This is a genomic window from Streptomyces sp. NPDC000878 (assembly GCF_053599695.1).
On record NZ_JBSFMT010000005.1, the window covers coordinates 166,941 to 224,611 of the forward strand.

The following is a 57,671-nucleotide window of genomic DNA, read 5'->3' on the forward strand; positions in this document are numbered from 1 at the left end:
AGCGCGAGGAACATCAGGCCGACCGTGTAGGCGCCGGTGATCACCAGGCCGTTGCGTGAACTGAGCGAGGCGTACATCGGAATCGCCCAGACCACACAACCGACGGCCCCGGCCAGCATCAGCGGGCGGCGGCCGATCCGGTCGGACAGCCTGGCCACCGGGAGGGTGATCGCGATTCCGGCCGCCGCGCCGATGCTCGCCGCCGTCAGCATCGTGTTCCGGGGGATGCCGAGTTCCTGTGGGCCGTAGGAAAGGCTGTAGACGATCGTCAGGTAGTAGACGGCCGAGCCGCCGATCGCCGCGCCGGTGCCGAGCAGCAGCCGGCCGGGGTACTGCTTGAGGAGCGTGCCCAGCGGGAATCCGGGCGCCGATTCCGATCCCGATTCCGGTTCCGACCCCGCCCCCGGCTTCGATTCCGGTGACCGCGCCGCGCTCTTGAAGACCGGGGACTCGGACACCGTCGCACGCACCCACAGGCCGACCACGACGAGCACGGTGCTGAGCAGGAACGGGATGCGCCAGGCCCAGTCGGTGAAGCCCTCCATGCCCACGATGTTCATGGTGGGGAGGATGACCGCGGTGGAGAGCAGGAAGCCGAGCGAGGGGCCGATGTTCGGGATGGACGCGTACAGCGCGCGGCGGCCCGGCGGCGCGTGTTCGGCGGCGAGCAGCACCGCCCCGCCCCACTCGCCGCCCATGCTGACGCCCTGGAGCAGCCGGAGCGTCACCAGCAGTACGGGGGCGAGGAAGCCGGCGGTCTCGTACGTCGGCAGCAGGCCGACGCCGACCGTGGCCACGCCCATCAGCAGCAGGGAGACGACCAGGGCCTGTCTTCGGCCGAGCCGGTCACCGATCGTGCCGAACAGGACGACGCCGAGGGGGCGGGAGAGGAAGGCCGCGGAGAAGGTGAGGAACGCGGCCAGGGACGAGAGGGTCGCGTTGCCCGAGGGGAAGAAGGCGGGGCCGAGGACGAGTGCGGAGGCGGTGCCGTACACGGCGAAGTCGTAGTACTCGATCGTGGTGCCGACCAGGCTCGCGACGGCGACTTTCGGCGCCTCACTCTTCGCCATATGGGGTGGGGAAGCGGTCATTGTCGGTAATTCAGACATGGGGGGTCACTTCCAGGTCCTGAGTGGGGAGGGGAGTCACCCTAATCATCGAAATTAAATTTCGACAAGAAGCCATTCCTATCAGTTGGCTGTCAATATTCATGCCGTCCGCCGTATAAAAATTTACCGACGGTTATACCTTGCGCACCAGCAGTCACACGTGAATGCTCGTGACCGCTAACTTGAAAGTTCTACAACCATCGATTTTCGGACACGGAGAATCGCAGGAGAACAAAATGTGATCTCCCGGCTGGGAAGGCTCATTACCCATGCTGAAAACCGGCAAGCAATTACGCTTGAGAAGACTTTCACTGGCGGGTGACGACCGACATCTGCTCATACCGCTCGACCACAGCGTCTCCGACGGCCCGATCGTCCCCGCCGACAAGTGGGACGACCTGCTGCGGGCGCTGGTGGCCGGCGGCGCCGACGGGATCATCGTCCACAAGGGACGCGCCCGCTCCTTCGCGCCGGACATCCTGAAGAGCTGCGCGCTGGTGGTGCACCTGAGCGCCAGTACCGCCCGCTCCGCCGACGTCCACGCCAAGGTGCTGGTCGCCGACGTCGAGGAGGCGCTGACGCTCGGCGCGGACGCGGTCAGCGTCCATGTGAACATCGGCTCGGACACCGAGGCCCAGCAGCTGGCCGACCTGGGGGCGGTGGCCCGTTCCTGCGACGCGTGGGGCATGCCCCTGATCGCCATGGTGTATCCGCGCGGCCCCCGGATCGAGGACCCGCGCGATCCGGCCCTTCTCTCCCATCTGGCCAACGTCGCCGCCGACCTGGGCGCGGACATGGTGAAGACCTCCGTCGCCCTGCCGATCGAGCGCATGGCCGAGGTGGTCGCCAACAGTCCCATCCCCGTCCTCGCGGCCGGCGGTCCACCGGACGGCTCCGACCTCGTCGAGTACGGCGCCGCCGTGATGGCGACCGGCTGCCGGGGGCTGGCGATCGGGCGCCGGATCTTCTCCCACCCCGCGCCCGCGGCTCTCGTGTCCCGGCTGTCGGCGGTCGTGCACGGCAACGACGGACTCCCTGGTGACATGCACATGGCTGATTACTCGACGATCGTGGCAGGAGTGGCATGAGGTTCGCATGGATCGACCTGCGTGAGGTTCCCCGTCCGCAGCTCCAGGCGGTGGTGGACGCGGCAATCCACGCCCGGATGGCGGGAGTTGTCGCCTCCGACGCGGAGTTGCTCGGGACCTTGCCGCCGACCGTCACCCGGGTGCTGGTTCCAGGGGGTACGTCTCCGACACCGACACCGGCTGCTGTGAAGAAGCTCGGCGACAAAGAAGCCAAGGGTGGGGACAAGGAGGCCAAGTCACCGTCCGGGGGCGGCACTTCATCGTCCGGCGCCGGAATCGACGTACTCCTGCGGAAGTTCGCCACGCAGGACGAGCTGGACGCCCTCGCCGCCGATCACCGTGCCGGCAGCGGAAACACCGGTGGTGGCAGGCAGGTCTCCGGCTTCATCGACGTACGGGACGACCGCACCCTTCAACTGTCCTGCGCGGGCGCGATGGTGCTGCCGTACACGGTGATCCACTTCGCCGATCCGACCAAGATCCCGCTGGAGATCGTGCTCGCCGCGGCCGAGTCCGCCGAGGGCAAGCTGGTGACGGTCGTGGACGGTCTGGAGGAGGCGGCGATCGTCTTCGACGTGCTGGAGCGCGGCTCGGACGGCATCCTCTTCACGCCCCGCAGTGCCGACGAAGTGTTCGCGCTGGCCCGGCTGTTGGAGGCGACGACGCCCCAACTGGAGCTGTCCACACTGACCGTGGAGAGCATCCGGCACGTCGGGCTCGGTGACCGGGTCTGCGTGGACACCTGCTCGCACTTCGAGGAGGACGAGGGCATCCTCGTCGGCTCCTACTCCTCCGGGTTCGTGCTGTGCTGCAGTGAGACACACCCCTTGCCCTACATGCCGACCAGGCCGTTCCGGGTCAACGCCGGTGCCCTGCACTCGTACACGCTCGGCCCCGACAACCGCACCAGCTACCTCAGCGAGGTCGGCTCCGGCAGCGCGCTGCTCGCCGTCGGCGCCGACGGGCGTACCCGGCGGGTCGTCGTCGGGCGGGCGAAGCTCGAATCCCGGCCACTGTTGGAGATCCGTACGCACGCCGAGGACGGCCGGCTGGTCAGTCTGACCGTGCAGGACGACTGGCATGTACGGGTGCTCGGCCCGGGCGGGAAGGTCCTCAACGTCACCGAGCTGCGGACGGGTGACGAGTTGCTCGGGTATCTCGCCGCCGACAAGCGCCATGTGGGGCTGCCCATCGGCGAGTTCTGCAAGGAGGTCTGAGGTTCGATGGGCGAACTCGAAGACCTCGAAGACGGTGACTCGGGATCGGACCTGACCGATCTCGTGCGGCGGCTGTTCGACGCGCACGACGACCGGCTGCCTTATCTGACGCATCAACAGGAGACGGTCACCCGGGGCGAGTTACGGGAACGGGTGACCAAGCAGGCCGCCGTCTTCGCCGGGTACGGCATCGGGCCCGGCTCCACCGTGGGGCTGCGGACTCCGCCCAGTTTCACGCAGATCGAGGTGCTGCTCGCGCTGTGGCGGCTCGGCGCGCAGGTGCTGCTCTTCGACTTCCGGCTCAAGCCGCCCGAGGTGGCCGCGCTGTGCGGCTCCTGCCGGCCACAGTTCATGGTCAGTGCCGGGTCCAACGTCCGGGCCACGTTCGGTTTCCGGTCCGAGTACGAGGTGCTCACCGAGCGGCGCCGCACCGGTCTCCCGGCCACCACCGGGCACCGGCTCGTCCAGTTCAGCTCGGGCTCCACCGGGCGGCCGAAAGTCATCGGCAGGACGGCCCGTTCGCTCGCCACCGAGGTGGACCGGTTCGCCGGGGTCCCGGGCATGCCGGTCAAGGGCGACCGGCTGCTGCTGCTCAGTTCGACCGCGCACAGCTTCGGTCTGATCGGCGGCCTGCTCTACTCGCTCGCCGCCGGTGTCTCCGTCGTCTTCGCGCCCCGCGTCTCCGCCCGCGACATGCTGCGGACCGCACGCGAACACCGGATCACCGCCGTGTTCGGCGTCCCCACGCACTACGAACTCCTCGCCGCCGCCACCGATCCCGGCACCCTGCCCGACCTGCGGGTCGCGGTGTCGGGCGGCGAGATCATGCCCCCGCAGGTCGCGGCGGGGTTCGCGCAGCGGTACGGCGTGGGGGTGGGTGAGGCGTACGGGACCACGGAGACCGGCATCGTCGCCATCGACGTCGGCGGCACGCTGCGGCCCTCGGTCGGCCGGGCGGCGCCCGGTGTCGTGGTCCGCGTCGAACGGGGCGAACTCGACGTCGCCCTCGACGAGTCGCCGTACCTCTTCGACTCGGGCGGTACGCAGTACGCCGACGGCTGGCTGCACACCCGGGACCGGGCCGAACTGGACGCCACCGGTGCGGTGTTGGTACGGGGGCGGGCCGACTCCCTTGTCGTCATCGGCGGGCTCAAGGTGGATCTGACCGAGGTGGAGAACGTGCTTCGCGAGCATCCTGCCGTTGAGCAGGCGGTGTTGGTCCACGAGGACGTGACCGAGGCGTATGTCGCGGTGCGGGCGGGGGTGGAGCGGCCTTCCGCCGAGGAGTTGGTGCGGTGGTGTCGGGAGCGGGTGGCTGACTACAAGGTGCCTCGGGTTGTGCGGGTGTTGGATGCGTTGCCTCGTACGTCCAACGGGAAGTTGGTTCGGCTGGCCGCGACTTTGCGTTCCGCCGGGTAGGGCGCTTCCGCAGGTTGTCGGTTGTCTGCGGGGCCGTTGTGGCTTGTCGCGCAGTTCCCCGCGCCCCTATCGGGGGCGCTTTACTCCCCCTTCTCTGGAGAACTTGACCATGAGCACGTCTACCCTCGAAGACGAGATCCGCGAGTTTGTTCTGAGCGCGGTCGTCGACGACATGAACATTCTGATGAGCCGTGACGGCATCACGGACGACAGTCCGGTGACCGTCGGTGGGCTGGATGTCGACTCGCTGAGCCTGATCGAACTCACGCTGCGGCTGGAGTCGCGGTTCGGCGTCGAGATCCCGGACACCGACATCGAACCCCTGGCCACCCTGACCCTCGGCGGGCTCGTCACCGAGGTCGTCCGCCGCGGTGCGAAGGCATGAGTACGAGCACGGGGGCCACTGGCACCGACATCACCCTCGACTCCGTACGGGAGTTGCTGTCCGACCGCAAGGTCTTCCCGGGGCTGCCCGACGACCTCGGCGAGGACGCCGAACTCGTCCTGGACTCCCTCGGGTTGGTGTGGCTGCTCCATGTGGTGGAGGAGCGGTACGGGCTGGTCGTCGAGCCCAGCGACGAGGACATCGCCGGGCTGACCTCGCTGCGGCGGCTCACCGGGTATCTGCGGGGCGCCCAGGAAGGAGGTGTTCGGGGTGAGTCGTGAAGTGACGGTTACCGGATATGGCGTGCGGAGTGCCTTCGGCGAGGGGGCGGAAGCCTTGCGGCGCGGGGTGTTTGCGGGGGTGCCGGGGTTTCGGCCTACGACGCGGTTCGATACGGGGCCTTACCGTACGGCGTTCGCTGCCGCGGCTCCCGACGGGGCAGACGCGGTGGAGGGGTGGGCGTTGCGGCACGCGCTCCATCGGTGCGGGGGCGATGCTCTGAGCATGGCCGGGCTCGGGGCGGGTGCAGAGGCTGCGGTACTGCTTGGGGTTGCTGGGGATCATCGGAGTGTTACCCGGCATTGGCGGGAAGGTGATGGGTCGTATGACGGGCGCGGGTCCGTTGTGGCTGGTCGCGCAGTTCCCCGCGCCCCTGTCGGGGCGCGTCTCGCTGACGCCGTGCCTGCTCGGCTCGCCGAGTTACTGGCCGAGGGGCTCGGTCTCGTCGGGCCCCGACTCGCCTTCACCAATGCCTGTGTTGCGTCTGCCGCCGCGATTATTCATGGGTGTCGGCTGATCTCCTCCGGGCGGATCGATGTCGCCGTCTGTGCGGGTGGGTATCTGGTCGAGGAGGAGACCTTCGGGAAGTTCGACTCGGGGCGGGCCTTGTCGCGGGACGGGATGGTGCGTCCGTTCAGTGCCGATCGGAGTGGGCTGTTGCTCGGCGACGGGGTCGCGGCCGTCGTGCTGGAGTCCGCCGAGCACGCCCGGCGGCGCGGGGCCCGGCCGCTCGTGTCCGTCGTCGGATGGGGCGCCGCCACCGACGCCCACCACATCGCCCAGCCCCACCCGGAAGGCGCCGGTCTCGCGCGCGCCGCGCGGCAGGCGTTGCGGCTGGCCGGGGACCCGGACGGGGCGTCCCTCGACTACGTCAACGCCCATGGCACCGGCACCAAGTACAACGACGGCGCCGAGACACGGGGTCTGCGCGCCGCCTTCGGGAAACGCGCCGAGTCGATACCGGTCAGCTCGACCAAGAGCACCACCGGCCACCTCCTGGAAGCCGCGGGCGTCGTGGAGTTCGTCATTACGGTGCTGACGCTGCTGGACGGCGTGCTCCCGCCGACCGCCGGATACGGCACCCCCGACCCCGAGTGCGACCTCGACTACGTACCGAACAGCCCTCGCCCCGCCGACCCGAGCCGCGCCCTCACCATCAACGCCGCCTTCGGGGGCGCCAACACCGCACTCGTCCTGGAGCGGCCATGACGACCACGACGGACTCCGCAGTCCTGCCCGCCTCCCCCTCCCTTTCCGTCCTCGCCGCCGCCACCGCGACCCACGACACCGGCCGGGACGGCGACATCGCGCTGCCGAAGCTGCCGGGCTTCGTGGAGTCGGCGTTCAGTCCGCTGGCGTACGAGGTCGCCGCGAGGTGTCTGACCGAGCGGCCCGGGGACGGGGACCGTACCGCCGTCGCGCTGGTCAGTCTGGCGGGTGACACCACCACCGCGGATCTGGCCAGCTCGCGCATGGTGTCCGGGCGGGTCCACAACCCGCTGCTGTTCATGCAGGCCACCGCCAACTCCGTGCTGGGGCACATGAGTCGGGAGTTCGGGATCACCGGCCAGATGTTCAGCCTCTCCACCCTCGCCGACCCGCTGACCGAACTCCTCGCCATGGCCGACCTGTTGCTGGAGGACCCGGAGCTGGAACGGGTCCTGGTGGTGGGTGTGGAGCTGGGGGGTGGTGAACGCGTGGCCGCCGTGCGTCGTGAACTGGCCGCCGAGTACAGCGCGCGTCCGGTGCCGGCCCTCCCCGCCTCCGCGGGCCTGGCGGCGGCAGTGCTGCTCGGGCGTCCCGGAGACGGCGGGGCGTCGCAGGTTCCGGTCCGGCCCACCAAAGCGACGACCAATCAACTCGGCAGCATCCAGACCCTGTTCGAGCTGGCCGCCACCCACACCGAGACAAGAGAGACCCATACCCATGCTCATCAGTAGGCAGGAGCGGGCCCGGATCTGCTCCGACACCGAACTGGGCGCCGGCAATGTGCTGGCACGGCTGGCTGCGTACGACCGGCCGCGCGACGAGGTCGTTCTGCGGATGGACGGCAACTGGCAGGCCCCCGACGGGAGTCGTCCCACTCAGCTCACCCTCGGGGAGCTGTGCGAGGTCGTCGAGACCTACGCGGGCTGGTACGCCGCCCAGGGTGTCCGCCCCCGCGACCCCGTCGCCCTGCACTCCTACTCCAGCGCCGAGTTCGCGGTGAACTTCCTGGCGCTGACGTCCCTCGGCGCGATCCCGTCCTTCGTCAACGGGAACCTGCCGCCCGACACCGCGCGGGAGTACATACGACGGCAGGGCGCCGTGGGTGCCTTCACCGACCGGGAGCATCACGACGTGCTGGCGTCGGTATCCGGATCGGCCTCGGACCTGCGCTTCTGCGCGACCGCCGCCGACATCCGCCCCGAGCACCGCGCCTCGCTCCCGCCCGCCCCCTCCTACCCGTACCGGCACGACCCCACCGACCCCGTGCTCATCTCGCACTCGTCCGGAACCACCGGTATGCCCAAGGGAGTTCCGCACACCCACCGGACACTGATGTACGCGCAGCTGCACCGGCTGCGCTACTCCACCGGCACCGACATGGAACGCACCCTGGTCGGGCTGCCCGGCGCCCACAACGCGATGGTGGCGACGCTGCTGTACTGCCTGCTTCTGCGCACCGACATCAGACTCCTCTCCAGCCAGCGCGGCACCGAAGTCCTGGACGCCATCGAGGAGTTCAGGCCCACCACCGTGCTGGCCTTCGCCGGGACCTTCGGTGAGATGGCCGCCACCGAGGATCTCGCGAACCGCGATCTGTCCAGCGTGCAGGTGTGGTTCAACACCGGGGACGCTGCGCACGAGGCGCACATCCGGGCCCTCGTGCGGCACGGCAGCCACCAGACCATCGGCAAGGACCTGCGGCGGGTACGGGTCGACGGCTCGGTCTTCGTCGACGGACTCGGCTCCTCCGAGGCCGGCTACTCCGTCTTCCACAACCGGCACACCAAGGACACCTCGGCCTACTCGCGCTGCGTCGGCAGGCCGATCAGTTTCGCGGAGGCCGCCGTACTCGCCGAGGACGGCACCCCGCTGCCGCCCGGCGAGATCGGCCGCCTCGGCCTCAAGTCCCCCACGCTCACGCCCGGTTACTGGAACGACTCGCTGACCTGGAACCGTATGCGCCTCGGCGGCTACTGGCTCACCGGCGACCTCGCCCAGCAGGACGAGGACGGCAACTTCTACCACCTCGACCGTGCCCCGGACGCCATCCGCACCCGCGCCGGCGTCGTCTTCAGCACCCGTACCGAAGAACTCCTGCTCGCCGAACTGCCCGAGCTGGCCGACTGCACGGTCGTCGGGGTCGCCGAGGACGGCGTACGCGCTGACTGGGACGGCGACGGGGTCGCGGACGCGTACGCGCTGCTCCAGCTCGCGGACGAGAACAGCGCCGAAGTCGGTGATGGGGACGAGGAGTTGACCCTCCGCGTGAACACGGCTCTCAAGACCGCGGGCTTCCCCCCGATGACCCGCGCCCTGCGCATGAAGCCCGACGACGTCGCCAAGGGCGCCACCGGCAAGGTCCTCAAGCGGGTCATGCGCGACCGTTTTGCCGCCTCCGCTGCCGCCTCCTCTGCCTCCGCCTCTTCCGAGGAGCGCCGATGAGTACGGGCACCGAAGGCGTCAACTACCGTGCCCGGGCCGGTGAGGCGTACCGGTTGTGGTGGCAGCACGACGCCAACTGGTATCAGGCGGTGGCGAGTCGGTTCGGGCAGGACGCCGCGAACGAGCTGAACGCCGAGGCGTTGCGCAAGGTCGCGACGCACGTCGGACAGCGCGTCGGCCGTCTCTCCGGTCCGCTCCCCGACACCGGTGACACCCGCAAGGACCTGGAGGAACTGCGCCGCCGGTACGACGACTGCGGCGACCGGATGTTCCCGCCCGAACTGCGCAACGCCTCCACGGAAGTCGAGGAGGACGACGGCGAGAACGACGGGTTGATCGTCCTCACGCTGCGCCGGAACTTCGCCATCACCATGGTGCGGATGGCAGGTTCGCTCGACGGCTACCGCTGCCCGTGCACCGACATCCACGCAGGCTGGTCCGAGGGACTCGGCGTCACCCTGACCGAGAACCGCGCCGAGACCTGTCTGCGCGACGGCGACAAGGCGTGCCGCCTGCTGATGCGCGTACGCACCCCCCTCGCTCACGCCATTCACGCTACTCACGACAGTACGGAGGACTGAGCACCGTGCGGATACTTGTCGCCGGAGCGACTGGTGTGGTCGGACATCCGCTGGTGGGCGCGCTACGGGCGCGGGGCCACCAAGTGAGCGCGCTGGTACGGGAGGAGTCCCGAACCCGGGCTCCGGAGGCGGACTCGGTCGTGGTCGCCGACGCCCTCGACCGTGCCGCGCTGCTGGCCGCCGTGTCGGACGTACGCCCTGACGTGGTCGTCCATCAGCTGTCGGCGCTGCGGCTGTTGCGCGACGACCCGCCGGAAGCCTTCGCGCGGACCGCCCGGTTACGCACCGAGGGCACCGCCAACCTGGTCGCGGCGGCCCGCGCGGCCGGTGCCCGGCGGCTGGTCGCGCAGAGCATCGCCTTCGCCGCCGCACCGACCGGGGACGCGGTCGTCGACGAGAGCGCACCGCTGTACGTGGACGCCCCGGACCCGGGCTGGGCGGCCACCGTACGGGCGGTCGCCGACCTGGAGTCACAAGTGCTGGACAGTGAAGTGGAGTTGAACGGGCTCGTGCTGCGGTACGGGACGCTGTACGGACCCGGCACCGCGTACGCCCGTACCGGCGGCGGAACGGCACAGCGGGTGCTGGCGGGGAAGTTGCCGCTGCCCGAGGGCGGGGCCGGGATCACCTCGTTCCTGCATGTGGAGGATGCCGTGGGGGCGGCGGTGGCGGCCGTGGAGTCGGAGGCCACCGGCGCCTTCCACATCACGGACGACGAACCGGCCCCGGCAGCACAGTGGTTGCCCCACTTCGCCGACGCGCTGGGCGCCCCTGCCCCTCGTACGGTTCCGGTGACGATGGCACCCCGGCTGCTCGGCTGGTTCATGGCCCACCAGCTGAGCACGGCGGCCGGTGCGTCAAATGCCCGGGCGCGTACGGAACTTGGCTGGAAGCCGCTGCGGCCGAGCTGGCGCGACGGGCTGGGCCAGGAATGACCGAACCCGCGCCCAGCCCGGGCAGCGGCGGTGACGCCGTCGTCGTGTGTGTGATCGGCGCCGGTCCGCGCGGGCTCTCGGTCCTGGAGCGGCTCTGCGCCAACGCGGGCCAGGCCGGCCGCCCGGTCGTGGTCCATCTCGTCGACCCGTACCCGCCGGGGCCGGGCGCGGTGTGGCGCACCGACCAGCCGCCCGAACTGCTGATGAACACGGTCGCCTCCCAGGTCACCCTGTTCACCGACGACAGCGTGCCGTGCGCGGGCCCGTCGATACCGGGCCCGAGCCTGTACGAGTGGGCGCGTGCCCTGGGACCCGGGTCGTACCCTGCCCGGGTCCTGGCGGAGGCGCGGCGGCTCGGGCCGGACACCTACCCGACGCGCGCCTTCCACGGCCACTACCTGGAGTGGGTCTTCCGGCACGTCCTGCGCACCGCCCCCGACCTGGTCACGGTCCACACGCACCGCTCGACCGCCGTCGCACTGGCCGACACCCCGGACGGGAGCCAGACGGTGACCCTGTCGGACGGCGACCGGCTGGCCGGGATGGACGCGGTCGTACTGGCCCTGGGGCATGGGCAGTTGGCCCCGGACCGGGAGGAACGCGAGCTGCGCTCCTTCGCCGCCAGGCACGCCGGGCGCTCCGGCTTGGCCTACGTCGGCCCCGCCAACCCGGCCAACGCCGATCTGAGCGGCATCCAGCCGGGCACCCCGGTCGCCCTGCGCGGACTCGGCCTGAACTTCTTCGACCAGCTGGCGCTGCTCACCGAAGGCCGGGGCGGCACCTTCAAGCAGGGTGACCGGGGTGCGGGCCTCGTCTACATCCCGAGCGGCAACGAGCCTGTGCTGTACGCCGGTTCGCGGCGCGGGGTGCCGTACCACGCGCGCGGCGAGAACGAGAAGGGCGCGCTCGGCCGCCACCACCCGCGCTTCCTGACCCCCGAGGTCATCGCCGGGCTGCGGCGGCGCCCGGTCGGCTTCCGGGCGGACATCTGGCCGCTGATCGACCGCGAGGTACGGACCGTCTACTACGAGGCGTGGATCCGGGCCGCCCAAGGACCGTGGGCGGCAGCGGAGTTCGTACGGTCCTGCTTCGCGGGGCGCGATCCGGAGCCGGTCCTCCTCGACCGGTACGAGGTACCGCCGGACGAGCGCTGGGACTGGCGGCGCGTTGAACGCCCCTACGGCGATCGGCATTTCGCCTCCCGCGCCGACTTCCGGCACTGGCTGCTGGGGTATCTGCGCCGGGATGTCACCGCCGCCCGTCTCGGCAATGTGAACGGCCCGCTGAAGGCGGCGCTGGACGCGCTGCGGGATCTGCGCAACGAGGTCCGGCTGGTCGTCGATCACGGCGGGGTCTCCGGGGAGTCGTACCGGGCCGAACTGGACGGCTGGTACACGCCGTTGAACGCGTTCACGTCGATCGGCCCGCCCGCGTTCCGGATCGAGCAGCTGATCGCGCTGATCGAGGCGGAGGTGGTGCAGGTGGTGGGACCGGGGATGCGGGTGCGGACACGGCCCTCGGAGCGGGAGAGCGGTCTCGGCACGGCCGGTTTTCTCGTGGACGCGGAGGGGGTGTCCGGGCCGCCGGTGCTCGTGAGCACGCTCGTCGAGGCTCGGCTGCCCGACATCGACCTGCGGCGCAGCGCCAACCCGCTGCTGCGGGGGCTGCTGGCGCGGGGCGGGTGCGTTCCGTACCGGCCGGGCGGCCATGAGACGGGCGGGATGGCGGTGACCGACGGCGCGCCCCGGCTGCTGGACGCGTCGGGGCGTCCGCATCCGCGCCGGTTCGCCTTCGGGGTGCCGACGGAGGGGGTGCGCTGGGTGACGGCGGTCGGCATCAGACCTGGCGTGGGCTCGGTGACGCTGGAGGACTCGGACGCGATCGCGCGGGCGGTGCTGGGGCTGGAGGGACCACAAGTGCCGGTGCGTGGAGATGTGTTGATGACCGGTCAGACATCAGGCGCGGGGAGTCGATGAGCCGATGAGCATGAACGGCAGGAAGGTGCCCGTGTCCTCCGTCGGCACCGACGCGGGCCTGCTCGCCCCCACCTGGGCGGGTACGCCCGCGGCGGCCGAGGTGACCGACGAGGCGTGGCTGCAGGCCATGCTGGACGTGGAAGTGGCTCTGGCGCAGGCCCAGTTGGCGGTGGGACTGACACCGGCGGCGGCTGTGGCGGCGATCGCCTCGGAGGCCCACGCGGACCGTCTCGACCTGGTCGCCCTGGCGCACGCGGCGCGGGCCGCCGCCAATCCGGTCGTCGCGCTCGTCACCGCCTTCACCGAGGTGGTCGCGGCGAAGGACCCGGCCGCCGCCGAGTACGTACACCGGGGTTCGACCAGCCAGGACATCCTGGACTCGGCGGCGATGCTGATCGCCCGCCGCGTCCTGACCCTGATCGCCACCGACCTCGAACGCACCGCCGCCGCCCTCGCCGCACTCGCCGACACCCACCGCCACACCGTCCTGGCCGGCCGCACCCTGGCCCAGCACGCGGTACCCACCACGCTCGGTCTGAAGGCGGCGACCTGGCTCCAGCTCGTCATGGACGCCCTGACCCGGGTACGGACGGTGGCGTCCGTTCTCCCGGCCCAACTGGGCGGCGCTGCGGGCACGTTGGCGGCATATCGCGAGTACGCGGTGATCGACGGCGGGACGGGCGAAGGCGGGGTGGGCGAAGGCGGGGTGGAACTGCTCGCCCCGTTCGCGGAGGCGCTCGGACTGGCCGAGCCGACGCTGCCGTGGCACACCGTACGCACTCCGATCGCCGAACTGGGCGCGGTACTTCAGCTGGTCACCGGGGCGCTGGGCAAGTTCGCGCTGGACGTGCAGACACTGTCCCGTACGGAGATCGGCGAGGTGTCCGAACCGGCGGCGACGGGACGCGGGGCCTCGTCCGCGATGCCGCAGAAACGCAACCCGGCCCTCGCCACCCTGATCGTGTCGGCCGCCCGCCAAGTCCCGGCGTACGCGCTCGTGTTGGCCCAGTGTCTGCTGGCCGAGGACGAACGCCCCGCCGGGGCGTGGCACGCCGAGTGGCAACCGCTGCGGGAGGCGCTGCGGCTGGCGGGCGGGGCGGCGCACACCGCCGTGGAACTGGCGGAGGGTCTGAACGTCCACCCGGACCGCATGCTCGCCAACCTCCACCTGACCGGGGGCGCGATCGTCACCGAGCGGTTGGCGGTGGTGCTGGCGCCGGTGCTCGGCAAGGCTCGGGCGAAGAAGCTGCTGGCCACCGCCTCGGCCGAGGCGGCCGGCACCGGGCGCCCGCTGAGCGAGGTGCTGTCCGAACACCCGCGCCTGTCGGCCGAGTTCACCCCTGCCCAGCTCACGGAACTGCTCGACCCCGCCTGCTACACGGGCGCGGCGGACGCACTGGTCGACCGGGCGCTCCATGCGTACGGGAAGTACGGGAAGTACAGGGACAACGGAGAGGCGCGATGAGCGAAGTGAGCGGCAGCGCTACGGGAGAGGTCCCCCAGCCGTCCCAGTCATCATCCCGGTCGTCCCAGCCATCCCGGTCCTCCTGGCCCGTCCTCCTGGTCGTGGTCTGCGCCCAGATGCTGATCTGGCTGGACACCTCGGTCCTGAACGTCGCCGTCACCACCCTGGCCGACCCGGCCGACGGACTGGGCGCGTCCTCGGCCGAGTTGGAGTGGGTGGCGAGCGCGTACACCCTCGTCTTCGCGGGCGCCCTGTTCGCGGGCGGCGCGCTGGCCGACCGTTTCGGCCCCCGGACCACGCTCCTGGCGGGCCTGGCGCTGTTCGGCGCGGCCTCGGGAGCCGGTGCCTTCGTCTCGTCGCCGGGCTGGCTGATCGTGGCGCGGGCGGTGATGGGCGCGGGCAGCGCGCTGCTCATGCCGGCGACGCTGTCGGTGATCGTGCAGAGCACCCCGGAGGAGAAACGTACGCGGGCGATCGCGATCTGGAGTTCGTCCAGCGGCCTGGGTGTGGCCGTGGGCCCGGTGGTCGGCGGGGCGCTGCTCAGCAACTTCTGGTGGGGCTCGGTGTTCCTCGTGAACGTGCCGATCGTGGCGCTGTGCATGGCCGGAGTGGCAATGGCCGTACCGGAGTTGAGGAGTCCGGGGCACCGCCGGCTGGACCTCCCCGGCCTGGCCCTCTCGGTCGCCGGCCTCGGCGGAGTCGTGTACGGAATCATCGAGTTGGGCAACGGCCGTACCTGGTACGGCCCCCACGTCCTCCTCCCCCTCCTCCTGGGCGGCGCGTTGCTGGCCGCGTTCGTCGCGGGCCAGCGCAAGTCACCGGCCCCCAGTCTGGACGTACGACTGTTCCGGCAGCCCGGGTTCGCGGCGGGCAGCGTCGTGCTGCTGATCGCGTTCATGGCGTTGGCCGGGCACCTCTTCTACGCGGCCTTCTACCTCCAGGGCCCGCGCGGCCTCTCCCCCGCCGACGCCGGGACGGTGATGATCGCCGCCGCGATCGGCATCGTCCTGGGCAGCCAGGCGTCCCCGGCGATGAGCCGCCGGCTCACGGCCCGTTGGACGGTGGCGGCGGGCGTCCTGGCCACGGCGGTCACGTACATCGCGTACGCCTGGCTGGACGGCGGCACCCCGATCTGGTTCATCGCCACGCTGCTGTGGGTGCAGGGCTTCGGGATGGGCCTGGTCGGTACGCCGGTCACAGCCGTGATGATGAGCGGGGTGCCGCCGCAGCTGGCGGGCGCGGGGTCGGCGCTCAACAGCGTCACGCGTCAGGTGGGCGGGACGCTGGGGGTGGCGATGGCCGGTTCGATCCTGTCGGGGGTGTACCGGGCGCGCATGTCGGATGCCTCCGAACTACCGGGCGTGGTAAGGGAGTTGCCCGCGCCCGCCGCCGAGCAGGCCCGCACCTCAGCGGAGGCGGCCCGCTCCCTGTCCGACTCCCTCCACCTGCCCGAACTGGCGACGACGGCCGATCGTGCCTTCCTCGACGCGATGTACGCGGCCACCCTCTCCATCGCCGCCCTGGCCCTCGTCGGCTTCGCGGTGTCGGTCGTGGGCCTGCGGACACAGCCACCGAAACCGCAGAACGCCCTCCCGTCGAAGGTGGATTCCGCGTAGCGAACGCGACCGTGGAGTAGGAACCGGAGGAGGAACAGAGGGTGGAGGAGAAGGCGGAAGAGAGGGCGGAGGAGAGGAACTTGGAGAGCGAGGCCATGATGGCGCAGGCGACGCCCCGTTCGGTCTTCGTCACCGGCGGAAACCGGGGGATCGGGCTGGCGATCGCCCGCCGTTTCGCGACGGCGGGCGACCGGGTCGCGGTGACGTACCGGGACGGGAAGCCCCCGGAGACGGAGGGATTCCTGTCCGTGCGCTGCGATGTGACGGACAGTCAGCAGGTGGACCGGGCCTTCGAGGAGGCCGAGGCGGAACACGGCCCGGTGACGGTCCTGGTCGCCAACGCGGGCACCTCGAACGACCGTCTGCTGGTCCGGATGACGGAGACGGACTTCACGTCGGTCGTCGACACCAACCTCACCGGGGCCTTCCGGGTCACTCAGCGAGCGGTGCGCGGAATGCTCCGCGAGGGCCATGGCCGTATCGTCCTGATCTCCTCGACGGCGGCCCTGCACGGCTCGGCCGGCCAGACCAACTACGCGGCGGCGAAAGCGGGGTTGATCGGTTTCGCCCGCTCCCTGACCCGCGAACTGGGCCCAAGGGACATCACCTGCAACGTCGTCTCCCCCGGCCTCACGGAAACAGACATGAGCGCCGCCCTCACCCCCGACCAGCGCCGCGACCTCCTCCGCCAGACCCCGGCGGGCCGACTCGGCCGCCCGGAGGAGATCGCGGACGCGGTGGCGTTCGTGGCGGGGGCCGGGGCCGGGTATGTGCGGGGGGCGGTGATTCCGGTGGACGGGGGTGCGGGGTTGGGGCACTGAGGGGACAGGCACGAGGTGGGCGTCGAACTCGCCGGGCGCGTCACCTGCGAATGCACGGCGTCCCCGGATGGAGAAGCACAGTTTATATAAGTGCGCTTCTCCATCCGGGGGACTTCTGGGCGGTCCTCTCGCCCGCGTCAGCCATGGCAACGGCCTCGCCCCCAGGACCCGCACCAGCCACGAGGTCGACCTCACGGCCCTCTACAGCCCCGCCTGACACACGCCCTGACATCGGCCCATGCGTTTGTGGCGGAGTCATGACACGGTCGCGACCTGCCGACCCCACCGACCACTCCCCCTTGACTTCGGAACGTATTCCGAATTACTCTTCCCCTATGTCCACTCTGACCGTTTCGTTCTCCGATCTGTCGAAGAACTCCAAGCGGGTCGCCGAAACCGTCGAACGCGCCCAGCGTGTCCACGTAACGCGCCGTGACGGCGAGGACCTGTACCTCACCACCGAGCGCCATGACCGTCAGCGCGAGGAGACCGCCGACGTCACCGCCCGGCTGTTCGCAGCCCTGATCAGCAGCGACGAGGGCGCCCGCGCGATTCTGCTTGCCCTGCCCGAGGTTTTTCCGTGGACTCGGCACCTGTCGACGGAAGAAGTTCGCGAGTTCGTCGTCGACCTCGTCGACGCGACCCACGACGCTGCAGAACTGGACGTGCACACCAACTTGCACCGAGTCATAGTCGAATGGCGCGCCACCGCCAGAATCCTCGCGGACCCCGACCTGACGGCGCAGTTGATCACCCCGCTCCCGGACGAGGACCACGGCGAGGTACCCGCTCCGTGAGCCCCAAACGCGGCGACGACGTCCCACCACCGCCGATCGGCAACGAATGGCGCCTCCGATTCGCCACGAACGACGCAGCCAAAGGCTGGGGCGACCTGTGCACCGAAGCCCCCGGTAACACCCGGCGCTGCTTCCTGAATCAGCTCCCGATTGATCTGGGTGCCGTCGGGGCGGTAGTTGAGATGAACCACGGTCGTCTCGTCGAACAGCCAGAAGTCCTGCTCGGGAAGTCCGAGATTCTCCCGCTCCGTCACATCGACTATCTGGTAGTCCTCCCCTGCCGCGACGTTCCCTGGGATCGCCCACTCGAAGAGATAGCGGCTGTACGGCGTGAGCGGTCGCCGTACGATCTTGGCCCGGGTCATCGTCCGCCCGGCCGCCGCGTGGTCCCTGATGGTCTGGTGCCAGGAAGCGTTGAAGCCGTCAGGCACGGTGGCACCGGCCAGGAAGTCGCGGAGTGTCTCGGCCTCAAAAGGCATCGTGTAGGTCTGGTGCACTTCGAGCCGGAACGCCGAGCGCTTGAAGTCGCGGAAGTACGCCTGCCACTCGTCGCCGTCCAGCAGTACGGGGCTAGAGCCACCCTCGGGCACGTGCCGCCACCTTCAGGATGTCTTCCGGAACCAGTACGACCGACTCACCGTCCGGCACCGGGTGGATCACGTCGTACCCCTGGATGGCCAGCATGCCGGGTTCCGGAGTCGCGTACACGGTCGGACAGTCGCCGTTCCCGCACTTGTCGTCGTCGGCACTCCCGCACGGCCCGCCGGCGATGATCCGTAGTTCGTCCACTGAGACCCCTCTCGGTCTGCGTCGTGAGCAAGCTACGGAACGTCCTGCCCGGGCAACAAGGGTGGCTCACCGTCCAGTCACGAAGTCGCATAGAACGGTGGGTGTGAGTCACGGAGGGAGGCCATCTGAGCAGGGACGACAGGGAGTTGGACAACTGTCGGCGCATGACCGACAACAACTGGGGCGAGGCAGAACCCCACCACGCAGGCGTGGTCAGCCCCCTGGCCGAGCGCGTAGGCCCTACGCCCTACGTTGATTCAGGCCCTAACCTCGATCTTTCGTGACGGGTCGTTGGTTCTTTCGGCGCCCGTTTCCGCTGGCGGGACTGGTTGCGGACAGGGTGATGGCCCGGCTGTCGTGTCGGGTCGGCGCCGGGTTCCACGGCTCCGGTGGGTGCATCAGGGCTCGTTGGGGTGGGTTGCTGTTGTTCAGCGGGGTTGGGGAGGGCGTCCAGTCGCTGGACCGCGGCGGTGATGATGCCGGTCCAGGGCCAGTGCCGGGTGAATCTGAGGTGCTGGCGGCGGCCGGTGGTGATCAGCTGGGCTGCGGCGGAGAACAGTCGCAGCCGCAGACGGCGGGGTTCCCAGAGGCGGGGTTTGCCGGTCAGGGCGAGCATCGGCATCCACGCGAGGAGGTCGAGTGCGAGCTGGACGATCTCCAGCCAGACCTGGTTCTGTGCGGTGTCGTGCCGGGGCAGGTTGCGCAGGCCGGTGGCACGCGCGTTGCGGATGCGGTCCTCGGCCCGGGCCCGCTGGCGGTGCCGCAGTTCGAGTGCGGCGATGGCCTGGCCCGGGGTGTTGGTCGCGAAACAGGTCAGACGCAGGCCGTCGGCGTCGGTGAACCGCAACTGGGCACCGGGATGGGGCCGTTCCTTGCGGACGATCAGCCGCATCCCCGCTGGCCAGCCCTTGAGCGGGTCACCGTCGAGTTCGGCGACCCAGGCGCCGTCACGGATCTGGCCGTCGGGTTCGACGGCCGGGGTCCAGGCCAAGGCCGGGACCTGCAGCACGGCCTGGTGAACGGCGTCGGTAACGGTCATGCCGACCGAATACGACAGCCACCTTCCCCGCTGGGCGAGCCAGCCCACGAACTCGTGCGTCCCGCCTGCTGAGTCCGTGCGGACGAGCGTGGACCGGCCCCGCCGGTGCCGCTTGGAGAGTTGGGCCAGGGCGATGCGGGTGGCGGCGATATGGTCGACGGCGGTGTTGGAGCCGGCGTTCCCGGGTCGCAGCACAGCGACCACCGGCTCCCCCGTGCCACCGCGGCCGTGGTCCACGAACCCCATCAGCGGGTGGTGGCCGTATGTCTTCTTCCACGTCGCGGCCGCGTCCTGCTTGTCGGAGTGGGCCAACACCAGTACCCCGTCCAGGTCCACGACGACCTGACCGCCCGCGTCCGGCGCGGCGGCCCCGGCCAGTTTCCAGACGCGCTCACGCACGACGGCGCGGGCCGCGCGGATCGCGGTCAGGGCCTTCGGGCCGGCCGCGGCCAGGGTGTCGATCAGCCGGGACACCGTCGGATCGGAGGCCACCGGCCCGAACACGCCGGGCTCAGCCCGCAGCATCCCCACATCGGCCAGGCCGTCTCCACCCAGCGCGACCGCCAAGGCGACATCCAGCAGGACCTTCCCCGGATCGTGTACCGCCTGCAGGCGCCGCCACGGCGCCAGCGCCGCCGATATCTCCCGGTCCAGACCAATCTTGCGAACCGTCTCCACCAGCAACACGGCCCCTGCCTGCGAGACCACCCCACGCCCGCCGCCCTCGACACGGACACGCGGATAGAACCCGACAGGCTTTCTCACGTTTTCAATCAAGCCTCGGACACCCCGTCTCGGGAAAGCCTGAGGCCAGAAACGCTCGTGAGCGCGGAAAAGGTCAACACCCCTTGCGGCGGGTTGCGGACATTCGGTCGTGGTGCGGACGCACCCGGCTCCGCTCCCCGCCCGCCGGGGATCCCGGCGGGACTGTAGATCGAACAACACGACAACATGTAATTCCCGATCATGGAAGATGCGCCGATGACCAGCAGGAACACAGCCGGGCCCGGATCGCCGGGGCGGCTGGGCCGGAGGCGGTCCAGCGGGTGGACGACCAGCTGATCGGCGAAACCTGCAAGAAGGGCCAGGCGGAGGGTCAGCAGCTCACCGGCGGGGACCGGCTGCTGCCACCGGCACCCTGTGCTTTCCCTTGTTGCGCCACGCTCGGGTCGGGTGGACCCCCCGCGGCCCACCCGACCGGCCTGCCGGGGTAGTCGGCGGCCGGCTCGGTGCCACCGGCCCGCCAGCAGCCTCCACGGGCGAGAGCAGACGCTCGGCCCCGCCCGTCTTCTCCAGTGGACGCGCAGGCGGTGTGAGGGCACGCGTGCTCACTGGGCGTGCACTAGAAGCCCGACGGCCGCGAGGATCGCGGAACGCCGAACCGGTTGCCCCGTGGCCTCGGCGCCAGGGGTCAGCGGTGTGCCGCTCAGGGACAGCGTGAGCAGGAGGTTGAGGAGCTCATCGGCCGACAGGGTGCCGGGTAGCACGCCATGCGCCTGGGCGTCGCGGATGCGCTCGATCTTGTCATGCTGCGCGGCCACCACAACGTCGGGAAGCTCCTGGTCGGGGCGCTCAAGCTGTCGCCAGGCCGCCAGACGGACGACGTCCGGGTGTTCGGCGTAGTAGTCCAGGAGACGGTCGACGTAGCCGACCAGGTCGGCCGGGTTCAGGGGGACATCCCGCACCAGATCGGTCACCAGGTCGCTGTAGACAGCGTCGAAGAGGTTGAGCTTGCTGCCGAAGTACCGGTACAGCAGAGCACCGTTCACGCCGGCTGCCCGAGTGATGCGGTCGACACGCGCGCCGGCGATGCCGTGGCGCGCGAACTCCTCCGTTGCCGCCTCCAGGATCCTGCTCTGCGTCTCCTGTGCGTTTCGCGCCACCCTGACTCCAGTGTAAGTAGGTAGTTACTTGACCAGTGTGCCACGGCGACGTACGGTCAAGTAAGTAAGAAGCTAATTACTTACTTGGGAATGGAACTGCTGTGATCACTTACGACAAGCTCTACATCGGCGGACACTGGACCGCTCCTGTCGACGGTGAGCTGCTCAAAATCTGCTCACCTCACGACCAGTCCCTCGTCGGGCTGGCGGCCCAAGCCTCTCCGGCAGACGTCGATCTGGCAGTCGCGGCAGCCCGCAAGGCATTCGACGACGGTCCGTGGCCCAGTCTGCCGCCGGCGGAGCGCAGCGCCCTCGTATCTCGGTTCAACGAACTTCACGCCGCGCGTTCGCAGGAGATCGCCGACCTGGTCACGTCCGAGAACGGCTCGTCCAGCTGGTTCACCAGCGCTTTGCAGACCTCGCTGGCCGAGCAGACCGACGCCTTCGTGCGGGCGGCATCCGGCTATGCCTGGGAGGAGCGTGTCCGCACGTCCCTGGGTTCCGAGGCGGTGGTGCGGCGTGAGCCCGTCGGCGTCGTGGCGGCGGTCATACCGTGGAACGCGCCGCACCAGTCGGCCCTGGTCAAGCTGATCCCTGCGCTGCTGGCCGGGTGCACCGTCATCCTGAAAGTCTCACCGGAAACATCCCTCGACGGCTTGCTGCTCGGCGAGCTCTTCACCGAGGCCGGCTTCCCGGAGGGCGTGGTGAGCATCCTGCCCGCCGGACGGGAAACGAGCGAGTACCTGGTGTCCCATGCCGATGTGGACAAGATCGCTTTCACCGGATCGACCGCGGCCGGCCGCCGCATCGCCGCTGTCGCCGGGGAGCAGCTCAAGCGCGTCAGCCTCGAACTGGGCGGCAAGTCCGCGTCGATCATCCTGGAGGACGCGGATGTCGCTGCCGTGGCCGAAGGCGTGAAGTACACATCGTTCGCCAACAACGGCGAGTCGTGCGTCTCTCACACGCGCATCCTTGCCCCGCGGAGCCGCTACGAGGAGATCGTCGCGGCGCTCGCGACGATGGCGGAGGGCATCAAGGTCGGTGATCCGCGCGACCCGCAGACTTTCGTCGGGCCGATGGTGCGGGCCGATCAGCGACAGCGCATCGCGGCCTACATCAGCCTCGGCCTGGAGGAGGGCGCCCGACTGGTCGCCGGAGGTCCAGGCACCCCCGAGGGTCTGGAGACAGGCCACTACGTGAGGCCGACCGTCTTCGCCGACGTGGACAACTCCATGCGGGTCGCGCAGGAGGAGATCTTCGGACCCGTTCTCGTCGTCATCCCCTACCAGGATGAGGACGACGCCGTACGGATAGCCAACGACTCCCCCTACGGCCTCAGCGGTGGAGTGTGGACCAGCAGCGAGGAACGCGGGCTGGCCGTGGCGCGGCGCATCCGCACCGGAACCTTCACTGTCAACGGGGCGCCGCTGAGCTTTGAGACCCCCTTCGGCGGGTTCAAGGCCAGTGGTCTGGGAAGGGAGTTCGGCACGGCGGGGCTGGCCCAGTACGTGGAGCAGAAGACCATCGCTCTGTGACGTCGAAGACGTCGAAGAGTGCCGTGGTCGAGGTGGCCGGAGCGCCGGGGAGCAAACCGGGACTGACCCTTCGCTGCGGTGTGAGGGGTGGGACCATTCGGCCGTTTTCGGTCCTCGCCACAGCCTTGGAGGCCGTCGCCGCGTACGAGCACGCCAGAGCCCGTCCGGGGCGGAGGACTGCCCGACCCTGAGCGCCCATCAGCAGGCATGCAAGAGCCTCGGCAGGCTCACGCCGCACCGGGGTGCCCCAGGTCGGCGAGACCACCGTGCCCCCACCGCCTGGACGCGGACAGGCGGGTACGGCCCGATACGCTTGTTCACCTGGAGAGTGCTTCTTTCCTTGCAGCGGACAGGGCCCTAGACAAGTCCCATCGTTGCAGGTCGGTAGGACTATCCACTTATTTGGCCTAGGCCCGGACAAGGCCGCTCGTGAAAGCGTGAGGCTAACGCCACTCGGACGCCTCTCCACGTAACTCCGCGAACGGCACGGAGTGGGCCAGGGCGATTCGTCGCCACTCCGAGTAGGGGCCCGTGTCACCCGAGAACACCTCTCGGTCGATCTGTGTCCCGTCCGCCCGGAAGTTGAGGTGCACGATCCGGGACTCGTCGAACATCCACCAGTCGGTCCCGGTGAGCGGAAGGCCGTAGTCGTCCTGGCTGGCGTCCAGGACGCGGATGTCCTCCCCGGCAGCGATGTTGCCGGGGATTCCCCAGGCGAACTGGTACCGCTGGTAGTCCGTCAGGGGCTGTCGTACTACCCGTACTCGTCCGATCGTGCGCCCCGATGCCAGGTAGCCGCGCACTCGCCCGTGCCACCGCGAATTGTGTTCCGCGGGCTTGGCCTCGCCCCGGAGGAAACTCGCGACGTTCTCCGCCTCCTTGGGCATCGTGTACACGGATTGGGCTTCGAACCGCCATGCGTCACGCTCGTACGCGTCGAACGTTCGCCGCCACTCGTCACCGTCCAAGAGCACGTGCAGCCTCCCTGAGAACCGCTTCCGGAATCGTCGCCGTGTCCAGTCTGGACGTTCAGCGGGCGGTCATACGACGATGCACGTCATCGCCGCCCACAGCAGAGGCGAGTGTTCGATCCCGCCCCCCGCCCGCCAGTTGTCCAACTGCTCGCGTTGCCAGCGGGACAAGCTGCTTACCGGGTCGGGGTGTTCGTGGGCCGTGTCTATCGCGGTGATCGCCTCCGACAGGGGGCGTGCGGACTTCGGGACGTCGGCCAGGTGGTGGAAGGCGAAGCTTGTGGGGAGGGTCCAGCGGGTGGCTGTGACCAGGTCGGCGCCGTTGTGGAGCATGGCCGCGGCCAGGCCGAACGGTTCCGTGAAGCGGAGGTCTCCGCCGCTCTCACAGCCGATCAGGGCGACCCTCGGTGGCGCGGGCCAGATCTGTGAGCCCGGTTCGCCGTCGGGGCGGATCGGCAGTGTGCCTAGTAGGAGGTCCTTGGCCGACAGCGGGCGGTGGGTGCGGATCGGGTCGGTCAGGCCTGTGGTGTGCGGGCCGCAGCACAGGTGGAGTGTGCCGTCCTCGCTCTGGCCGCCCGTCACCGGTGCGCCGCTCACGTGGCCGACGTAGAGGAGTCTGCGGGCCCCCTTGCGGAGCACCTCGCTCAGCCACTCCCGGTCCAGGTCCGTGCGGCGGAACGCCTCCGCCGGGGTGGCCACGGACGGTACGGCCGTGCCCGTGTCGAGGTGGTTCTGGACGAGCGTGAGCAGGTCCGGGTCCGAGCCCGGTGGGCCCAGGACCGAGCCGAGCGGCGAGTCCGCCCGGAAGCCGGGGATTCTGGGGTCCAGGACGAGGACGACTGTGTCCGAGGCGGGCGCGGAGGCCCCGGTCTGGTGGGCTGCCGTGGGCTTCCTTCTCAGTGACGTCGGTGCCGTGGTCACCACGTCCGCCAGGTCTATGAGTCGGACGTCCGTCCCTTCGTCGACCGCCAGTAGTTCCCAGGGGACCTGGGCGACCCGGGGTGACGGCTGGATCCGGATCAGGGGGCGGCCCGCACGCGCCGACACCTGGCGGATCTGTGCCGTCAGGCCCTCCGGCCACAGTGCCTCCGCCAACGACCGGGCGAGGTCGTGCTCCGTGCCGTGGTCCGACAGGGCGCCCTCCTTGAGCGCCCGGCGCATGCCCGCCTCGCCCTCGCCCGACGCCGGCAGCGCCGCCGCCAACTCCCCTACCGCGCGGTCGACTTCGTCGGCGGGGCCTTGGCCGGTGCCGAAGCCCTTCGCGCCGCCCGCCCAGGTCCAGGTCATGAACAGGTCGCCGGCGTCGGCCAGTCGGACCTGGACCACCGGGCGGCTCGTCAGGTCGTCGGTGATCCAGAAGGGGACCTCGTCGTCGTTCACGATCCGGCGGTGATAGCGGAACTCGGCCGACTCGATGTACTCCTGGAGCGCTACGCGACCGGGGCCCTGAGCCGCCATCCGTACCTTCGGCGGCGGTGCGACACGCAGGCCTGCCGAGGCGGCTGCCTCCGCCGCCACTCCCCCGAGTTCCCCGGATCCCCCCAGCGTCGTCGGGGCGTCGGCTCGCTCGTACGCCCTCTCCGCCTTCATCGCCGCGTTCGGGAAGAGCCTCGTACCGTCCTCGGCCGTCATTGACGGGTGCGGATCGGGGGCCAGGGACAGGGTCGCGCCCGCGCTGCGGTGTTCCACCAACTCGAAGAGCAGGCCCTGGTCCTGGCGGCGTACAGCCAGACGGAACGCCAACTCCATTCCCTCGTCCGCCAGTTGGAGCCACTGGGCGCGTGCGTGGGCGGTGGCGAAGTCGTAGCGGGCCGCCTGGAGGGTGAGGGCGGCGGGGAGGGCCAGGGAGAGCGCGTTGTCGATCGAACGTCTCTCGTGGTCGCCGTGGTCCGTCCGGTTCAGGTTGTCCTCAAGCGTGGTCGCGAGCATGAGGTCGACCTGTGCGCAGCGCTCGTACACCTCCCGCTCCTGGTAGACGTCACGGGCCGTCTGGGCCAGGCGCTTCATCTCCCCGATGTCGCCCCGGGCGTACGCGTGTTGGGCTCCCAGCAGCATGGTGTCCGCAGCGGCGAGCGACGCGCCGAGCTGCTCGAAGCGGGCCAGGCTCGCCGTCGTCAGGTCGCCCGCGCCGGTCATGTCGCCGCGCCGGCCCGCCAGGTAGGCGCGGGCCTGTTCGCAGGCCGCCAGGTCGCCGTGCAGCTGTTGCTGCTCGAAGTACGTGGACGCTTCCGCGAACAGCCGTTCCGCCAGGGCGTGTTCGCCACGGTCCATCGCGACCCATGCCCGGTACGCGAGCATCGACCGCTGCTCGCCGATGTCCCCCAGGGCCCGGTAGCGCTCCTCCGCGCGGGCCAGATGGTCCTCGGCCTCGTCGAACCGGCCGGTCGCGGAGCAGATCACGGCCAGGGCGGTCAACAGGCGTGGGGCTGTCTCCACTTGCGTTGCCTGGGTTGTCTCCAGGGTGGACAGCAGTGCCGTCGCATGGTCTTCCGCCGAGCCCCACTCGCCCCGGTCCATCAGCAAGAGCACCCGGTTCAGGGCCAGTTCGGACGCTCGCAGTCCCTCCGGGTCGTCGAACTCGGGCAGTCTCACCGCCGCTTCGTCCAGGCACGCCAGCGCCTCGTCCAGGCGGCCGGTTCTGCGGAACAGGTCGCAGCCGGCGATCAACGTTCTCAGCAGCATCTCCAGCCACAGTTGACGGCCGCGCGGGCCCATCGGCGCCGACGCGATGCCGTCCAGCAGGGTGCGGGAGCGTTGCACCGCGTCCTCGGCCCCGGCCAGGTCCGTGGCGGTGAGCCGGACGCTCGCGAGGTTGGACAGCAGGTGTGCCCGCAGGAAACGTACGTCGGGCGAGTCCTCGGTGGACTCCGCGAACGTGAGCAACTCGTCGTAGACGGCACATGCGGCCGTCAGGTCGCCCGCCAGCTGGTGCTCCTCGGCCAGGGCGAAAGCACTGTCGAGCGGCTCCCCGTACAGCTGCGTCACACCCGCGGTCGTGTCCTGCTCGTCCTGATCGCCCTGTGGGATCTCCTCGTTCGGCATACGTCAGTCGTCCTCGTCAGTAGTCCTCGTCGGTGGCGGCTGCTGCGGTCTCGGCGAGGAACGGTGCCGAGGGTGTGTCGTGCGGCGACCCGTCGTGTGCCGTGGGTTCTGTCGCTGCGGTCAGTCGTCGCCGGACCAGCGCGCGGACTGCTTCACGGGCGCGGGCGATACGACCGTCCGGCGCGCCGGGGGCCGGGTCGAAGCCCGGCAGCAGGATGCCGACCTCGATACTCGGCGTGGGTACCCCGCCCAGCAGGTCCGGGTCCAGCTCGCGGCGGCCCGTCCACAGGTCGTCCCGTCTGGTGAGGGGCACGCGGTGCGGGTCGCCGCCGTTGACCTGGACCTCCGCGACGAGCGACGCCCCTGCGGTGGGTGCCGCGCTGTGGGCGACGACCTCGACCTCGATCCGTCGCCGTGCGCCGAGTGCGCGGGCGGTCCAGGTCACGGCGTTCTCGGCCGCGTCGACGAAGCCCGGCGGGTAGCGGCGCCAGTCGTTGGTGCCCTGGCCCCGGGCGATCAACCGGCCCCCTGCGCCGAGTGGTTCGCCCGCCGCCAGGGCGTAGCCGTCGGGCCGGGCGAACAGCGCGCCGGGGTCGGCCTGCGGACCGGCCGGACCTCGCCCGTCCAGGGCCGAACGGAGTTCGCGCAGGGCAGGCCCGTCCAGTCCGGCGGTGTCCGCCGCGTCGTCGATCAGCCGCAGGACGCTCTCCAAGTGGCTTGCCACATCCGCCTGTTGAGGTGCGCCTCGCCACCACTGGAGCAGCGGGTCGAGGGCAGCCTCGTGCTCCGCGATCAGTTCGGCCGCGCAGCCGTCCGGCTGATCGTCACCGTAATCGCCGTCGCCGTCGAACAATTGCTGGCAGTGATGGGTGAGTGCGGCCAACTCCAGGCCCAGCAGGTCCGGTTGGAGGGCGGGTATCGCGTCCGGGTACGAGGCAGGCCACCACCGGGCCGCCCAGTGGCCGAGGGCGAGCCGGGCTGCGCTGCCCGCGAGGGCGGTCGGGTGCGCGATCACTCGTACTCCGGTCAAGTCCCCCGTCGCACGGCCGCAGTCGTGGACGACGGCGGCAACACTCTCACCGTAGAGCGCCCACAGCCACTGCTGGGCCCGCCCCGGATCGTGGATCTCCGCCGACGGCAGGCGATCAGGGTCACCGTCTGCGTCGCCGAGGACCGGCCAGGTCAGGACGGCGCCCGCCGCTTCGAGGACGGTCCAGGTGAAGTCCAAGTCCGGTTCCACTGCGGCCACTTCACCGTACACAGCGATCCGGACCGTGCCGTCCTCGCCCCGCGAGACCCGCACCTCAACGCCTGCCCGAGCCTCCGCCCCCGCCATCACGCGCTCCTCGCCCCGGCCGCCGACGCATGGCTGCCCGTCGACAGGCTGCGCAGCGCAGAGCGGACCCGGGCCCGGTGGTCCATCATCACCGAGCGGGCGACCCCGTCGAGCACCGACCAGGCCGACGCGAGGTCCGGCAGGGGTGCGTCGCGGACGTCCCGGCCGTGCAGCCGTACCCACAGGCGTCGCATGTAGGCGGCCCACGGGGTACGGAGGTCCTGGGCGAGGGCGTCCAGGACGCCGCCGTCCGGGTCGGGGTGCGGCGAGACGGTCATCCGGCGGGCACGCAGCACCGATGCCTCCCGTTGCCAGCGGCTGTTGACGGCACGGTGGGCTGCCGTTCGCCCGGGCGAACCCCCGGTGCCCAGCGGGTCGAGGCCCGCCGCGAGCCGGCCGCCGAGGACGACGGCGACGCGCAGGCTCTCGTCGTACAGGCCGAGCGGGGCGCAGCTGCGGCCGGTCTCCCGCGCGACGAGTTCCGGCACCGTCGGCAGTTCCTCCCGGTGGGCCGACGACTGGAGGACGACGAACAGCCGCTCGAAGAGGGTTCGGTCGAGCGGCGCGGGCAGGGTGGCCGTCGAGGCGCCCCGGCCGACCTCCGGCCGTGGCGGTGTCCGCCGCCCGGTCAGTCCCAGGTGCGTCGGCAGGTCGTCGCGGCCCCACACCCCGCTCGTGTCCGCCCACAGGGCCCGGCCGAACAGTCCGCCGTGGCCCGCCTCGACCATGGCGGTGTACGAGGGTGAGGTACAGGTCAGGCCTGGCGCGCCGCATGTGTCCAGGGCCTCGGCGGCCCGTGCGGTGATCGTCGCCACCGAGGCCGCGTCGGCGGTGGCCAGGGGGCGGCGCTCCCAGGCGGCGGCCAGCTCGCCGTCGAGCCGGAACCGCCGTGCGGCGTCGGCCAGATGGTCCTTGAGCGCGTCCACCGTACGTCCGCCGGGTGTGTCCGCCACCTCCTCGACCACGGCCCTCGCTGTCGCGTCCGCATCGGCATCAGCCGCAGGCGCCCCGTGCTCGGTGGCCAGCTCGAAGCACCGCTGGAAGTACAGGTCCTGCGGGTTGCCCGCGACGATGCCCAGCGCTCGCCGCGCCTTCTTCAGCAGCGTGAACCACTGTGCCGTCGCCGCGAGACGCGCACCGGAGTCCCGGATCAGCCCGTCGAGGCGCGCGGCCTGCGCCGGTTCGAGGAAGTCCGCCGCGAGTTCGGGACGCAGCGCCGGTCTGACGATCAGCGGCAGCACGATCAGCTTGACCGTCCGGGTCAGCGGTGCCCCGCCGGGGCCGCTCAGCGGTTCCAGCCCAGGTCCGAGGCCGCGCCAGGCATGGTCGATGACCAGGGCGCGCGGTCGGCGCTCACCGGTCGGCTGCTGGCTGGAGGGCGGCATGCGAGGAGCGTACGCCGACAAAAAACGGGCCGGACCGGCGCCCGAACCTGGGATCGGTAGGCGTCGCGGGCCGCCTAGCGTCCAGATCGTCATCGTCGGACGAGGCAATCGAAAGGGGAAAAAATCATGGGACTCTTCGGGCGGCGCAAGAGCCGTGAGGAGAAGGCCGCCGAGATCGCGGGCAAGGTGGCGAGCGGCAAGGGTTTCTACGGCCGGACCACGCGCGCGTTCCTCGGCCAGGAGGACTTCGCCAAGGTGCAGCAGTCGATCGGCGCGTACAACTCGGGCCGCGATGTTCAGCAGTTGCTCGCCGCAGGGGTGCCGACCATACCGGCCGTCGTCGTGTCGATCGGCGACACGGGCAAGCTCGTCAACTACGACCCGGTCGTCGACCTGGTCCTCCAACTGCACGGCGCCGCCGACCGGATCGCCCTCCAGACGATCGTCTCCAAGCTGCGGATTCCGCGCGTCGGCGACCAGGTCCTGCTGATCGCCGACCCATCCCGCCCCGGCGCCTACCTCTACGCCGGTGACGGCGTGGCGACGGACAGGCCGGAAGCCTGAGATGCGGGACGGCACGTACGGCACGTACGGCCCCCCGCTGGAACAGGTGGAGCGGATCAGTCGGCTCGAAGCCTTCCTCCTGTACTCCTCCACCGTGCTGCTGGGCCTGTGCGGACCGGTCATGCTGGCCTGTACGTACTTCGCCGGTGCCCCTCTGCTGCTCGGGGGCGTCCTGTGCACCGTGCTCTGCGCTCCCCTCGGCCTCGGCCTCTTCTTCCACGCCCAGGTCGAGAAGGAGAACAACCGGCGGCTCGACGCTTTCGGGGTGCAGGCGACGGCCGAGGTCACCGAGGTGACCCCCTGGGAGGACGCGGACGACTCCGGGACCGCTGTCGGTCTGCGGGTCAGCGGACCGGGGTTCCGGACGTTCGAGGCGACCTGGCGGCGCGCGCCGCACTCCGCCCAGCGGGTGGGCCTTCGACTCGACGCCGTCGTCGATCGGGCCCACGGTCTGTTCCGCATCGAAGTCCGGTGAGCGCGCACGACCTCGCACCAACAGCTGTCGAGTTCCCGCCCGTTCAGTTCCTGACCGTCAGATACAGCCACCCGCCCCAAGTGCTCACGTTCGTCGTGTCCTTGGCGCTGCGCACGTACTCCGCCCGCACCCGGAACCTCTGGTTGACCGCGTTGGTCAGGCTCAGGTGGGTCACCCCCACGCTGCCCGGGGCCAGGGAGAAGCAGGGCGACGTGGTGAGCGTGTGCCAGGTGCCGCCGTAGTACTCCTGGGCCTGGAAGTAGGAGCACTGGCCGGACTTGTCCGGCGTCACCGTGGCGACCACCTGCGGCTTCACGGTGTGGTGGTAGACGCGGTACGGCGTGCCGCTGTAAGTCACGTTCCCGTAGTAGCCGCCGAGCGTCGTCGCGACCCGCGCCTGGTCGTTCACAGCCCGCGTCGCCGACTTCGGGGCGTAGCGGTAGTCGCCCGCGAAGGACGCCGTGAACGTCGTGTTGTGGGTCAGCTTGTACGTGGCCTTCAGGTTGCCCTTGCTGTCCACGGCCGCCGTCTTCACCAGCGTCTTCGTGCCGCCCGCCGGTGTCGCCCAGATCGACACCGTACGGCTGTTGTACGTCGCCCCCAGATGCGCCGTGACCGTGCCCGTCGCGCCGTATGTATAAGTGGACGCGTTCGTCGCCACGGAGACCGTCGTCGCGGCCCGCGACACCTGGACGATCGCCGAGGCGGTCGCCGCCTGGTGCGAGGCGTCCCCCGGATAGCTGACCGTGTACGTGTCGGCGCCGCCGATGCTCGGCGTGTCCTTGACCGTCACCTTGCCGTCCGCACCCACAACGCTCGTCCACCGCACCGGAGTTGTGGTGTGCCCGGCGTCCGTGCGTGTCACGGTCACCGTCTCGCCGCTCGTGTACGGAGCGTCGGTGAGCGTGCCGGTGAAGCTCAGCGCGGCGCCCCGCGTCGCCGTTCCGGGTGCCTTGAGGGTCAGGGCCGGGGTGTACGGGGAGACCTGGACGGTCGCGTCCGAAGAGGTCGGCTCGTGTGTCGCGTCGCCCGCGTAGGAGAGGTGGTAGGTGAATCTGCCCGCGGCGCCCGGAGCGTCCGTGACCTTGAACTCCGTTGTCGCCGGGTCGACTTGGACCGACGGGAGCTGTGCCGTCTCCTGCGTGTCCTCGTTCGTCCGGGAGACCTGGACCGTGGTGCCCTGCGGGAGGCTGCCCTGGTTCAGGGAGGTCGTCAGCGACCCCGTGAACGCCACCGAAGCCGGCCTCGCCGAGGTCAGGTCCGGGAACGGGATCGTCGTCGACAGCTTCGCCACGTTCACCGTCAGCGAGGCCGTCGAGGGGCGGTGCGTCGCGTCGCCGGGGTAGAGCACCTCGTACTTGTAAGTGCCCACATCCTGGCGGGTGTCCGTGACGGCGAACGAGCCGTTCTTGTCCAAGGTGGCGGTGGCGCCCGGGAGTTCCTCGCCGTCCCGGGTCACCCGCAGACTCTCGCCCGTCGGGGTCCAGCCCTTCGTGCTCAGCGTCCCGGTGAAGGTGAACGGCTGCGTCGGGACCGCGTACTGCGGGTGGTTCAGGGCGAGTTCGGTGTCGGTGAGCTTCGACTCGCCGAGCACATTGAGGGTGTAGGCCCCTGCCGCGTCCTTCGTGACCGCGTACAGCGTCGTACCGTCCCCGCCCCACTCCAGGCCGTCCGGGGCCAGGGTGCCGGAGGGGAACGCGACGTGGTTCTCGGCGAGTTGGGAGCCGGCGTAGAGGTACAGACCCGCCGCTGTGCCCGCCGTGGAGCCGACGGCGATCGTCCCGTCGGTGTCGACGGCCAGGGAGTTCGGGGCGGAGTCGACGCCGCCGGTGTAGTAGACGGAGGGGTTGGCGGCGGCGAGGTCGGCGGTGCGGTAGGCCTGGAGGGCGGCCGACTGAGGCGCGGCGAGCAGCAACCGGGCGCCGTCGCCGGTGACTTGGAGGCCCGTCGCCGTACCGCCGTAGACCCCCAGGTCCGCCTTGACCGTCGCCGTACCGGAGGAGACGTCGAAGGTGGCGACATGGCTGAGGTTGCCCATGGGTACCTCGGCCGCGAGGACCCCGCCGTCGGCGGCGAGCACCGGCGCCACCGGCCAACTGACCATCGTGGGCTGAGGAGTTGCCGCCGGATCAGCGGCTGCCGGGTCCACCGAACCGATGGCACCCCTCCCGTCCGCCGCCGCGTCCGTGTAGCCGTACCAGACCTTGCCGCCCGCCACCGCGACCGACACCGGGGCGCTGCCCGTTCCCGTCGGGACGCGGGTCGTCTCACTCAACGTCGCCGTGTCGATCGCGGACAGGGCGTCGCCGTCCGCCAGAGCCGCGTACAGCGTGCTGCCGTCGGGCGACAGGGCGAGGCCCGTGGCGCCCTGTTCACCGGCGATGGTGGTGACCGGGGTGCCGGACAGGTCGGTCACCACGATGCCGGTCGAGCCCGCGCCCTGGCTGAAGAAGATGTGCTGGTGAGCGGTGTCGACCAGCATGTGCGCGTACGTGGACAGCGGCAGCGCGGCCGTGCTGTCGGCCCAGGCGGCGGAGCCGGTGAGACCGGTGAGACCGGTGAGACCGGTGAGACCGATGCCGGCGGTGGTCAGCCCCGCGACGATCGATATCGACGTCGCGAGGGAGAGCGAGGCCTGTCTGGGGCGGCGCATGAAGCTCCTGCGGAGGAGAAAAAGGAGGAAGAGAAAGAGGAGTGAACAGCAGATCGGACGATAACTCCCCTTGCCGACCGACCTGTAGGGATTCGAGTCCCCTCCCGCCCATGAATCCGGTAAGAACAGGCAGACAGGAACAGGGGGCCGGTGCCGCATACGCGGCGCCGGCCCCCTGTTCCTGAGACTGACTGACTGCCTACTTGGTCGTGCGATAGGCCCGATTGATCGTCTGCTTCAGGGTGTTGCCGTCCTTGTCCGTGAGCGTCACGCGCAGGGACACCGTGCCCGCCTTCGCCGGGTGGCGCAGGTCGAGGCGCTTGCCCGCGACCGTCTTGGCCGGGTGCCAGGTGCGGCCGTCGTCGTAGGAGACCGAGAAAGCCAGCTTGCGGGCGGTGCGTGCGGTGGCCGCGCCCTCGACCGCGAACGGCACCGAGAACCGCGTACCCGCCTTGGCCGTGCTCGCCGTGCTCAGCTTGGGCGAGAAGCGAACCGCCGACAGCGGCAGCCGCTGCCCGACACCCGTGACGTGCGCGGAGGTGAAGGTCCACTCGGCCGTCACGCGGGTGGAGACCGACGACAGCGAGGTGGGGCGGGAGACGTCCGTGGTGAGACGGTACGTGCGCTTGGCGGCGGGGAGTTCGTACGAGACGCCGGCCAGGTCCGTGTCCGTGGCGAAGATCTTCGTGCCGCCCGCGTACAGGGTGCTCTTCGCCTTGCTGTAGCGGGAGTCGCCCACATGCCCGGCGCCGTCGGAGAAGAGAGGAAGGTACGCCATGAAGGTGTCGCCGACCCGGACGGCACCCGGACGGTCCTCGTTGCCCGTCAGCGGACCCGTGAGGTGCGGGCCGAAGACCCCGGTGTTGAACCGCTCGGTGTACTGCTTGCCCGCGCTGTACGCACGGGGGTTCGCCGTCCACTGGGCGGCGTCCCACACCGGTTCGCCGTCCGCGTCCTTGCCGCTCTCCTGCGAGACGGAGTACCTCCACTTCACGCCCGGCAGGACGTAGTCGGTGAGGTTGGCCGGCAGGGAGAACTCGGTCGGGTAGAAGTCGGCCCAGCCGCCCGACATGATGGGCGCCGCGACGAGCGACCCCGTCTTGTCCTTGGCGGGCTCACCGGCGGCGATCGTGATCTTGGCGAACTGCGCGCGCTTGAGGTTCGCGGTGAAGCCGGACAGATCGCCGGTACGGTTCATCGCCGGCCGGTAGCTCGTACTGCCGTGCGTCCAGGTGCCGTTGTACTGCGCATACGCCTCCTTCGCGGGCAGCCGGGCGCCGAACTGCCCGACGCGCAGCTTGCTGAAGCTGCCCATCAGGTACGTGGAGATGCTCTGGTTCCCGTCGATGTCGAACCCGAGGTTGAGGGTGGCGTCGGTGTGCTTGGCCTTGCTGTCCGGCACGGTGATCCGGATGGGCTTGGCCTTGCGGGCGTCCATGACGAGGGTGGTGTCCCGGGTGAGCGAGAACTTCGGGTTGACGAGCAGGGCGAGGTTACCGGCGTCAGGGTTCGCGCCCGTGTCGATGTCGATACGGCCTTCGAGGCTGTAACGCCCCTTGGGCAGCCGCACGGTGAACTCGCCGTCCGTGTCGTCCGAGTAGTCGTTCCAGATCTGGTTGTCCAGGCCCTGCACCCCGGTCTCCGAACGCCCGGCCGGCTTGCCCTTCAGGTCGAGGTGCTTGACGGTCAGGTCGTACGACTCGACCTCGCGCTGTACGCCGACACCGGTCCGTACGGAGTTGTTGCCCCCGTCCGTCGCGACGACCGAGCCGCCGAAGCCGCCGTCGGCCGTGCCCGCGCTGCTGTCGGCCGTGACCTGCGCGGTCGCGGTACCGCCCGCCGGCACGGTGAGCTGCTTGGGCGAGACCTCGAACATGCCCTCGGCGGCGGGCTTTCCGTCCTCGCCGTAGGCCTCGGTGGTCAGGTCGAGGGTGAGGGGCGCGTCGCCGTCGTTGCGGTAGGTGATGGTCCTGGTGACCGGCTGGTCGTCGGTGTGCGGCCACTGCTGGGCGGGGAAGCCGAGGGTGGCCGGGGTGGTGGTGAGCTGCTGGCCGAGGGCGCGGACGATGTCCGTACGGCCCGTGCCCTGCGCGAACGCCGAGACACCGGCGGTCGGCTTGGCGGACGCGGTGAGGGCGGCCTTGATGCGCTCGCCGGTCCAGTCGGGGTGGCGCTGGGCGAGGATCGCGGCGGCGCCCGCGACATGCGGGGTCGCCATCGACGTACCGCTCATCGACACATAGCCGTCGGCGGCCGGGGCGCCCTCCGTGCCCTCGGCGGCCTTCGCGGCAACGATGTCGACGCCGGGGGCGGTGAGGTCGGGCTTGAGCGAACCGTCCGCCGTCGGCCCCCGGCTGGAGAACTCGGCCATCGCGTCCTCGCGGTCCACCGCGCCGACCGTGAGCGCGGCGGCGGCGCTGCCCGGCGAACCGACGGTCCCGGCGGCGGGGCCCTCGTTGCCTGCGGCGATCACGAAGAGGGCGCCGGAGGAGGCGGACAGGTCGTTCACGGCCTGTTCGAGGGGGTCGTCACCGGGGCTGTCGGGGCCGCCCAGACTGAGGTTGATCACCTTGGCGCCCTGGTCGACGGCCCACTGCGCCCCGGCGATGATCCCGGACTCCTCGCCGTAGCCGCTGTCGTCGAGCACCTTGCCGCTGATCAGCCGGGCACCGGGCGCGACCCCCTTGTACTTACCTCCGGAGTGCGCACCGGACCCGGCGACAGTGGACGCCACATGCGTGCCATGCCCCACCCGGTCGACGGTGTCCGCGGACTCCGAGAAGTTCTTCGCCGCGTCGATACGGCCCTTCAGATCCGGGTGTGTGCCGTCGACCCCGGTGTCCAGCACGGCGACCTTGACGCCCTTGCCGTCGTACCCGGCCGCCCACGCCTCCGGGGCACCGATCTGTGCGGCGCTCCGGTCGAGGGCCGCCTCCACCTTGCCGTCGAGCCAGATCCGCTCGACCCGCCCGGCGGCGGCCGACATCGCCCGCGCCGACCCCCCGCTCCCGGTGAGCGTCTCCCACAGCTCGGCGCCCTCGGACTTACGGGCCCTGAGCGCGTCCCCGTTCACACTGGGCAGGTCCCGGCTCACCCGGGCCCCGGCGGCGGACAGCGCGCTCGGCGCGAGAGCGCGGCCCTTGGCGTACGTCACGATCAACGGCAGATCGGGGCGGGCGGCATCGTCGTACCCCCACTTCACCAGCTGCGTCACATCGAACAGCCGCCGGTCGGCGGTGCCGTCGGCGAGCAGCCGCTCGGCGTCACGCGGGACGACATACGTCCGGTCGGCGTCCCGCGCTATTCGAAAGGTGGTCCCTTCCCGCCCCTTGGCGGCCCGTACGCCGGTGACCTGCCCGGCGGAGTCCAGGGTCACCCGGTCCCCGGTGACGAGGGTGACGGTCTTCCCCTTACCGAGGGCGCCGAAGGTACCGCTTCCGGTCTGCGCGGCCTGCGACCCCGGCGCACCGAGCAGGGTCACGGTAAGAGCGGCGGCGGTGACAAGAGCGAGCGCCGAAGCCTCACGTGCTCGTCTGTTGCGGTGTTTCAAGGCATGCCTTTCTCTCCGGGCGACCGGATAAGAACAAAGAGTGCGGGCGCGCCCCTTTTAGGGGCGCGGGGAACTGCGCGACCAGCCACAACGGCGCCGCAGCCGAACAACTACCTACCAGCGACTACTCAGACGAGCCGCTTACGACCCCAGACGAAGAGGAACACCGCAACCCCAGCGGTCAGGGCGAACAGAATCGACGCCCCGAACCACTGCATGCCGTTCATCTGCGACATCGGCAGATAGTCCACCGCCCAGCCCACGACATCCGCCTTCTTCAGGCACACCTCACGCGCCGCGTCCGTGTCCCCGCCCGCACACGTGCTCCAGCCGAGCAGGTCACCGCTGCCCGTGCGGTACCACTCGTCGATCTGGTACGCACCCTCGGGCAGCGACGGGGTCGAGTTCTCGCCGACGCCCTTGTTCGTCGTGAGCGTGATGACGTTGCCGAGCGACAGCAGGAAGTAGGACCAGACGACCTGGACGACGACGGTGAAACCGAAGGTGACCACCATGGCCATCAGCGTGCGGCGCAGCACCGCACCGATCGCCACCCCGCCGAAGACGGAGAACAGGGTGAGCGCGACGGGCACCGGGCCCGTGGTGTTGAACGCCTCGGTGGAGGTCCAGTCCAGGACCGTGACCTCGGACTTGACCGGGTTCCACCACCACCCGAACGCGGCCGACAGCGCGGTCATGCTCACGACGACCACCAGCGCGGCCAGCCCCAGCTTCGTGGCCAGCCAGCGGGTCCGGCTCATGGACTGGGCGGCGATCAGCTTGGACGTGCCGTTCTCCAGGTCGCCCGCGAGGAGCGGGGCGCCGAGGAAGACACCGAGCAGGATGGGGATCGTCACGAAAGCGAGGGAGACGGGGGAGAACGCGTTGACGAACGGCGCGAACTCGTTACCCATCTCGGCGAGGCCCTTGGCGGGATAGCCGTGGCTGTCGAGGAAGTCCATCATCTGGCCGCGCCGGTAGACGATCCAGGCCACGGAGAGCGCGGTCGCGGCGAGGATCGTCCAGAACGCGGCCCGGTGCTGGCGCCAGACCAGCCAGTTCATACCGCTGAGCAGGGAGCGCCGGGTGGCCTCCGTGGTCGTCGCGTCGGTGGTCGCGTTCATGGTCCCGTTCTTGCCGTCGGTCTTGCTGCCGTGCGAGGTCGAACCGCTGGTCGAGATGCTCATGCCGCCACCGCCCCGGTGCCGTACGCCTGACCCTGGACCTGGGCGGTCGGGGTGATCAGGGGCGGTGCATCGGGTGAGCGGAGGTAGGCGAGCAGGAGTTCCTCCATGTTCGGGGCGTCCGTCTCCCAGGGGCCGGTGACCGGGCCCTCGGGGCGGATGAGCGCGGTGAACTGCCGTCCGCTGGTCCGGGACTCGACGAGGGTGTGGTGCGCGAGGTCGGCGGGCACGCCGTCGCCCTCCTTGGCGCCCGTGACCAGGGTGTGCACGGACATCAGCTCGTCCACGTCACCGGCGAGGCGTACTCCGCCGCCGGAGACGACGACGAGGTAGTCGCACACGTTCTCCAGTTCGGCGAGGACGTGGGTGGACATCAGCACGGTGGTGCCGCGCTCGGCGGCCTCGGCGAGGAGGGTGCCCATGAGTTCGTGGCGCACGACCGGGTCGAGGTCCGACATCGGCTCGTCGAGGAGCAGCAGGTCCGGGCGCTTGCCGAAGGCGAGGGCGATGGCGACGCGGGTGCGCTGGCCTCCGGAGAGGGTGCTGATCTTCGCGTCGAAGGGCACATTGCCCGCGCGGATGATGTCCTCGGCTGAGCGCTGGTCCCAGCCGGGGTTCAGCTCCCGGCCCAGCCGCAGGGTCTCCGCCACGGTGAAGCGGCGGAACAGGGGCTTCTCCTGGGCGAGGAACGCCGTACGCCTACCGGACTCGGCCGATCCCGGTGCCTCGCCGAACAGGCTGACCGAGCCGTGCGTCGGCTGAAGGACATGGGCCGCGATGCTCAGCAGCGTGGTCTTGCCGGCCCCGTTGGGTCCGACCAGCCCGCAGATCCGACCCGCCGGGAGCCGGAAGGAGCAGTCCCGCAGCGCCCAGCCCCGCCGGTAGCGCATCCCCAGTCCGTACGCCTCAAGCGCCGGCTCCCCCGCGTACATACCGTCACTCACTTGTGCTCCTCGTTGTCGTGGCCCCCGTGGACCCCGTCGTCATGGACCCCGTTGTGGTGGACCCCGGTGTCGAGACCCCCGCCGCCGGCGTGTTCCCGGCGGCGTACTGCTTCTCCATCGCCGACGTGACCAGTGCGGCCACGTCCTCCTGCTCCAGACCGGCCCCGGCCGCCTTCGACATCCAGGCCACCAGTTCCCCGTACAGCGGAGAGTCGGTGCCCGCCGAGGGGCGGGCCAGCGTGCGGCGTACGAAGGTGCCCTGGCCGGGTCGCGGTTCGACCAGGCCCTCGCGCTCCAGCTCGCGGTACGCCTTGAGGGTGGTGTTCGGGTTGACCGCGCTGACCTCGGCGACTTCCTTGGCGGTCGGCAGCCGGTCCCCCGGCACCAGGACGCCCAGCCGCAGGGCCTGCTTGGTCTGCTGCACGATCTGCTGGAAGGCGGGGACCCCGCTCCGCCTGTCGATGCGGTACTCCACGATCACCACCACCATTCCACTACTTGATTAGTGGAATGATGATGGAGGGGTGCGAGGGCGGTTGTCAACGGGGGTCGGGACGGGGTCGGGGTTGTCCAGAGTGACCGGAGGGGCTTCTTGGACAACGTTTCGGTGGTCAGCCTGAGTTCAGGCCTGGGTTCAGGCCTGGAAAAACCAACCACCCGACGGCGATCCGCCCCACCGAAAGAGCCTCCGGCGTGAACCAAGAACTTTCTGCACCCGAGCTACCCGAGAGACCCTCGACCCCCGAGAGCCTCTCCGTCCTCGTGGTCGACGACCAGTCCGGCACCTCAGACATGCTGGTCATGGCGCTGCGCTTCCTCGGCTTCGACGCACATCTCGTGGCCACGGGGGCCGAGACGGTCCACGAGGTACGGCGCCGACGACCCGACGCCGTACTGCTGGACGGCACCGAGGTCTGCGGACAGCTCCGCGCCGCCGGGATCGACACCCCGGTGATCTTCCTCAGCGCCCGTACGGCCATCGAGGACAAGTGCCACGCCCTGGCCGTCGGCGGCGACGACTACGTCACCAAGCCCTTCGACCTCACCGAGGTCAGCGCACGTATCCGGGCCCTGATCCGGCGCGCCCGGGGTGCAGTACGCGCCGCGCCCGTGGCCTCGCGCCGACTGTGCGCGGCCTACCACCTGCGGCGCAAGCTGGGCGACTCGGGCCAGTCGCTGATCCGTACGGTGCGTGGTGCGGGGTACATCGTGCACGCGGACTGAGCTGGACAACAGGAAAAGGGGTTCGCCGTCCGCTGTGTGCGGACGGCGAACCCCTTCGGCGTGAGCGTGCCGGTCCAGCCGATCCAGAGCTGGTAGGTGCCGCCGTTCTTCTGGCCGTTCGACGGGACCACGCGCGGCTCCCAGCGCCAGCCCGTGCTGGGCTTGCGGTGGTGGAACTCGACCGAGCGGCCGGCCGTCCACCAGTAGCCCTCGGCCGTGGTGCAGCCCTTCGGCGGGATGTCCCAGAAGCGGGAGCCGCCCCAGTCGCCGTGCTGGTTCTCGCCGACGAAGTAGAACGTGACCGTCTCGGTCGACCCGCTGCGGACCTTCAGCTGGAGGTACTTGCCGCCGTCCGCGGAGGCCGTCGCGGGCATCGCCACCGCACCGACGACAGCGGCACCGGCGAGGACGGCCATCGTGACTTTCCGCCTGATCCTGATTCACTTCATGGAGCAACCACCGTTTCTGTCATTTCTGGGGGGGGAAGTACGAGGCACTACGAGAGGAATTCGGAATTCGGCGGAATTCAGCGGCTGCAGTGCTCGTTGCGTTCCTGCTGGGTCATCGGCGCGTCCTTGAAGTTCGCGTAGCCGCCGCCCGAGTTTCCGGTGTCCCAGCCCGACTCGGTGTAGTTGTAGACGTACCAGTCGAAGTGATCCCAGTGGCGGTTCTTGAACTGGATCTCGTACCAGCCGGTGGCCTTCCGCTTCGGGTGCCGCGCTCTATCCAGCCCTTGTAGCCGGCGGGGACACTCTCCTGGTACTCCACCTTGTCCATGTGGCTGCGTTCCCAGGTGCGGTTGTAGCTGGTCTGGAGGCCGACCTCGAAGACCTTCGCGAAACCGGCGGAGGCGGTGATCGTGATGCCGACGGAGTCGGAGGATCCGACCGTCTCCTCGCTGCCCACCGTGAGGTTGTTCGCGTTCGACGCGCAGTTGTACACGGTGCCGAGCCGGTGGCTCGGGCCGGTGTACTGGCCGCCGGTGCGGCGAGCAGGGTGGCGCCGACCGCGAGGGCGGCGAGGGCCCCGGCGGTGCGGGGCAGCCCCTTCTTGGACACGACCCTACGAGGTGCAAGAACCATTGCCCATTTCCTTCCAGAGAGCGAGTGCCTGTGGAAGTCCCACCGGCTGCGCCCATTCCACAGGCGCAGCCGGTTCGGTTGATCAATGCGCGATCAGAAGGCACCCCAGAGTTTCCTGGGTGGTTCATCAGAGTCGGATCAGAGCCCTCTTGCCTACGGGGCTTTCCAGGCGGATTCCAACACCAGATAGGTGATCGTGAGATAGGCCGTACCGTCCTCCGGGCCGCCGAGAATGGAGTTCTGGCGCTCCAACGGCATGGCGGTCTTCGGGTCGATGACGATGCGGGTGCGCCGGTCCGCGAGGTCGTTCTCGATCGCCACTCCGGCCCGTCCGGCGCCGTCCTTCACGGGACCGACGAGGCGGATGTAGGGCAGCTCGGCGAGTACGTCGTAGAGCGCCGAGCGCACCTCGGGGCTCACCGGGGCCAGGAGCAGCTGGACGATGCCGTTGAAGACCGCCTCGTTCTTCGGCGTGGTCGGGTTGCCGCTCTCCAGATAGGCCTTGAGGGCGGCCGGTTCGGTCGGCAGGTCGGCGAGGTCGTCCCACTTGACCTCCATGCCGACGACCTGCCACGACATCTGCGCGCCGGGTTCCTTTCCGACCCCGGTCCGCAGGTACTTGCCCTTCGAGGTCTCGATGATCGTTCCCGACCGGCTGGTCCAGGACGTGGTCGTGGACGGGCCGGACGCCGGCTTGAGGGGGCCCCCGCTCGTCTCGTTCACCAAGCGGTGGACACTCCGTGCACGCACCTTCCAGTAGGGCGCGTCCGTACGGGGGGCCTCCGCCGCCGTGTCCGCCACCCCGTGCAGGAACGACGCCGCGGTGGCGCCCGCCGCCGGCGGAGTGTCGCCGAAGGGGATCGTCGGTACGGCGATCGCGCCGGCGACGACGGCCGCGACGGCGGCGGCCGAGAGCAGGATGCGGCTGCGCCGCGTACCGGCGAAGCCCCGCCGCGGCCACTTGCTGTCCGCCGCCGCACCCTCGCCTGCGGCGGCCAGACGCACCGCGGCGAGGGCGGCGTCGACCGTCCCGGCGGCGGGCGGGGCGACTTCGCCGGCGGCGGCCAGGATGTCCGCGCCGGGAAAGTCGAGGACGTCAGGGACGTCGAAGGTGTCGAGGGTGTCGAGCCCCTCGTGCTGCTCGGTCATGCGGGATCCCCTGTCGGACGGAGTACGGAGGCACCGGCGGATGTCCTGACGGACGGACTGGCAGACGGGCCAGCGGACCTACTGGCGGGCGGCCCGGCAGACGGCCCGACGAACGGCCCGGCAGACGGACTGGCAGACGTGCCGACAGACGGCCAGGCGGACCTACCGGCGGACGGGCCAGCGGACGGCCCGGCGGATGTGCTGGCGGATGTGCCGGACGACGTGCCGGCGGACGACATACCGGCGGACGTGCCGGACGGCGCCTGTCCCGTTCCCCCCGGGTCGAGTGCCTCGCGGAGTTTGCCGCGGGCCCGGTGGAGGCGGGAGCGGGCCGTGCCCGGGGGTATGCCGAGTACCGTCGCCGCCTCCGTCGGGGTCAGTTGTTCCCAGGCGACCAGCAGCAGCAACTCCCTTTCCACCTGCGGGAGTCCGGCCAGCGTGCCGCGTACCAGCGGGGCGAGTGCGGCGGCGTCGAGCCGTTGGTCCACCGCGTGCCAGGGGTCGGCGTCCACGACGGACGCCGTACGCCCGAACTGTTCCGGCTCCGCCTCCGGTCGCTCCCGCGCGCTGTCGCGCCAGTGGGCGGCCAGGACGTTGCGGGCCACGCCGAACAGCCAGGTGCGGAGCGTGCCCTTGGCGCTGTCGAAGGTCCGGCGGCTCGTGTAGGCCTGGAGCCAGACCTCGGAGAGCAGATCGTCGGCCGCGGCGGGCGCCCGCCGCGCGAGATAGCCGTGGAGCGCCACCGAATGCCGGGCGACCAGCGGCTCGAAGGCCGCCGGATCCCGCGTGGAACGGGCGAACAGCTCACCCTCGTCCGGTATTTCGCCGTCCGGCGCACCCGCCCCCGGTGCCGGTTGTCGTGTCGATGACCGCCGCATGAAGACCCCCTTCCGTGGCTGTGCCGTACAGCCACACCCTCTACTTGTCGGCCGGGGCGCCGAGCGTTCGGCGCCGGCGGCGGATCACCTTCGCCATCGGACCGCCTTTATCACCGCACCCCCATGTCGTGCCCTCCTCTCATCACACCCCCATCACCACTTCCGCACCGGAAACCTGATTTTTCGCCAAGTACGGCGCATCCGGCCGGTTCCTTGCGTTGTCAGCGGACGGTCGTTCGAGTGGTGGGGCTGACCTGAGCGTCCTCCGGGGAGAGCCTGGTCCGCGAGGCCGGCTCGGGGGTTTGCCGACAGGGGCGGTACGGGCAGAGATTCCGGGTTCCCGGGCGGTTTACGTGCCCATACATGAATTACCGGTCGGTACACCCGATATGGCGTAATCCGCTCAGGCCAGAACTTCGCTCTGTCACCATCAACGCCATCGCAAAACCAGGGGTCCGGAACGCGGCGGGGGGCGTGCCATGGGACTGCTAGGCAATGAGCTGGCGTTCGCACAGTCGCTGACCGCCCAGGAGCGCGAGGGCGTCATGGCCCTCGGCAACCCGAGGCACTTCGACGCCGACGCCCATCTCCTCACCGAGGGCGACCGTTCCAGCCATGTGCTGATCATCGTCAAGGGGTGGGTGACCGTCTCCGTCGTGACGGACCGGGGCGCCACCCGGCTGATACTCGGGCTGCGCGGCCCCGGTGAACTCCTCGGTGAGATGGCCGCGTTGGACCCGCATCCGCGCAGCGCCACCGTCCGCGCGCTGGGACCCACGGAGGCCCAGGTCATATCGGGGGACGCGTTCCGCAGGTTCCTCGCCGAGCATCCCCGGGTGAGCGGGCTGGTCATACGTCAGCTCACCTTCCGGCTCCGCAGCGCCGACCAGGAGCGGTCCGCGCTCGCCTCCCTCACCGTGCTCCAGCGCCTGGCCGGCCGGCTCACCGAACTGTCGGGGTCGGGCGGCGCGCCCCGCGGCCCCTACGCCCCCTCCACCCCGTCCGCCCCCTCCGGTTCGTCGGTCGTCCAGCTGGCCCAGGACGAACTGGCGGCCAGCATCGGAGCCACCCGCGAGGCCGTCGCCAAGAGTCTGCGGCTGCTGCGCACCCAGCAGATCGTGCGGACCGGCAACCGGGTCGTGGAGATCCTCGACCCCGAACTGCTCGCCCTCCTCGCCGGCGGACTCACCGACGGACCCGCCGACAACCACGCGGAGGGCCGCCCGGCGTAAATCACCGGCCGCCGTGTGTAAACGGCCACAGACGGCCCCCGCCCCGGGCCTGACTCTGAAGGGGCGACCCACGACAACCGAACGACGATCGAACGCACGCACGCACGCACCAAACAGGGGGCACAGGGTGGAGCACGACGCCATGGATCTCACCGATCTCTCCGAAGCGCGCTACGAGTTGGTGATCAGCGTCGACGCCCGGCGTTCCGGGGAGTACGACGACATCGACAAGCCTCGGATGCGCGCCCGGATCTACCGGGTCGTGGAGACGGCGTTCGCGCACGCCAAGGTGGCCCGGGACGCCGTGCACATGGAGGACCGCGGCGACGGCGTCCTGCTGTCGGTGTCCGCGCGGATCCCGGCGTCCCGGCTGCTCGGGCTGTGGATGGTCGAGCTGCACGAGGACCTGCGCGACGAGAACCGCGCCCTGCGGGTGCCACTGGGACTGCGGATCGGTATGCACGTCGGTCCGGTACGGCACGACGCGCACGGAATCAGCGGACGCGCCGTCGACCTGGCCTGCCGCCTCGCCGACTCCGCCGCCGCCCGCGAACTCCTCGACGCCGAGGGCGCCGACCTGGTCCTGGTGACCTCCGACTCCCTGTACGAGGACGTGGTGCGGGGCGGCGGCAAGTTCATCGAGCCGGAGCGCTGGACCTCGGCCCGGCTCACCCTCAAGGAGGGCGAGACGACGGCCTGGTTCCACCTGCCGGGACGGGCGGCGGCCTCCTCCCCTCGTACACCTGCCCCCGTGGACACCACCACCCCGGTCGAGGACTCCCGCAGGACCTACTCCGCCGGGCGCGACATCTCCGTGATCCAGGGCAGCACCTTCCAGCGAGACGTGCGCATCGGCGGTGACGACAAGTGAGCGACGACGGCCCGCAGTCGGACGACGCCCCCGAGGTCCCCGACAAGGCCCCCGAGCGCGACCAGCCCGAGAAAAAGGAGAAGGAGAAGGACGACAGCGCGCGGGACGAGAAAGAGACCGAGAAGGACGAGAAGGAGAAGGAAAAAGAGAAGGAACGGGAACTCGCCGCCGAGCGGTTCAAGGAGTACACCCGCGCCCCCTTCGCCGAGGAGCAGGGCGAGGACGCCCCCACCGACCTCGCCGCCGCCTCCCGTACGCGCCGCGCCACCCGAACCCTGTTCGAGGCCGGCCGCGATCTGACCAGCGTCGACCGCTCCTTCATCAGCAGCGCCCACTTCGGCGACATCTTCCTCGGCACCGACGCCCGGCTGCGCGGCGCCGCCCTGCGCAGCGGTCCCGTGCCAGAAGAGGAACTGCGCAGGCTCCGCCGCGTCCACGTGGTCCCCGACGGCTACGTACGGCTGCGCAAGGCGCTGCGTGCCCGCCGACTGCTGGTGCTCGGCGCCGCCCCCGGCACCGGCCGTACGAGCACGGCGATCTCCCTGCTCGCCGAGGTCACCGCCGACGCCCCCGAGGCCACGGACGCCGAGCCCGCCGCCGGTTCGCGGGTGCGCCGTGTCGACCCGGACGGGGGGATACGTCAGCTGGCCGCCAAGCTGGGCCGCGGCGACGAGTTCCCGCCCGGCACCGGATACCTCCTGGAACTGTCGCTCACCCGGCCCGGCGTCCTGCCCCCGGACGAGATGGACCTGGACGAACTGGCCACCGCCCTGGCCCGGTTCGAGTCCTTCGCGGTGCTCGTCGTCACCGTCGGCTCGGCGGCGGGCCCGCTGCTCGCCGGCCGCTACGGCATGCTCTGCCCGCCCGCGCCCACCCAGGAGCTGCTCACCACCCGGCTGCGGGAACGGCTGGAGGACCATGTCGCCGAGGCCCCGGAGGGCGGCGCCGGAGTCGACGAACTCCTCGCCCGCGCCCAGGAGTTGGCCGAGCGCGCGGAGGTCGTGGACGCGGTCGGCCTGAAGGACCTGCGCCCCGCCGAGGCCGAACTCCTCGCCTCCCTGCTGGCCGGCCGGCTGCTGGACGATCTGTCGTACGACGAGCTGCTGGCCGGCTGCCGCAGCCTCGCCGCCGAGCAGGCCCAGGAGTGGTTCACCGGCGTCGACCGGGCGCTCACCGCACCGGCCGACGGCAAGAAGGAGGGCGTGGGGAGCGACCAACGGCCGGGCACCGCCGCCCTGTTCCACCCCGTGGCGTTCCGGATCGCGCTCGCCGTGCTCGGCGGGGCCTCGCACAGCGCGGTGGCCTCCGCCGCCCATCTGCTGACCTGGGAACTGTCCGTCCAGTGCGACCCCGACCACACCCCGGCCCGCCCCCTGTTCTGCGACGACCCGGTCGCCGACCTGGCCCTCTCGCGCGCCGAACTCACCGACGGCCAGGTCGAGGTGGCCGGCGCGGAGGTCGCGGCCCGGCTGATCTGGTACCGGGGCGGCGCCCTGCCGTCGGCGGTGCTGGCCGAGCTGTGGGACCGGCACTTCCCGGTGCGCGCGCCGGTCGTGCGCTGGCTGCGGCTGCTGGCCGACGACCAGCGGCCCCAGGTGTGGGTGCGCGCGGCGGTCGCCGCCGGGGAGCTGTGCGTACGGGACTTCGACCACGGCTTCGCCGAACTGGTCCGGCCGCTCGCCGAGGGCACCGCCCACCGCAGGCTGTTCGCGGCCACGATGATGGACCAGGCGGCCGGTCACCCCTCGCACCGCAAGGCCGTACGGAAACTGGTCGAGGACTGGAGCAGGTCCGCGACCTGGACCCAGCGTTCGACGGCGGCGGCTGCGCTGGGCTACGGCAACTGCGCGGACACCACCGACGACGCCCTGGACGCCCTCGCCCGGATCGGGATCCGCGAGGACGGGGACCAGTCGCTGCGGGCCGCCGCCGCGTTCAACGTCGTACGGCTGCTGGCGCTGCCGGACGGCGCGCGGACCGCGAAGGTGCTGCGGCGGATGGCCGACTGGACCCAGCACAAGCGCGAGGGCTACCAGACCCTCGGGCTCGCGGCCACGATCTGGCTCGCCGAGACCCGGGTGGACAAGCTGCTGATCGACGAGCCTGAGCCCGCGCTCGGTGAGCGCGGCGACTGGCCGCTGGCCCTCGCCCTGGTCGCCGCCCGGCCCGAACTCGCCTTACCCATCGCGGACCTGCTGTGGACCGCGCTCAACACGGCCCGCTCGAAGGACGTCGCCATGGACGCGCTGGAGCGCATGCTGCGCACCGCCGTCCGCAAGAACGGCAACGAGTGGACCCGGCCTGGGCTGGCGGCGCTGCTGCCCGCGCTGGCCGCCGAGGAACCCGACCGGCGGCGGCTGGACTGGCTGCTGCGCCGAATGATGAACGATCCGGACGATCCGCTGCCCGACGCCCGGGCGCGCTCCCTGTGGCGGCTCGCCGCAGGCCGGCGGACCCGGAGCGGCCAGGAGGAGAGAAGCCATGGCTGAGAACGACGAGGCCCAGGCGCGGGCCCGGGCCCAGGCCAAGGAGCGGCTGAGGGCCCGCAGAGCCGCCGCAGGACCGGCGGGGCCGTTCCTCAAGGAGTACCCGCCGACCGCTGCCCAGCCGCCGATCAGCGCCCAGACGGCGCTGGTGCGGTTCTACCGCAACGGCGGCCACAGCGTGATCACCGTGACCGGGACCCGGCACGTCGACAAGCCGGTGCTGGCCCGGCCGCACACCGTCTGCGAGATCGCGCTGGGCACCTATCAGACGCCCCTGGAGATGGAGTTGCCGGCGGCGGGCGGCACCAGCTTCTTCAAGGCCGAGGTGGACATCCACTGGACGGTCGACGACCCGCACCTGGCCGCCGTCCAGGTCGTGACGGACATCGCCAAACGGCTCACCGCCCCCGTCCTGGAGCGGCTGCACGAGGTCACCTCGACCTACCGGGTGCACGAGGCCGAGCAGGCCAACCGGGCCATCACCCGCGAGTGCACGGGCGGACGCTGGGGCGAGCTGGGCACCGAACTCGGCCTGAAAGTACGGCTGTACGTCCGGCTGCGCGTCGACGACCGGGCGATCGAGCACATGAACGGCATCCGGGACGCGCACGCCTCGGCCGAGGTGACGAAGGTCCACCAGGAGCGGTTCCGGGCCATGCTGCAGGGCGGGGAGCTGGAGCAGCTCACGTACATGCTGGCGGCCGAGCCGACCGAGGCCAAGGACTTCCTGGAGAAGATCCGACAGGAGGGCCGGCAGGACGAACGGGAGCGCGTCGACCGGCTGTTCGACATGGTCGCGAGCGGTCAGATCCAGTCCAACGACGTCGAGGCGCAGGCGCTCTCCCTCCTCAACCGGGGGCGGATGGGCGGGGTCCAGGGGCCCATCGGCTCACTGCCCGCCCGCCGCAACGGCCGGAACGGCCGGCCCACTCCCGAGCTGGAGCGATCGTCCGCCGAACCGTTCACTCCGGACTGGGTGTCGGACGATCCGCCCGCCCGCGCCCGGCGCAGGCCCGCCGACGCCCAGGACCCGTACCCGGCCGATCCCTACGCCGATGACGACTCCGCCCCGGAGCCGCCCCGCCGCCAGCGCCCCCGGGACGACGGCTGGGACTGGGCGGACGGAGACAGCAACGGCGACGACGGGGACGGAGCCAGGGACACCCGATGACCGGTGACGGGGGGACCGGGGGGACCGGGGGACAGGTCGGGCCCGAGCCGTACGGGGGTCGGCACGGGCCCGACCGCTCGGGGGAACGCGTGAGCGAGCGCGTCGCCGAGCGGCTGCTCAGCACCGTCAGGGAGGACCTCGGGCGGGCGGACTCGAAGGCGGCGGTGCTGCTGTCGGGGACGCTCGCACTGCCCGCGTTCCTCATCGGCTGGCAGGGCGCCCCCGGCTGGCACGGGCCCGCCGACGTGACGCTGGTCCTGGCCGGCCTGCTCTGGACGGTCTCGGTGACCGCGCTGGTCGGGGCGCTCATGCCGCGCACCGGCACGATCCGGGAAGGCCGACAGGGACAGGCCCGGGTGACGTACTTCGGCGATCTGGTGGGCGCCCGCCGCGACCTCGCGGGACTCGCCGCCCGGGTCGCCGAGGCGGGGCGCGATCCGGCGGGCTGGCTGCTCGTCCAGGCGGTCGACGTCAGCGCGATCCTCTCCGCCAAGTACCGGGCGATCCGCTGGGGGGTGGGCTCGCTCGCCCCGTCGGCGGTGCTGGCCCTGGCGTGGAGCATGACGGCGCGCTGAGGGAGCGGCGGGGTGCCGAGGCGTCGGCGGGGGGCGCTGAGACATCGGCGGGGGCTGAGGCGTCGGCGGGGGTGCGCCGAAGTCAGGAAGTTCACCCATAAGGACGTATCCGCGCGCACCACGGAACCTGTGCGCGCTCAGTAGCGACGATCCAGGAACACCGGAGAACGGGAAACAGGGGACGGCCGTGGGACGAGTCAACGGAGTACGCGAGACAAGAAAGGGCGGGGCGCGCCGTGCCGCGCTCGCCGTGCTGGGCGCCGCCGCGGTGCTCATGTCCCTGTCGGCGCCCACCGGTCGGTCCTCCGGCGGGGACGCCGTACCGGTGGCGGACACCGAGGAGGCCTTCCCGGCGGTCAACTACGCGGTCGCCGTGGACGAGTCTGCCAGCCTCGCCGCCTCGGACATGGCCGCCGAGAAGGCCGCCGCCGCGCGGATCGCGCTGGGTGACGTGTCCTCGTCCTCCCATGTCACGGTCTTCGGTTTCGCCGCCGCCGAGGGCGGGGGCCAGAGCGCCGTGGACCCGGTGTGCCCGCGCACGACGCTGGACGCGGCGGGCCGGGAGACGATCGGCGTGTGTGTCGGCAAGCTCCGCAAGCGCGAGGACGGCGAGGGCACCGGCACCGACTTCCCGAGCGCGATCCGGCAGGGCGTGCACGAACTGACCAACGGCACCGACCCGTTGGAGCCCCGGGTGCTGTTCCTGCTGACCGACGGGATCATGGAGGTCGAGGACAGCCCCAAGTACGGCGACCCGGCCCACAGGAAGGCCGAGGGCGAACGGCAGTTGACGCAGGCGCTCAAGGACGCGGCCGAACAGGGCGTGCAGATCTGGCCGTTGGGCTTCGGGCCGAAACCGGACGAGCAGCAGCTCGCCCGGATCGCCGCCGGCGGCTACCAGAAGGGCTGCGTCGAACTCCCCTCCGCGAAGCCGAAGGCGGAGCTTGTCGGCGGGTCCGAGAAGGTCGGCACGACCCTGGAGCGGATCTTCGCCGCCGCCCACTGCATGCGCCACGGGCCGGGCCCCGACCCCCAACGCCCGCCCGCCACCCTGAAGATCGCGATCTCCCCGCTGGCGACCGTGGGCAGCATCGTCGTCGACAAGGGCGACCCCGAGGTGCGGATCACCTACACCGACCCGGCCGGCGACAAGGTCCCCACGTCCGGGACGCACAAGGACTCCCGCTTCGAACTCGCGGGCGGCACCGGCACCGTGGAGGCGCTGAAGATCACCGACCCGCTGCCCGGCATGTGGAAGGTGCGGGCCGAGGCCCCTGAGGGACACCGCTCGCTGCCCGTCGCCGTGAGCGTGCTGTGGCAGGGCGAACTGCGCGGCGCCATCAGCATGGACCCGCCCTCCCCGCGCGCCGGCGACCAGGTCACCGTGACGATGCGCCTACAGACCCGCGAGGGCTACCAGATCAAGGACCCGAGCGACTACGCGGGACTGCGCGTCAAGAGCGAGCTGACCGGCGACGGCTTCACCCCGCTCGCGCTCACCCTCACCGACGACGGCAAGGGCAAGGACGCGAAGACGAGCGACGGCTCGTTCACCGGCACCACCGAGATCCCGGCGGACGCCTCCGGCGCGCTGAAGGTGAGCGCCACGCTGACCGCCGCAGGCCTGAGCGCCGACACCCGCAGCGAGGGCGGCAAGGTCGCCCCCGGCGAACTGCCCGTCACCACCGCCCTCGACATCCCCGCCGGGGACACACATCCCGGCGGCAAGGTCACGGGCACGCTGGCCGTCCACAACACGAGCGACACCGCGCACACCCTGAAGCTGTCGGTCACCGACCTCACGCCCGGCCTGCTCACGGTCACTCCGGCCGAACTCACACTGAAACCAGGCGAGTCGAGCACGCGCGAGGTGACCGTCACGGTTGCCGCCGACGACGTGTTCGCCGAGCGTCTCAACGGCGGTGCGCTGTCGCTGGCCGGGACCGTCAAGGTCGTCGACACCACCGACGACGACCTCACCCTCGTACAGTCCGCGCTGTCGGTGGACGTGACGCCGGAGCCCGGGCTCTGGGACCGGTTCTGGTGGGCGTTCCTCGCCGCCGCCGTCCTGGTCGCCCTGGCCGTCGCGGCCGTCCTCGCCCTGATCCGGCTGCGCCAAGCCCGCCGGGACCCGCACGGTCTGGTGCTGCGGCTCATCGACGAGCGCGGTGAGCCGCTGCCGGGCGAGCACGTCGCCGGGCACGGACACAAGCAGTGGTACGAGTTCGGCGTCGCCGAGGCCCACATCAGCCCCCGGATCGAACGGCGCGCGCACGGCCCGTACGCCGTCCGACGCAACCCCAACGGCGGTGCGGTGCTGCGCCGGCGCGACGGCGGCCGTATCCCGCTGTCGGCAGCGATCCCGGTCCAGCTGACCGACGGCCTGAGCCTGGCCCTCGGCGAGGAGTCCCGCAACACCCGCAAGCGGAAGGCCAGTTCGGCCTCCTCCGCCGGTCCCGTGCCCGGCACCGACCCCGGCGGGCAGAGCAGCACGAACACCTACGACCAGACGTACCTGTGAAGCGATCCGACCGAAGCGCCTTGAAGGGGCCGCAGGCCTCCTTCAGGGGCGCGGGGCTGTATCGATCTGCGGCTCCGCCGCGCGGGCGCGACGAATTCGGAGGCGCGCAGCGCCCCGAAAGGGGCGCGGGGCTGTGTTGCATGTGCGGCTACCGCCGCGTGCGCGCGACCAGCCCCCACGGCGCCGCACCATCCACACCCACAAACGCACCGCACGGCACCAACACGCGGCCCAGCAGCCGCACGCGGGGAGGAAACCCATGAAGATCTTCCAGCCGATGCTCTTCGTCGGCCTGGGCGGCACCGGTGGCCTGGTCGGCGCCGAGCTGGAACGCAGGCTGCGCGCCGAACTGTGCGGCCCGGACGGCTCGGCCCTGAGCCGGCTGAGCGGCCACGCCCCCTACCAGCTGCCCGACTGCCTGCAGTTCGTGTACGCGGACTACAGCGAGTCGGACCTGATGCGGCTGCCGCAGTTCAACGTCGACCCGTCGCTGCGGGCCGCCTACTCCCGTACCTCACGGGCCACCCACGATCTGCTGCCGAACTTCGACAGCTCGCCGGAGGTCACCAAGATGCTCCGGGCGAGTCTGCGCGGCGAGGTCGCCGACTGGCTGCCGCCGCGCACCGACGAGCCGCGCGTCACCCCGCTCCACAACGGCGCCGGACAGCTGCCCACCATCGGGCGCGCCGCCCTGTTCGCCACGCTCCGGCACGGCCTCTCGCCCGTTCTGACGCCGCTGCTCCAGGCGATCGACGCGATGGCCAGGGCCGGCGGCGAACTCGCCGAACTGGGCGGCGGAAAGGTCACCGGCTGCGATGTGTTCGTCGCGTTCTCGGTGGCTGGAGGCACAGGCGCCGGGATCTTCCTGGACTATCTCCACCTCATCAACCACGCCTTCCAGCTGCGCCGGTTCAACGGCGTGAAGATCTACCCGCTGGTCGTCATGCCGTCGTCGTTCTCGTCGGCGACCGGTGGCGGGCGCGAGGCCGAACTCAACGCGGCCCGCGCCCTGGTGGACCTGTTCCGGCTGGTCGACGGGCAGAACGCGCCGACCGAGGGCGCCGAGATCGGCGACCTCGACCAGCCCGCCGGGCTCGGCGTCCGCTACCCGGGCAGCCAGCCGATCCGGCTGCGCACCGGCATCCTGCCGACGTCGTTCCTGTTCAGCCCAACTGCCGGTATCCGCCCGGACGATCTGCGGCGCTCCATCGTGTCCCTGGTGATGTCGCTGATCGGCACCGAGCTGGGCGACAGCCGCACCCGGGGCCGGACGACGGTCAGCGACGACGACTTCCAGACCTTCGCCGCCAGCTTCATCAACCGGGGTGTGCACCGAAGTGCCCTCTCCCCGACCGGCATCGGCCGCCAGGGCGTCTCCACCAGCCTGGTCGCGTCGATGACCGTCCCGATGGACCAGCTCGCCGACCTCGTCGCCGGGCGGATGCTGCGGGAGGCGGTCACCGATCTCGTGGACCGGCCCCGGGCCGCGCTGCGCGAGGCCACCGTGCCGATGATCCGGCAGCTGTTCGCCGACTCCCACCTCGAAGAGCTGTGGGAACGCAGGCAGTTGCCCGTCCTGGACCCCGAACCGCTGCCGCGCGGCGGCAAGGCCATAGAACAGGCGCTGGGCGAGCGCGTCTCGGACATGCAGCGCCTGCTGGGCGACCTGCGGGCCGGCGCCGAACGCTCCGCCGCCACCATGGCCGACCGCTTCTCCCCGCGCCCCGCGATCGACAAGCTCCTCCAGAACGTGGACCCCTTCCACGCCGACCGGGTCGTCCGGGGCATCCCGGAGAGCGACGACGCCATCGCCCGGCTCGGCTTCCTCGGCATGCTCGACCACCGCTCCCGCGCCCCGCAACGCCCGCCGGGCATGACCGAACAGCCGCCCAAGATCCCCCGGGTCAAGGGCCGGTTGGCGGGTATGTCACCGGCCCGCTGGGGCGACGACGACGTCCAGGCCGCGCTCCAGGAGCAGGACGCCTGGTACCAGTGGCGCTGCCGGACCATCTGGCACGAGGCCTGGCGCGAACAGCAGCAGCACTGGCGGGCCCAGGCCGACACGGCGGGCGCCGACATCGCCCGGCTGGTCAACGCCTTCCGCGCGCACAGCGACCAGGAGCGCAAGATCTCCGCGCAGAAGGGCATGGAACTGTACGAGGACCGCACGGGCATCTCGTATCTGCTGCCGCCGCAGCGCACCCTCAACCACTTCTACGAGGACGTGGTGACGAGGCTGATCCGCCGCGAGGGACTGCGCGAGACGGAGGACTCGGCCTCGCTGCTGCTCAAGCTGGTCGACGGGGACACCTGGCGGGACGTCCACGCCCGCAGCCGACGCAGCCCCGACGACGCGGTCTCCGTCGTGAAGGCCCAACTGGAGGGCAGGATCACCCGGTTGTTCGCGGAGGGCGGCGAACGCCTCGAAGAACGGCCCCTGTTGCCGTCCATGAGCACGCTACTGGCCGCAGCGGCGGGCGACTCGGACGCCACCGACCAGGTCAGCAAGGAGGCCCTCGACCTGTTCGGCCGCAAGCTGACCGGACTGCTGCCGGTCGGCTTCACCCCGGAGGGCACCGGCCCGCTGCGGGTCCTGGTCACCTACCCGCGCGTGGAGGCGGTGGACGAGGTCGAGCAGTACCTCGGCAAGGCACTCCGCCTCCCCTCGGACGCTCGAAACTCGGTCGAATACAGGGGAGTCGAGAGCGACTCGGTCACGGTCGTCCTCTTCCGCAGCGAGATGAGCCTCACCCAGGTCCCAGAGGCCCGCAAGGTGCTGCGCCAGTGGGCCAGGGCCAAGGACAACGAACAGGCCCAGGACGTCCTGCGCTGGCGCCAGCGGCTCGGCTACCGGGACAGCTGGATGGTCAGCGGCGAGGAGGACCGCCGCGTCATCCTGCACCGGCTGCTGTGCTGCATGTGGAACGGCCAGGTCGACGTCGTGGACGGCGAGTCGGCGTCCCCGGACCGCGTCCGGCTGCGCCTGCACCCCGAGAAGGGCCCCCAAGTACCGGGCGTACGACTGAGGTTGGGCGACTTCCCCGGCGGCGTGTCGAGCTGGGCGGAACTGCTCCGCTCGTACGAACGCTGGACCGTCCTCGACGACGAACGCACGGTCGAGGACTACTGCCGCGAACTCATGGGCGCTCAGCCGCTCGGCCTCACGAGAAGCGGCACCGATCCGGACCCCCTGTTCGTCGAACTCGTCGAGGAGATCGCCCCGCGCCAGCTGGCCCTGCTCACAGAGCGCCGCAACCGGGACGGCGAACGCGTCGAGGGCTGGGTACGCCCCCTCTGGGAGTTCTGGGCGGAGACCCTCCCGGCCGCCCTGGACACGGAGTTCGGCGACCAGCGCGCGGTCCAGCCGACCCTCCGCACCCTCCTCGAACACGTCCGCGGCGGCACCCCGGCCCCCCGCCAAGGCCCGGAACCGGAGACCCCCCGACGCCTGATCGACGACGAGGACGACTGGGGTACGGCACCCCGGACCCCGGAGCCCGACAGGCGCCGTGCGTCGGCCGACGGCTACGACGAGCGGGCGGGCCGCCGGGACGACGAGCCGGCCCCCCGGGAAACCCCCCGCACATCACCTCGTACGTCCGCCCGCTACGACGACGACTTCGCGGTGGACGACTACACCAAGCCGTCCGCCGACAGCCGCGACGACAACGACAGTGCGTACGGCGGCAGTTCACGCTTCTTCACCCGGGACGGAGACATCGGTCCCGATGCCGGTGGCCAGGTCGGTGGCCGTGCGGACGGCCGGGTCAACGGCTCCCCGCGCGACACCGAGCGCTTCTCCGCCCCCTGGGACCAGCCCGACGACATGGACACAGACACCGATACTGACGCCGACCGCCGGTACGACCGGGACGGCGACAGCTCGCCCTGGGACGGAGACGCCCAGTGAGCCTGCCCACCCTGGGCTCCGGCCCCGTCGTCATCCGGCTCGACCTGCGTTCCGGGGCGGCGGAACTCGACACCGCCCAGGCACTGCGGGCCCGCATCGCCCGCCTGCTCGCCCGGGCCGGGCAGCCGGAACCCGACGACCCGCTGTTCCTGGTGACCGACACCCCGGCCGGCCTCACCGACCACCAGCGGCAGTACGAACTCCTCTCCGGCTACCGGGCGGTGGGCGAGGTGAGAATCCTGGTCCTGCTGGTGGGCAGCGCGCCCGGTTCGTACGCCGACCAGGACGAGGCGTTCCGGCCCGACCGGCGGCTGCTGCGCCCCTCGGTACTGCGCACCTCCGGCACCGCCCTCCTGTGGGCCGGTGACCTGCGCGCCGCGCGCACGGCGGTCGAGCACCCCGCGCCCGACGACCCGGACGCGCTGGCCGTCCTGGTGGACGTGCTGTCGGTACCGGACGTCTATCTGCGCGTCCTCCACGACCTGGAGTCCCTGCCCGAGGCCGTCGCCGCACCCGGCGTACGCCTCCTCGAACAGGATCTGCCCCCCGAGGTGCGCGACCGGGCCTGGCGCGACGCGCTCACCCGGTTCGCGGGCCACGACACCGACCACGCGCCACCGACGGCGGTCGCCTCCGGCGCCGATCTGCCGGAGCCACTGCGGTCGTTGGTGACCGGCCGAGGCGGCCGGGACCAACGGCACCGTGAACCGGGCGGCCCGGCGGACGGAACGTACCGCGCCTGCGCGGACGCCCTGGACGACGCCGACGAGGCCCTGGCAGGCCTACGCACCCTCCCCGGCCTCCTCCGCCCCGCCCGCCGCGCGGCCTTCGAGTCGGACCTCGACCAGGCCCGCCAGTCCCTCGACGCCTACAAGTCCCTGGTGGGCAGGGCCCTGACCACCAGCACCACCTCAACCGCCGAGGCAGCGGCCCACCTCACCGCCCTGGGCCTACGCGTCCCCACAGCAGAGGGCATGCGCGACCGCATCGGCGAGGCCCTACGCGAATACGCCGAGAAGCTGCTCGGCCAGGGCCTGGCGTTGAGGTCGGTGGCCCAGAGGTTCACGGCCTTGGCGGGCAGGGTGGAACCGGTCCCCAGCTCGGCGCTGGCACGAAAAATCAGGGAGTTCGATGGCGCCCCTATAGGGGCGCGGGGAACTGCGCGACCAGCCACAACGAACCCGCACCCGAAAGACAACCCTCCCCGCGGAGCACTAAGCACCGGATTCATCGCAACAGGCGCCGGCCTGCTAGGCGCCCTATGGCAAGGCCCCCTACTCGCACTCGCCCTAATCATCCCGCTCCTCTTCCTCACCACGACCCTCCTGGCCGCATCCCGCCTAGGAGCCACAGGCCGCACAGGCCGCTGGGCAACGGTCCCCCAGATCGCCTCCTGGGCCGGCGCCCTGACCGGCGCCCTCGTGGCGTACGCAACCAACCCCCCACCCTGGGTGGCAACCTCCGCCCTGCTGATCGCCCTGTGCGCCGCAGCACACACCACCCGCCGCCTCTGGCGCACCGCAGCGGACACCTGGACCCCGGGCCACGCCACCGCCACACTCCGCCAGGCCCTCCAAGGCCTGGACGCCCTCCTCGCCGAGGGCGTCCGCGAGCACTGGGCCGTAGAGGAGCGCCTGAACTGCGCAGATGCGGCCCGTTCCGTAGCCGGTGTGCTCCGGGCGACGGCAGCGGCGGCGGAAGCCGAAGCGGTCCCCGAGCCCGAACGAGCCACGGTCGGGGCCGGCGCGTACGACGCGTACGACGCCGGGGCCGGGGCCGGGGGGCTCCCGGTGGACGACTGGCTGTCGAGCACCCCGGACGCGTTCTCCGGCACCGGCGACGGCCCCACCGACGACAAGGCCGCCAACGACGACTGGATGACC

42 protein-coding genes and 2 pseudogenes (2 of these 44 cut by a window edge) are annotated in these 57,671 nt (G+C 70.9%); 27 read left to right on the forward strand and 17 right to left on the reverse strand.

What is annotated here, in order from left to right; translation table 11 throughout:
* On the reverse strand, positions 1-1,070 hold the 5' portion of the coding sequence (locus ACWDR4_RS07295; RefSeq protein ID WP_450404973.1) for an MFS transporter. The gene continues 250 nt to the left of window position 1, outside the view; the window shows 1,070 of its 1,320 coding nt (coding positions 1-1,070); the start codon lies at positions 1,068-1,070; its stop codon lies off the left edge, out of view.
* 308 nt (positions 1,071-1,378) lie between these two features.
* Here ACWDR4_RS07295 and ACWDR4_RS07300 point away from each other — a divergent pair, with 308 nt between their 5' ends.
* The 15 genes from ACWDR4_RS07300 (at position 1,379) to ACWDR4_RS07370 (ending at position 17,339) form a co-directional block, all read left to right on the forward strand.
* Positions 1,379-2,197 carry a 2-amino-3,7-dideoxy-D-threo-hept-6-ulosonate synthase gene (locus ACWDR4_RS07300; protein WP_450404976.1) on the forward strand — a complete coding sequence of 273 codons (819 nt, stop codon included), beginning with the start codon at positions 1,379-1,381 and terminating at the stop codon, positions 2,195-2,197.
* A complete protein-coding gene (locus ACWDR4_RS07305) occupies positions 2,194-3,414 on the forward strand; it encodes a 3-dehydroquinate synthase II family protein (RefSeq protein ID WP_450404978.1) in 1,221 nt (406 codons plus the stop codon). The genes ACWDR4_RS07300 and ACWDR4_RS07305 overlap by 4 nt, the downstream gene beginning before the upstream one ends.
* 6 nt (positions 3,415-3,420) lie before the next feature.
* Positions 3,421-4,833, forward strand: a complete 1,413-nt coding sequence (locus ACWDR4_RS07310) for a class I adenylate-forming enzyme family protein (protein ID WP_450404979.1) — start codon at positions 3,421-3,423, stop codon at positions 4,831-4,833.
* A 109-nt stretch (positions 4,834-4,942) separates the two neighbouring features.
* Complete coding sequence (locus ACWDR4_RS07315) at positions 4,943-5,218, forward strand: acyl carrier protein (RefSeq protein WP_450404981.1); 276 nt, start codon at positions 4,943-4,945, stop codon at positions 5,216-5,218.
* Positions 5,215-5,499 carry an acyl carrier protein gene (locus ACWDR4_RS07320; RefSeq protein ID WP_450404983.1) on the forward strand — a complete coding sequence of 95 codons (285 nt, stop codon included), beginning with the start codon at positions 5,215-5,217 and terminating at the stop codon, positions 5,497-5,499. Before ACWDR4_RS07315 ends, ACWDR4_RS07320 begins: the two co-directional genes overlap by 4 nt.
* Positions 5,489-6,706: a beta-ketoacyl-[acyl-carrier-protein] synthase family protein gene (locus ACWDR4_RS07325; protein ID WP_450404984.1), complete on the forward strand. Its 1,218-nt coding sequence runs from the start codon at positions 5,489-5,491 to the stop codon at positions 6,704-6,706. The genes ACWDR4_RS07320 and ACWDR4_RS07325 overlap by 11 nt, the downstream gene beginning before the upstream one ends.
* The gene (locus tag ACWDR4_RS07330; protein WP_450404986.1) at positions 6,703-7,437 is read left to right on the forward strand and encodes a hypothetical protein; all 735 of its coding nucleotides are present in this window, start codon (positions 6,703-6,705) and stop codon (positions 7,435-7,437) included. Before ACWDR4_RS07325 ends, ACWDR4_RS07330 begins: the two co-directional genes overlap by 4 nt.
* A complete protein-coding gene (locus tag ACWDR4_RS07335; protein ID WP_450404988.1) occupies positions 7,424-9,148 on the forward strand; it encodes a class I adenylate-forming enzyme family protein in 1,725 nt (574 codons plus the stop codon). Before ACWDR4_RS07330 ends, ACWDR4_RS07335 begins: the two co-directional genes overlap by 14 nt.
* On the forward strand, positions 9,145-9,729 hold the full coding sequence (locus ACWDR4_RS07340; RefSeq protein ID WP_450404990.1) for a hypothetical protein: 585 nt from the start codon (positions 9,145-9,147) through the stop codon (positions 9,727-9,729). The genes ACWDR4_RS07335 and ACWDR4_RS07340 overlap by 4 nt, the downstream gene beginning before the upstream one ends.
* A gap of 5 nt (positions 9,730-9,734) precedes the next feature.
* Positions 9,735-10,664, forward strand: a complete 930-nt coding sequence (locus ACWDR4_RS07345) for an NAD-dependent epimerase/dehydratase family protein (RefSeq protein WP_450404993.1) — start codon at positions 9,735-9,737, stop codon at positions 10,662-10,664.
* Positions 10,661-12,640, forward strand: coding sequence for an FAD/NAD(P)-binding protein (locus ACWDR4_RS07350; RefSeq protein WP_450404995.1), 1,980 nt, complete (start codon positions 10,661-10,663; stop codon positions 12,638-12,640). Before ACWDR4_RS07345 ends, ACWDR4_RS07350 begins: the two co-directional genes overlap by 4 nt.
* 4 nt (positions 12,641-12,644) lie before the next feature.
* Entirely contained in the window at positions 12,645-14,105 is a 1,461-nt protein-coding gene (locus tag ACWDR4_RS07355) for a class-II fumarase/aspartase family protein (RefSeq protein WP_450404997.1), read from the forward strand.
* Positions 14,102-15,721, forward strand: coding sequence for an MFS transporter (locus tag ACWDR4_RS07360; RefSeq protein ID WP_450405000.1), 1,620 nt, complete (start codon positions 14,102-14,104; stop codon positions 15,719-15,721). The genes ACWDR4_RS07355 and ACWDR4_RS07360 overlap by 4 nt, the downstream gene beginning before the upstream one ends.
* 98 nt (positions 15,722-15,819) lie before the next feature.
* The gene (fabG, locus tag ACWDR4_RS07365) at positions 15,820-16,542 is read left to right on the forward strand and encodes a 3-oxoacyl-ACP reductase FabG (RefSeq protein ID WP_450405181.1); all 723 of its coding nucleotides are present in this window, start codon (positions 15,820-15,822) and stop codon (positions 16,540-16,542) included.
* A gap of 335 nt (positions 16,543-16,877) precedes the next feature.
* Positions 16,878-17,339 (forward strand): prevent-host-death family protein, encoded by a 462-nt coding sequence (locus tag ACWDR4_RS07370; protein WP_450405003.1) that lies wholly within the window; start codon positions 16,878-16,880, stop codon positions 17,337-17,339.
* Between the two features lie 188 nt (positions 17,340-17,527).
* On the opposite strand, the pseudogene ACWDR4_RS07375 reads toward ACWDR4_RS07370, so the two are convergent.
* The 4 genes and pseudogenes from ACWDR4_RS07375 to ACWDR4_RS07390 form a co-directional block, all read right to left on the reverse strand.
* Positions 17,528-17,929: pseudogene (locus ACWDR4_RS07375) on the reverse strand (DUF6879 family protein); the annotation flags it as partial.
* On the reverse strand, positions 17,910-18,128 hold the full coding sequence (locus tag ACWDR4_RS07380; protein WP_450405006.1) for a hypothetical protein: 219 nt from the start codon (positions 18,126-18,128) through the stop codon (positions 17,910-17,912). The gene ACWDR4_RS07380 and the pseudogene ACWDR4_RS07375, both read right to left, overlap by 20 nt.
* 433 nt (positions 18,129-18,561) lie before the next feature.
* Positions 18,562-19,932: pseudogene (locus tag ACWDR4_RS07385) on the reverse strand (IS1380 family transposase); the annotation flags it as partial.
* 563 nt (positions 19,933-20,495) lie between these two features.
* Complete coding sequence (locus ACWDR4_RS07390; RefSeq protein WP_327116878.1) at positions 20,496-21,050, reverse strand: TetR/AcrR family transcriptional regulator; 555 nt, start codon at positions 21,048-21,050, stop codon at positions 20,496-20,498.
* Positions 21,051-21,151: 101 nt separating this feature from the next.
* Here ACWDR4_RS07390 and ACWDR4_RS07395 point away from each other — a divergent pair, with 101 nt between their 5' ends.
* Positions 21,152-22,585 carry an aldehyde dehydrogenase gene (locus ACWDR4_RS07395; protein ID WP_450405009.1) on the forward strand — a complete coding sequence of 478 codons (1,434 nt, stop codon included), beginning with the start codon at positions 21,152-21,154 and terminating at the stop codon, positions 22,583-22,585.
* A 443-nt stretch (positions 22,586-23,028) separates the two neighbouring features.
* On the opposite strand, the gene ACWDR4_RS07400 is transcribed toward ACWDR4_RS07395, so the two are convergent.
* From ACWDR4_RS07400 to ACWDR4_RS07415, 4 genes are all read right to left on the reverse strand, one after another.
* Positions 23,029-23,559 (reverse strand): DUF6879 family protein, encoded by a 531-nt coding sequence (locus ACWDR4_RS07400; RefSeq protein ID WP_450405012.1) that lies wholly within the window; start codon positions 23,557-23,559, stop codon positions 23,029-23,031.
* Positions 23,560-23,625: 66 nt separating this feature from the next.
* Positions 23,626-26,598: a hypothetical protein gene (locus ACWDR4_RS07405; protein ID WP_450405015.1), complete on the reverse strand. Its 2,973-nt coding sequence runs from the start codon at positions 26,596-26,598 to the stop codon at positions 23,626-23,628.
* Positions 26,599-26,614: 16 nt separating this feature from the next.
* Positions 26,615-27,934: a hypothetical protein gene (locus tag ACWDR4_RS07410; RefSeq protein ID WP_450405018.1), complete on the reverse strand. Its 1,320-nt coding sequence runs from the start codon at positions 27,932-27,934 to the stop codon at positions 26,615-26,617.
* A complete protein-coding gene (locus ACWDR4_RS07415; RefSeq protein ID WP_450405019.1) occupies positions 27,934-29,319 on the reverse strand; it encodes a hypothetical protein in 1,386 nt (461 codons plus the stop codon). The genes ACWDR4_RS07410 and ACWDR4_RS07415 overlap by 1 nt, the downstream gene beginning before the upstream one ends.
* 126 nt (positions 29,320-29,445) lie before the next feature.
* Between ACWDR4_RS07415 and ACWDR4_RS07420 the strand changes: the two genes are divergently transcribed.
* Positions 29,446-29,883 (forward strand): hypothetical protein, encoded by a 438-nt coding sequence (locus ACWDR4_RS07420; RefSeq protein WP_450405021.1) that lies wholly within the window; start codon positions 29,446-29,448, stop codon positions 29,881-29,883.
* A 1-nt stretch (position 29,884) separates the two neighbouring features.
* Positions 29,885-30,358 carry a hypothetical protein gene (locus ACWDR4_RS07425; protein WP_450405024.1) on the forward strand — a complete coding sequence of 158 codons (474 nt, stop codon included), beginning with the start codon at positions 29,885-29,887 and terminating at the stop codon, positions 30,356-30,358.
* Positions 30,359-30,401: 43 nt separating this feature from the next.
* Here the strand turns inward: ACWDR4_RS07425 and ACWDR4_RS07430 are convergent, their stop codons facing one another.
* The 5 genes from ACWDR4_RS07430 to ACWDR4_RS07450 form a co-directional block, all read right to left on the reverse strand.
* Positions 30,402-33,011 carry a hypothetical protein gene (locus ACWDR4_RS07430; RefSeq protein ID WP_450405026.1) on the reverse strand — a complete coding sequence of 870 codons (2,610 nt, stop codon included), beginning with the start codon at positions 33,009-33,011 and terminating at the stop codon, positions 30,402-30,404.
* 199 nt (positions 33,012-33,210) lie between these two features.
* The gene (locus ACWDR4_RS07435) at positions 33,211-36,561 is read right to left on the reverse strand and encodes a S8 family peptidase (RefSeq protein ID WP_450405028.1); all 3,351 of its coding nucleotides are present in this window, start codon (positions 36,559-36,561) and stop codon (positions 33,211-33,213) included.
* Positions 36,562-36,689: 128 nt separating this feature from the next.
* Complete coding sequence (locus tag ACWDR4_RS07440; RefSeq protein ID WP_450405031.1) at positions 36,690-37,748, reverse strand: ABC transporter; 1,059 nt, start codon at positions 37,746-37,748, stop codon at positions 36,690-36,692.
* Positions 37,745-38,677 (reverse strand): ABC transporter ATP-binding protein, encoded by a 933-nt coding sequence (locus tag ACWDR4_RS07445; protein WP_450405183.1) that lies wholly within the window; start codon positions 38,675-38,677, stop codon positions 37,745-37,747. Before ACWDR4_RS07445 ends, ACWDR4_RS07440 begins: the two co-directional genes overlap by 4 nt.
* 4 nt (positions 38,678-38,681) lie before the next feature.
* Complete coding sequence (locus ACWDR4_RS07450) at positions 38,682-39,179, reverse strand: GntR family transcriptional regulator (RefSeq protein ID WP_450405033.1); 498 nt, start codon at positions 39,177-39,179, stop codon at positions 38,682-38,684.
* A gap of 203 nt (positions 39,180-39,382) precedes the next feature.
* Here ACWDR4_RS07450 and ACWDR4_RS07455 point away from each other — a divergent pair, with 203 nt between their 5' ends.
* The gene (locus ACWDR4_RS07455; RefSeq protein WP_450405036.1) at positions 39,383-39,913 is read left to right on the forward strand and encodes a response regulator; all 531 of its coding nucleotides are present in this window, start codon (positions 39,383-39,385) and stop codon (positions 39,911-39,913) included.
* Here ACWDR4_RS07455 and ACWDR4_RS07460 read toward each other — a convergent pair.
* The 3 genes from ACWDR4_RS07460 to ACWDR4_RS07470 all read right to left on the reverse strand — a co-directional run bounded on the left by ACWDR4_RS07460 (position 39,826) and on the right by ACWDR4_RS07470 (position 43,022).
* Positions 39,826-40,329: a hypothetical protein gene (locus ACWDR4_RS07460; RefSeq protein WP_450405037.1), complete on the reverse strand. Its 504-nt coding sequence runs from the start codon at positions 40,327-40,329 to the stop codon at positions 39,826-39,828. The genes ACWDR4_RS07455 and ACWDR4_RS07460 overlap by 88 nt on opposite strands.
* Before the next feature lie 819 nt (positions 40,330-41,148).
* Positions 41,149-42,144: a CU044_5270 family protein gene (locus tag ACWDR4_RS07465; protein ID WP_450405039.1), complete on the reverse strand. Its 996-nt coding sequence runs from the start codon at positions 42,142-42,144 to the stop codon at positions 41,149-41,151.
* Positions 42,141-43,022: a sigma-70 family RNA polymerase sigma factor gene (locus ACWDR4_RS07470; RefSeq protein ID WP_450405042.1), complete on the reverse strand. Its 882-nt coding sequence runs from the start codon at positions 43,020-43,022 to the stop codon at positions 42,141-42,143. The genes ACWDR4_RS07465 and ACWDR4_RS07470 overlap by 4 nt, the downstream gene beginning before the upstream one ends.
* Before the next feature lie 479 nt (positions 43,023-43,501).
* Here ACWDR4_RS07470 and ACWDR4_RS07475 point away from each other — a divergent pair, with 479 nt between their 5' ends.
* The 8 genes from ACWDR4_RS07475 to ACWDR4_RS07510 form a co-directional block, all read left to right on the forward strand.
* A complete protein-coding gene (locus ACWDR4_RS07475) occupies positions 43,502-44,254 on the forward strand; it encodes a Crp/Fnr family transcriptional regulator (protein ID WP_450405045.1) in 753 nt (250 codons plus the stop codon).
* Between the two features lie 142 nt (positions 44,255-44,396).
* The gene (locus ACWDR4_RS07480; protein ID WP_450405047.1) at positions 44,397-45,125 is read left to right on the forward strand and encodes a hypothetical protein; all 729 of its coding nucleotides are present in this window, start codon (positions 44,397-44,399) and stop codon (positions 45,123-45,125) included.
* The gene (locus tag ACWDR4_RS07485) at positions 45,122-47,614 is read left to right on the forward strand and encodes a hypothetical protein (protein ID WP_450405050.1); all 2,493 of its coding nucleotides are present in this window, start codon (positions 45,122-45,124) and stop codon (positions 47,612-47,614) included. The genes ACWDR4_RS07480 and ACWDR4_RS07485 overlap by 4 nt, the downstream gene beginning before the upstream one ends.
* Positions 47,607-48,782, forward strand: coding sequence for a hypothetical protein (locus ACWDR4_RS07490; RefSeq protein ID WP_450405052.1), 1,176 nt, complete (start codon positions 47,607-47,609; stop codon positions 48,780-48,782). The genes ACWDR4_RS07485 and ACWDR4_RS07490 overlap by 8 nt, the downstream gene beginning before the upstream one ends.
* An 89-nt stretch (positions 48,783-48,871) precedes the next feature.
* Positions 48,872-49,357 (forward strand): Pycsar system effector family protein, encoded by a 486-nt coding sequence (locus tag ACWDR4_RS07495; protein ID WP_450405055.1) that lies wholly within the window; start codon positions 48,872-48,874, stop codon positions 49,355-49,357.
* A 187-nt stretch (positions 49,358-49,544) separates the two neighbouring features.
* On the forward strand, positions 49,545-51,878 hold the full coding sequence (locus tag ACWDR4_RS07500) for a VWA domain-containing protein (RefSeq protein ID WP_450405057.1): 2,334 nt from the start codon (positions 49,545-49,547) through the stop codon (positions 51,876-51,878).
* 259 nt (positions 51,879-52,137) lie between these two features.
* The gene (locus ACWDR4_RS07505) at positions 52,138-55,788 is read left to right on the forward strand and encodes a tubulin-like doman-containing protein (RefSeq protein ID WP_450405060.1); all 3,651 of its coding nucleotides are present in this window, start codon (positions 52,138-52,140) and stop codon (positions 55,786-55,788) included.
* On the forward strand, positions 55,785-57,671 hold the 5' portion of the coding sequence (locus ACWDR4_RS07510) for a hypothetical protein (RefSeq protein WP_450405062.1). The gene runs 822 nt beyond the window's last position; 1,887 of the gene's 2,709 nt are visible here — the first part of the coding sequence; the start codon lies at positions 55,785-55,787; the stop codon falls past the right edge of the window. Before ACWDR4_RS07505 ends, ACWDR4_RS07510 begins: the two co-directional genes overlap by 4 nt.

Bases quoted from the DNA above. Each gene is read 5' to 3' on its own strand.
- ACWDR4_RS07445 (WP_450405183.1), bottom strand. From the start codon at position 38,677: ATGTACGCGGGGGAGCCGGCGCTTGAGGCGTACGGACTGGGGATGCGC.
- fabG (WP_450405181.1), top strand. From the start codon at position 15,820: ATGGCGCAGGCGACGCCCCGTTCGGTCTTCGTCACCGGCGGAAACCGG.
- ACWDR4_RS07430 (WP_450405026.1), bottom strand. From the start codon at position 33,011: ATGCGCCGCCCCAGACAGGCCTCGCTCTCCCTCGCGACGTCGATATCG.
- ACWDR4_RS07350 (WP_450404995.1), top strand. From the start codon at position 10,661: ATGACCGAACCCGCGCCCAGCCCGGGCAGCGGCGGTGACGCCGTCGTC.
- ACWDR4_RS07355 (WP_450404997.1), top strand. From the start codon at position 12,645: ATGAGCATGAACGGCAGGAAGGTGCCCGTGTCCTCCGTCGGCACCGAC.
- ACWDR4_RS07410 (WP_450405018.1), bottom strand. From the start codon at position 27,934: ATGGCGGGGGCGGAGGCTCGGGCAGGCGTTGAGGTGCGGGTCTCGCGG.
- ACWDR4_RS07415 (WP_450405019.1), bottom strand. From the start codon at position 29,319: ATGCCGCCCTCCAGCCAGCAGCCGACCGGTGAGCGCCGACCGCGCGCC.
- ACWDR4_RS07470 (WP_450405042.1), bottom strand. From the start codon at position 43,022: ATGCGGCGGTCATCGACACGACAACCGGCACCGGGGGCGGGTGCGCCG.
- ACWDR4_RS07330 (WP_450404986.1), top strand. From the start codon at position 6,703: ATGACGACCACGACGGACTCCGCAGTCCTGCCCGCCTCCCCCTCCCTT.
- ACWDR4_RS07465 (WP_450405039.1), bottom strand. From the start codon at position 42,144: ATGACCGAGCAGCACGAGGGGCTCGACACCCTCGACACCTTCGACGTC.
- ACWDR4_RS07505 (WP_450405060.1), top strand. From the start codon at position 52,138: ATGAAGATCTTCCAGCCGATGCTCTTCGTCGGCCTGGGCGGCACCGGT.
- ACWDR4_RS07420 (WP_450405021.1), top strand. From the start codon at position 29,446: ATGGGACTCTTCGGGCGGCGCAAGAGCCGTGAGGAGAAGGCCGCCGAG.
- ACWDR4_RS07305 (WP_450404978.1), top strand. From the start codon at position 2,194: ATGAGGTTCGCATGGATCGACCTGCGTGAGGTTCCCCGTCCGCAGCTC.
- ACWDR4_RS07460 (WP_450405037.1), bottom strand. From the start codon at position 40,329: ATGGCCGTCCTCGCCGGTGCCGCTGTCGTCGGTGCGGTGGCGATGCCC.
- ACWDR4_RS07370 (WP_450405003.1), top strand. From the start codon at position 16,878: ATGTCCACTCTGACCGTTTCGTTCTCCGATCTGTCGAAGAACTCCAAG.
- ACWDR4_RS07300 (WP_450404976.1), top strand. From the start codon at position 1,379: ATGCTGAAAACCGGCAAGCAATTACGCTTGAGAAGACTTTCACTGGCG.
- ACWDR4_RS07405 (WP_450405015.1), bottom strand. From the start codon at position 26,598: ATGCCGAACGAGGAGATCCCACAGGGCGATCAGGACGAGCAGGACACG.
- ACWDR4_RS07340 (WP_450404990.1), top strand. From the start codon at position 9,145: ATGAGTACGGGCACCGAAGGCGTCAACTACCGTGCCCGGGCCGGTGAG.
- ACWDR4_RS07490 (WP_450405052.1), top strand. From the start codon at position 47,607: ATGGCTGAGAACGACGAGGCCCAGGCGCGGGCCCGGGCCCAGGCCAAG.
- ACWDR4_RS07480 (WP_450405047.1), top strand. From the start codon at position 44,397: ATGGATCTCACCGATCTCTCCGAAGCGCGCTACGAGTTGGTGATCAGC.
- ACWDR4_RS07450 (WP_450405033.1), bottom strand. From the start codon at position 39,179: ATGGTGGTGGTGATCGTGGAGTACCGCATCGACAGGCGGAGCGGGGTC.
- ACWDR4_RS07310 (WP_450404979.1), top strand. From the start codon at position 3,421: ATGGGCGAACTCGAAGACCTCGAAGACGGTGACTCGGGATCGGACCTG.
- ACWDR4_RS07440 (WP_450405031.1), bottom strand. From the start codon at position 37,748: ATGAGCATCTCGACCAGCGGTTCGACCTCGCACGGCAGCAAGACCGAC.
- ACWDR4_RS07425 (WP_450405024.1), top strand. From the start codon at position 29,885: ATGCGGGACGGCACGTACGGCACGTACGGCCCCCCGCTGGAACAGGTG.
- ACWDR4_RS07315 (WP_450404981.1), top strand. From the start codon at position 4,943: ATGAGCACGTCTACCCTCGAAGACGAGATCCGCGAGTTTGTTCTGAGC.
- ACWDR4_RS07335 (WP_450404988.1), top strand. From the start codon at position 7,424: ATGCTCATCAGTAGGCAGGAGCGGGCCCGGATCTGCTCCGACACCGAA.
- ACWDR4_RS07475 (WP_450405045.1), top strand. From the start codon at position 43,502: ATGGGACTGCTAGGCAATGAGCTGGCGTTCGCACAGTCGCTGACCGCC.
- ACWDR4_RS07360 (WP_450405000.1), top strand. From the start codon at position 14,102: ATGAGCGAAGTGAGCGGCAGCGCTACGGGAGAGGTCCCCCAGCCGTCC.
- ACWDR4_RS07320 (WP_450404983.1), top strand. From the start codon at position 5,215: ATGAGTACGAGCACGGGGGCCACTGGCACCGACATCACCCTCGACTCC.